Below are 55,047 nucleotides of genomic sequence, written 5' to 3' on the forward strand. Positions count from 1 at the left end.
ACATCGTGTCCCGCTACCACTCGTGGGACTGGCGGGAGGCGACCGGCGAGTTCACCGTCGACGACGGGCGGCTGGAGTGCGCGGCGTTCCCGTTGTCCGGCAAGCGACCCCGCTACGCCGCCGACGCGGCCGACGCGCCGGACTGGGTCGTGGCCTACCGCGTGCGCGACGCCGCGACCGGCGGGACCCTGGTCTACGCGCCGTGCCTGGCCGACTGGCCGCCCGGGTTCGACGAGTTCGTCGACGGCGCCGACCTGCTGCTGGTCGACGGCACGTTCTTCACCTCCGGCGAGATGTCGCGCGCCACCGGGAAGGACGCGGGCCAGGGCCGCATGGGGCACCTGCCGATCACCGAGTCGCTGCACCGGTTGAGCGGCGTGGGGTTCCGCGCTTATACGCACCTCAACAACACCAACCCGGTTGCCGACGCCGCGTCCCCCGAACGCGCCGAGGTGGCCGCCCGGGGCGCGCACATCCTCGACGACGGCGCCCGTTTTGACCTCTGAACGCACCGATCGCCCGATGTCGTGGGCCGTTCGGGGGCGGCAGCCTACGCCATCGCGGTGGTGATTTTCAGAGCCGGACGACGGGTTGTTCACCGGTCGTCACGGCGGCTTCACTTGGCCGGGTCGGGAAGGATTGGCCCGGTGGTCCCCTCGCGGTCGCCCGGCGTCCTGCTGCTCGGTCCTCCCGCGTCGCGTCCCGACGACAGCAGGGGTGACCTGTGCGGATCAGCGTCCTTGGCCCACTCACCGTGGGCTCCGAACTGGGCTCTTCGACACCGAAGGCGGCCAAGCAGAAGCGCGTCCTCGCGCTGCTGGTGGTGCGCGCCAACACGGTCGTGTCGACCGGGCAGCTCATGGAGGAGCTGTGGGGGAGCGAGCCGCCGGACAGCGCGACCGCCACCCTCCAGACGTACGTGGCGAACCTGCGCAAGTTCCTCGCGATGGTGTTGGGGCGGCCGCACTCGGTGCGCGACATCCTGTCGACCAGCCCCGGCGGCTACCAGTTCCGCGCGCAGCCGGGCGAACTGGACGCGGAGGAGTTCACCCTGCGGGCCAACCAGGGCATCCGCGCCCTGGCCGCGGGCCAGGACCAGCACGCGGCCGAGACGCTCCGCGCCGCCCTCGGCCTCTGGCGCGGCCCGGCGCTGGCCGACGTGCCCCCGGGGCGCCTGCTGGAAACCCACGTCAACCGCCTCGAACAGGCCCGCCTGGCGGTGACCGAGCAGCGGGTCGAGGCCGACCTGCGCCTGGGCAGGCACCACGGACTCCTGGGTGAGCTGACGGAACTGACCACAACGCTGCCCCTGAACGAGAACCTGCACGCGAAGTTCATGCTCGCGCTGTACCGCTCGGGCCGCCGGTACGAGGCCCTGTCGGTGTTCCAGCGGTTGCGGGAGACCCTGTCCGACGAACTCGGCCTGGTGCCGACGGCGTCACTGGAACGCCTGCACCGGGCCATCCTCCTGTCGGACCCGGTCCTCGACCTCCCCGCGGACCCCCGCCCCCGCACGGCCCTCGACAACCTCATCGGTTCCCTGTCCCACAACGGCACCACGGACTGAGTCGGCGGAAAACCGCTTCCTGGAACCGAGGACCGGGGTGCGCCGTCAACCACCTGTGACCGACGACGACAGAGGTGGGGCCATGGCCGATGGCGCGCTGACCCAGGCGGACCTGACCGCACAACGGGCAACGGACCGTTTGGAGGTCGGCCAGCGGCTGCTCGCCACGGCCGCGGCGGTCACGCTGGTGCTGGTGACGGTGATCCACTGGTGCCGCACCCCCAACACCTACCGGGTTGCCCGCACCTACGACCTGTGGGAGTTGGCCGAACGGGTCGACGGGTCGGTTTACGTGACCGTGGGCCTGCAACTCGTCTTGGCCCTGGCGACGTTCGTGGTCACGGTCCGCCAGGACGTCGGGTCGGTCGCCGTCAGGGTGGTCCCGATCGTGGCGACCCTGGCGGTGGCGACGGTGTTCTTGCCGCGCCTCACCGTCCCCGACAAGTACGAGCACTGGCAGTGGGGCATGGCGACCTGGGTGGCCGTGGTGGCGGCGATCACCGCGTCGTGGTCGACCCTGCGCAGGCGGGACATCCTGCGCGGCCGGTTCCAGACCGCTTGGTGGTGATGGCCTCGCTCGGGTCGATCCGAGTACTTCACCCCCGACAAGGCAGGCGGTCGTCCGGCACCGCCGCGCACCGGCCCGTGAAAGCCACCTGAACCACCGAGCGCGGTGGTCGGCAGGTCGCCGTAGGCGTCCACAGTGGTCCTGGTCGACGTTGCTGGTGCCCCGGTGTGAACCGTGCCCGTCGCCGCGGCTCGGGTGGTCGCGACCTGAGCGGCGCGTCCTCGTCGAGCCCGCCACCTGCCGAGTCGCTCGGCTCGCACCCTCCGCTCTCGTCGTCACCCGTAGGGGCACAACTGGCGAACGAGCCGCCGTACCGGGTGCTGGCGCTCCCCGATCGGCGCAACGCCGGTCGCGCTGCGTCATCGGCGGACCGAGGCCCGGTCAAGGGGGAGGACACCCACCCGTGTGAGGCCCTGGAACACGGTTGGCGCAATCGTCTGCCCTGCGTGTCCGTCATCCACCGGGCCCGGCAACCACGCAGCGTCCACCTTGTTTAGTCCTCGACCGACTCCCGGTTGGTCCACAGCGGACCTTTCGGCCCACTGACCGCGTGCGGTCGCCGCGCGCTCAGGCGTTCATCCGGCGGACACCTGACCGGCCCCTTGACCGTTCCGCACTCTGGGATCGACAGTTGTCCAATCCGCCCGAGCATCGGCGGAACCCTTCTCCAGCAACGGTTCCGCCTCCTGTCAAGAGTCGGGGCGCTGCTGCGACAGGAACAGGAGGCACGGATGAAGAAGATCAAGGTGCGCAAGGCGGGCTCGGTCCGCCTGACGACCGCCGCGACCCTCTACTCGGGCGGCTGCGGCGGGACCGTCATCCCCTGATCACACCAGGGCGCCCCGGTTCGCCGGGGCGCCCCCCGACCACACCGCTGAGGCGCCCGTGACCGCACCCGCGCTCGACCCCGACCGACCGCTCGCCCTGCACCCGCTGACCTTCCACGCCGACGGCGACGAGGTGACCGTCGGGCGCGCCGACATCGGGCTGTTCGGGGTGTTTCCCCCGGACGGCGCCGAGTTGTTGCGCAAGCTGGCGGAGGGGCTGACGCCCAACGCGGCGGCGGCCTGGTACGCCGACGAGTACGGCGAGACCGTCGACATCGGCGAGTTCCTCGAGATCCTCGTCGAGTTCGAGATGCTCGTCGGCGACGGGGAGGTCGTCGCGGCGGCCGTGCCCGTGCGGTGGCGCGGGTTGGGCAGGGCGCTGTTCTCCCCGGTGGCGCTGGCGGTCTACGCGGTCGTCATCCTCGGCGGTCTCGCGGTGATGATCGCCGTGCCCGGGGCGGCGCCGCACGCGCGGAACATGTTCTTCACCGAGTCGCTCGTGGTGGTGCAGCTCGCGCTGTTCTTCGGGCAGGTGCCGATGCTGCTCGCGCACGAGTCGTTCCACGCGCTCGCCGGGCGCAGGCTCGGCATCAACTCGTCGCTGTCGGTGGGTCGCCGCTTCTACTTCTTGGTCTTCGAGACGAAGATGGACGGACTGGTCGCCGTGCCGCGCAAGCAGCGGTACCTGCCGATCCTCGCGGGCCTGTTGGCCGACGGCGTCGTGCTCGGCCTGTGCGCGCTGCTGGCCGCGGCCGTCGGCGTGGGGCACCCGATCGGCCGGGTCGCGCTGGCCTTCGCGTTCGTCACGCTGCTGAGGGTGGTGTGGCAGTTCTACTTCTTCTTGCGCACCGACCTGTACTACCTGGTCTGCACCGTCCTGGGCTGCAACGACCTGCAGACCGTCGCCGGGCAGCTGCTGCGGCTCAAGGTCGACCGGCTGCTGCGGCGCGCGGGCACCCCGGTCGACGAGTCGTCGTGGCACCCGCGCGACCGCGAGGTGGCGCGCTGGTACGTGTGGCTGCTGGTCGCGGGCTACGCGTTCCTCACGCTCAGCGCGCTGTTCGCCCTCGTGCCCGCCGTCGCCTACGCCGTGGGGATCATCGCGGGCAGGCTCGGCGGCGACGCGACCGTCCTCGGCGTGCTCGACGCCGTGGTGTTCCTCGTCCTGACGATCGGCCCGGTCATCGCCGCCGCGGTGCTGGCCCGCCGGTCGCGCCGCGCCTGACCCCTGGAGGCACCGATGCCCGCTCCCGGCCACCACTGGGTCCGGCTCACCCGCCGGGTCGAGCCCGCCGACCTGCCCGCCCTGCTCGCCGAGCACCTGCCGGCGTTGGCGCCCGCGCTGACCGCGCCCGTGGACGCGCACCGCCGCCTGCGCGGCCCCTACACGGCGACGGGGACCCTGCTGCGGACCGTCGTCCCCGACGCCGCCCCGGACCTGGTGCGCAGGCACGAGATCGAGCTGTTCTCGGCCGCGCCCGAGCTGCGCGAAACCGTCGCCGACGCCCGCGAGACGTTGACCTCGCTCGCGGTTCCCAAGGAGCGCACCAGGTTCTACTCGCGGGTCCGCACGCAGCGGATGGCGCACGGGATCGTCGAGTTCCTGCACGCGCACCTGGCGGGCACCGGGCCCCGGTCGTTGGTCGTGCTCGCCGCGGCGGCCGACCGGACGGACCTGGAGTTCCTGTCCGCGTTGGTGCGCCGCACGGACCCCGCGGTGCTGACCGTGGTCGTGTGCGACACGGGGGAGACCCCTGGCGAGCCGCTGGCCGCGGATCTGGCCGAGTACGCCACGTTCCACGAGGTGACCGCGCGGCCCGTGGAGTCCACTGTGGACGCTCGGCTGTTCGTCGCGGCCGACTGCGTCTCCGACGACCCCGGGGTATTGGCCGCCTACGAGCGGCTCTCACCCGCCGAACGAGCCGACCTGCACGACCGGCGCGCGGAGGAGCTGGAGGCGCGCGGGGAGTTCTCGCTGACCCTCGGTGCGATCGCGTACCACCGCGAGCACGGGTCGGACCCGTCCGAGACGGGGGCGGACGCGCTCGCGCACGCGTTGAACCGCTGCCTGGACATGGGCTACTACCACGCGACCATCGAGTTCGGACGGCGTGGCCGCGCGGTCGTCGACATCTCCGACATGGCTCGTTGGTGGGTCTTCACCACCAAGATGACCACGTCCTTCGCCGCGCTCGGCCGCCCGCGCGAGGCGGAGGCGCTCTACGCCGAGGTCCTCGCCGCTTCCCAGGACCCGGGCGTGCACCTGCAGGCCTGCTACGCGCTCGGCATGCTCTACACGCGCCACCACGAGGAAGCGGACCGCGACCACCTGCGCGCCAAGGGGTTGATGAACCAGGCCGTCGCCCTGGCCCGCCTCTGCTACAAAGGCGCCGACCGCGTGTTCCACACCGTCTTCCAGCGCAACGGCCTCGCCTTGGTCGAGGCGCACCTGGGCAACCCGCAGGAGGCGCTGAAGCTGGTGAGCGAGGGCATCGAGGAGATGGACGCGGAACTCGGCGCCGACGAGCACGCCCTGCACCGCTCGGTGCTGGTCCACAACCGCGCGCAGGTGCTCACCGGACTCGGACGCCTGGACGAGGCCTTGGCGTGCTACGACGAGGTCATCTCCCGCGACCCCAACTACCCCGACTACCACTTCGACCGCGGCAACCTCAACCAGCGCCTGGGACGCGAGGCCGAGGCGTTGGCCGACTACGAGACCGCGATCCGCCTCGGGCCGCCGTTCCCCGAGGCCCAGTACAACCGCGCCGAACTGCTGTTGCGCCGGGGTGACGACGAGGCGGCCCTGGCGGGTCTCACCTACACGCTCACCCTCGAACCCGACCTGGTCGACGCCTTGGTCAACCGCGCTGGTCTGTACCTCGACCTCGACGACCTCGACGCCGCCCGCGCGGACGCCGAGCAGGGGCTGCGCCACGACCCGGACAACGCGCACCTGCACGCCGTACTCGGCCAGGTCCACAGCGCCCTCGACGAGCACGCCGAGGCCAGAGCCGCCTTCGACCGCGCGCTGGCCACCGACCCCACCCTCGTGACGGCGCTGGCGGGCCGCGCCACCGCCGCCCACGCGTTGGGCGACCCGGACCAGGCCCTGTCCGACCTCGACACCGCCGTGGCCCTCACCCCCGACGACCCGGCGCTGCGCTTCAACCGAGCGTTCCTCCACGAGTCCGCCAACCGCCCCGCCCTGGCGGTCGCCGACCTCCTCGCGGCCCAGGAAGCCGACCCCGACGACGAGGACATCGCCGAAGCCCTGACCCGCTGCCAGGCGCTCGTCCCGGCGTAGCCGCCCGGTGTCGGGTCAGATGCCGCCGCCGCACCCACCGCACCCACCGCCGCAGGCGCCGCCCAACCCCGGGGGATCCGACCGGGAACGCGCCGCGGCGGCGCGCTCTCGTTCGCGTTCGCGCCTGCGCTCTCGCTCGCGCTTTCGTTCGCGCTCAAGTGCGCGAGCGCGCTTGAGCTGACGTTCACGCGCGCGCTGCTGGGCCGCCTGCGCCTCCTTCACCCGGACGACGGCGGCCCAGATCTCCGCGGCCTCGGTCCGCCGCCTCTTGTCGGTCCACGCCTCCAGGCCGTAAACGGCCACGGACAACAGGTCGTTGTGGCGGAGCGGATAGCCTTTCGTCCTCATCGGGGTGAAATGCCGAATCCGGTCCATGACGTACTCGGGTATGCGAGTCCTGGTCGCGGGCAGGTCCCGGTACCACAGCCACACGGCCCCCCAACTCACCGAACCGACGCCGAGCAGCCAGTAGGCGCCGAGGTGGTGCGTGCCGGTGACGAACGTGTCGACGATGGCGACCAGTGCGGCCAAGATGGCCACCGGGATGGGCCAGTGCGCTCTGCCCGCACGGGCGAGCTGCTCCTCGGTGCGCCAGATCCCCCTACGCACCAGGGACTCCTCGACCGCGCGCGTGGTTTTCGGCGAGACCGAGTAGTCACCGTCCGGTTTGTCGCCGAGGACGACGCCCGGCACGGTGCCCCCAAGCGGGTTCGGGCGGTCTGAAGTGGTCTGGGTGGCCTTGCCGCGCTTGGAGACCTTGTTGTCGACCTGCCAGACGACGTTCATCAACTCCATCCGGTCGCGACCCCCGACGAGCCGGGCCACCTCGTAGCCGCTGAGGTCGTCGAGGTCCACCTTGCCGCGCCCCACCGCTCGGGGCCACCACCAGCGGAGCAGGGCCGCGGACCCCGCGGTGACGAGCAACCAGCCCCACGCGACGCCGAGGTACCACCCGCTCGGCACACCCACGATCGTCCCCACCGACACCCCCTCGTGGCACGGCCGCGATCGCGGCCGTGCGGGAAGTGTCCGTCCAGCCCGGTCCGCCCGGGGCCGATCCACGCGGGTTCACCTGGTTGGCCCGCACGCGAACGGATCCGACGACTCAGTCGGTGATGTCGAGGAGTTCGGCCACGTCGTCGTCGGCCCGTCGCCGATGTCGAGGTGGGACACCCTGGCTGAAGGTCAGCACGTGCAGCGCGAGGTCGTCGGCGTCGGGTTGCCCGAGCGCCTCGAACTGGTGGCGCAGCCAGTCCCGGAAGACGCCGAACACGGCGACGGCCTACACCGGGCGAGTTCCCGAGACCGAGACGAGCGGGTGGGACCAAGCGGTGAACTCGGGGTTGTCGAGCAGGGCGTAGAAGTCGGTCAGTTGCCGGGTCGATACGCCGTCGGCCAGCAGGTGTTCGGCCGCCTGCTCGACGTTCACGCGGTAGAGCCGGATCTCGTCCGCACCACCGCGCCACAGGACGGTGCGGGTGCGGACGTCCACATCGCGCAGGCCACGGTCGACGAACTCCTCCGCCAGCGACCGGGCCCAGTCGAGACCGACTCCCCGGGCGCGCAGGAAGCGAAGAAACGGCAGGTGCACGGCATCGAACGCCGCCCGATGGGTCGTCGAGCGCGTCGTCAGGGGGTGCTCGAGGTCGAACTCCTCCAGGACGAGCTTGCCGCCCGGTCTGAGGCTGGAGACCAACCGGTCGACGACGGCGTGCCGTTGGGGCAGGTGGATCAGCACCAGGCGGGCGTGGATGAGATCGAAGTCCGTCGCGGGTGGCTCGTCGCGCACCACGTCGTGCTCGCGCACGGTGAGGACGGGGCCGTCGCCGCTCAGCCACCGGGTGTCGATGTCGGTGGCCAACACGGACCCGCCAGGACCGACCCGGTCGGCCAACCAGCGCCCGATACCCCCGTCGCCGCACCCGATCTCCCAACACTTCCACCCCGGCCCCACACCGGCCGCCGCGAGCGCGGCGTGGCTGTCCGGGTCGAACACCGCCAGCGAGTCGAACCGGGTCCGGTTGCGGGGATCGGCGTTGTCGAACACGTACTGGTTCACCTGGTCTCCGATCGGTCTGGTCGGTGGTCGAACCCCACTACCAGGATCTCGGGCGGCGCAAGCGGGTCCGCCGCTCGACCTGCCGGAGTACGCCGGACCTGGTAGGAAGCTGAGAAATCCGGCGTTCGGACACTTTTCGGGCCGCCGACACGTTGACCAGGCACAACGACCGCGGGAGGAGCGGGCATGGGACTCATCGGCACACTGGTCGGCTATGCGCTCACGGCGTTCATCCTGCTGCTCGTGGCCAGGATGATCCTGGACTGGGCGGCGCTGGCGGGCCGGGGACCGGCCTGGGTCGGCCGGGCCCGGGCGTTCACCCGCGCGACGACGGAACCGGCCATCGCGCCGGTGCGGCGGGTGGTGCCGCCGGTGCGGGCCGGGGGGATCGGCTTCGACCTGGCCTTCACGATCGTCTTCTTCGTCGCGCTGGTCCTGCGGTCGATCGCCTTCGCGCTCTGACGGCCGGTCAGGCGCGCGGGGCGGGCGCCCACGAAGTGCTGAAGGCGGCCCACAGGACAGGGGAGTGGACCGGGTCGCCGGTGGCCTCCCAGCGCGTGGCCTGGTCGCGTTGCCACGCGTTCAGGGCGGTGACGGGATCGGGGGTGGCGGTGGCGGCGTCCACCGCGACGACGACGTCCGGCAGCGCGGGCGTCCCCGGGTGACCGGGGACCAGGTGGGCCATGCCCGAGTCGGTGGGGAGCGTCCACCGGGTCGAGACGACGTACTCGGCGCCGCCGCGGACCAGCGCGGCGACGAGGCCCGCGGGTTCGGCGAAGCGGGTGTCGCCGCCGCTCTCGCAGGCGATGAGAGCGACCCGGTTGGGGAAGCGCCAAGGGGCCAGGGCCAGGTCGGCGGCCGTAAGCGGGCGGTGGGCGCCGATGGGGCGGGCTTGGCCGGGCGTGTCCGCGGTGCAGCACAGGTGCAGGCGGGCGTCGAGGGCGTGGTCGCCGGTGGTGACGTGGCCGACGTAGAGGAAGCGGGCGGCGTCGACCAGGGCGGATTGGAGGGTGGCGCGGTCGAGGTCGTCGCGGCGCAGGCCGTGGGCGGCGGCGAGGGCGTCGAGCGGAGAACCGGGAGCGACGGGGCCGAGGACCGAGCCGAGCGCGGAGGCGTCGGCGAAGCCGGGGACCCGCGGGTCGAGGACGCCCACGACCGTCCCCTGCGGATCGAAGGCGGACACCAGGCGCCCGGGTGCGTTGCGGACGGTCGCCGGGGGCAGCACCGAGACGTCCGCGCAGTGCACGGTTCGCTGGCCGACGTCGACGCGCAGCGCCTCCCAGGGGACGCGCGCGGTCGACGGGGAGGGCCGGATCCGCAGGTGCGGGCGGGCGCCTTGGGTGATCACCGCGTTGAGTTCGGTCGCCAGCCCGTGCGGCAGCAGGGTCCGGGACAGCAGTTCCGCCAAGGCGATCTCACGGTCCCGGTCGACCAGCGGACCCTGGGTGAGCGCCCGCGTCAACGCCTGCTCGGCGGTCTCGCCCGGGAGCGGCGACGGGGTGGCGGCGGCCAACTCCGCCAGCGCGCCCTGGATCAGCTCACGCGGCAGCACGAGCGCCCGGGGCTCGTCGAGCGCGTGCTCCCAACGCCACGAGAGGTACAGGTCGCCCGCGTCGACCATGGTCAACTGCACGGTCGGCGCCGTCACCACGACGCCACCACGGCGGTCGAGCGCACCGGGAACCCGTAGCGGCGTTCCGCCTCATCGATCCAAGCGTCCAACGGAGACGGCGTCGCCGGGTCGATCCGCACCCGGGGCGGAAGAGTGAAAGCCGTCGTCGTCTCGGGGACGGGAAGGGTGAGCAGCTCGTCGCGGGGCAGATCGGCGTGCGCGGGCTCCAGCGAGACCGTCGCGGCGAGGTGGTCGATGTAGGCCGCGACCAACACGACGTCACCGAGGCCGCGCAGCGCGGTGAACGCCGCGCGGGTGGCGGGCTCGGACGCGAGCGCGACCCAACGCTCCCGCAGCGGACCGTGCGGGAACCGGCCGCGCGCCGCCTCCGCCGCCAGCGCCGCGGGCAAGGCCAGGTCCAAGGCGCGCAGGCACAGCTCGCGCCGCCGCGCGCCCTCGACGGTCGACGCCCACCGCACCAGGCCGTCGGCCCGCCACCACGCCACGCCCAGCGCGACGTGCCACAGCCCGGCTCGGGTCGCGACCTCGGTGGCGGCGGCGTAGCGCTCGTCGGCGCGGTCGAACACGCCCAGGGCCGCCCAGGCCCCGCCCTGCACCTGGTAGGTCGCCACGAGGTCCACGGGTCCCGCGTCGGCGCCGAGCGCGGCGAGCACCCGGTCCAGCGCCTCGAGGGCGTCGTGCGGGCGGCCCCGGCTGATCGCGACGGCCGCCCGGCCGTGCAGGCTCACGGAGAGGCCGCGCGTGTCACCGGTGACCAGGAGCAGGCGTTCGGCCTCCTCGTAGCGCGCCTCCGCGAGGTCGTTGTCGGCGGCGAGGTACGCGAGGCGGGCCTGGCTGAGCAGCGCGGTGATCTCGGACTCCCGGTCGCCGGTGGCGGCCGCGAGGTCACGGGCGAGGTCCAGGTGCGCCGCGCTGCCCGCCGGGTCGCCGGTCGTGCCCGCGATCTCGGCGAGGACCAGGTGGACGGACGCGGCCAGCTCGGGCGCGGTGGCGTAGGCCGCTTCGAGCGCGGTCTCCGCCGCTGCCGCCGCCTCGGCGAACTGCCCGGTCGACGTCAGGAACGCCGCCCGGATGGCGTGCGCGGCGGCGATGTCCTCCGGATTTTCGGGGATCACCGTGATCTCGGTGTCGGCCGCCCACCGGGGCGGCGTCGGTTGGATCACCGTCGACCCGCGCGGCGTTCGGTGATGGTCGCGGTCGGCGTGTCGACCCTCGACCGGGCGTAGGCGATGATCGCGGCCCGGCGCTCGCTCGCGTCGGGATCGGGCTGGGTTTCCGCGAAACCCGCCGCGTAGACGGTGAGTACGCGTCGCGCGGGAGGGGTGAGCAGCACGGTCGGCGGGACGGCCACTCGTCCGGTGATCCGACCGAGGTCGTCCACGCCGTCCAGGGGTAGTTCGACGTCGCCGAAGCGGGCCGACAACCGGGGGCGAGGCGCCAGGCCCGGCGCGGGAAGCACGGTGACCTCCAAGACCGTGCCACCCGGCTCCCGTACGACCGCCCATTCGGCTCCCGCCGCCGCGTCGACCACGCCCGCGGGCACCGCCGCCCAGTCGACCGGCGACACTCCACTAAGGACGGAAATGGTGCCCGTCCGGTCGGAACCGCCCGCCGCCAAGGCGAACTCGGACCGACTCGGCGCGGCCACGGGTTCCGGCAAGGCGACGCCGTGGTCGTCGGCCAGCTCGGCGAGACGAGCGGCGAGCGCGGCGACCTCCGGGTCCACGGCGATGTCCGGCAGGGTGGCGACCGCGAGGGCACGCGCGGTGGCGTCCTCGTCGTCGAGCAGGTGCTCCACGGCGGCGGTCGCGACCGCGAGTTCCGCGTTGAGCAGGACCGGGTCGACCGCAGGCACGCCCGCGACCGATGACGCGGGCCACCACGCCTCGACCCACCCCAGGTGCGCGAGCAGGGCGCAGGCGTCGCGAACCGGCGACTCGTCTTCCCGCGCCGTCACGGATTCCGCGCCGCCCAACAGTTCCGCCGCGACCTCGGGTCCGTAGACCTCCCACAGCCAGTCGGCCGCGCGCACCGGGTCGTACACCCGAGCCGCCGGGAACACAGCGCCGGAAAGGACGTCCCAGGCGAGCAACGCGCCCCGGCCCTCCACCAGCGCCGTCCGCTCGGGGTGCGGCCACTCGCCGACGTCCACACCGGACTCGACTCGACGCGCGCGCAGTGTCTCAGCCATGTCCGTCCCGCTCGTCGAGCCGCTCCAGGGCGGTGCGCAGCCGGTCGCGCTGGTCGAGGATCACCGACCGCAGGACCCCGTCGAGCAGGTCCCACACCTCGGTCGCCACGACCGTGCTGTCGACCAGTTCCCGGCCGTGCAACCGGACCCACAGCCGCCGCAGGTACGCCTCCCGCACACCGTGCACGTCCGCGTGCACACCGTCACCGGGCATCCGGCGCGCCCGGTGGACGTACGCCTCCCGCTCCCAGCGCGTCCGCAGCTGCGCCGCGGCCCCGGCGGCGGGTGGCCCGACGAGCCCGGCCGCCGCCGCGCGACCCAGCAGCATGGCGACCCGGCCCGGCTCGGCGCCGAGCTGCCACGGCGCGGCCGAGCGGGCGATCTCGCGGCGCACCAGGTCGGGCACGTCGGCCAGCGCGTCGCGGCGGGCGGCGTCGGTGAGCGGGGCGAACAGCCGCTGCACGATGGACCGGTCGAACGGCTTGGGCAGCGCGTTCTTCGACGCCGCCGCGCCCAGCTCCGGCCGGGTCGGCAGCTCCCGGTCGGTCAGCCCGTCGGCGGCGGCCACCCCCGGCCGGTGCAGGTCGGCGGCGCCCCGCGACCCCGCGAGGTCGGTGACCAGCTCGGCGAAGACCGCGGCGTCCGGCCTGGTCACGCAGGTGGCGAGGAACCGGTCGGGCAGCACGGAGCCGCCGTCGGGCCCGGCGGCGGGCAGCGCGGCCCACGCCGCGTCGAGCATGCGCAGCAGCGCACCGACGTTGACCGGGTCCGTCACGTAGTCGCGCAGGCCCGCCACCGTCGGCCCGGCCCGGTCGTGCACGTCGGCGAGCAGCTCGTCCGCCTCGGCCACGGCCCCCGCGCCCGGGTCGCCGAGCGTGGTCGCCAGCTCGAAGCAGCGCTGGAAGTAGAGGTCCTGCGGGTTGCCCTCGGTGATGCCCGCCTTGCGCCGCCGCTTCTTGACCAGCAGGAACCACGCCGCCGTCGCGGCGAGCACCGGACCGGCCGCGGCGATCCGGTCGCGCAGCTCCTCGGCGTGCGCGACGTCCACGGCACCGGCCGCGAACCGCGGGTTGAGCACCGGGCGCAGCACCAGCGGGTCCAGGATCAGCTTCACCGTCCTGGCCAGCGGTCGCCCGGACGCGTTGCCCAGCGGCGCCACCGCCGGACCCAGCCGCGACCACGCCTCCGCGATCAGCAGCCCCCGCGGCAGGGTGACCCCGGCCTGCTCGGGGGCGACGCTCGCGCGCGGGCTGCTCACCCGCCCGAGCCTAGTCGGTCGCAACCTCTGAGCTGCCCGGACGCCCTTTTCTGTGATCGGTAGGGACGGGCGTCGCGACAGTCTTGTGCCACACCGACAACGGACCGCCACAGGGAGCACCCGATGTACCACACACCGCAGCCGTCGACCTTCGCGAGGGCGCGCCGCCGACTGCGGCTGCCCCTGGTGCTCGGGACGCCGATCGTCGCGTTCGGCGCCCTGTTCTTCGGGGTCTCCTACGCGGCCAGCCCCGAACCCGACGTCGACATCGAGCCGGGCATCGCCCTGGCCACGGTGGACGGTCGCGAGGTCGTGCTGGTGCCCTACGGCCGCCACGGCGCCCGGGGCATGTTCCAGCTGATGACCAAGGACATGTTCCAGGCCCGGGTCGCCGCCACCGACGCCGCGACCGGCGAGGTGCTGTGGGACAAGCAGGTGTCCGACGCGCTGATCTGGGACGCGACCGTGCTGGCCACCGGCGACAAGTACGCCTACCTGACCACCGACACCGGCCTGCTGGTCTTCGACGTCCACACCGGCGACATCGTGGCCAAGGGCGACGGCGTCGAGGGCCTCGGGTCGGCGTTCATCGCCGCGCCGTCGGCCTACGGCTACGACGCCGAGAACCGCAGGGTGATGGCGATGACCGCGGCGGGCGCGGTGGTCGCGATCCCGCTCGACAACCCGGTCGCCGCCCCGGTCGACCCCGCCACCGCCGACGCCTGGACGACCCGCCTCGCGGCGAACGGCCGCGGCCGGTCGACGCCGCGGATCAGCGCGTCCGAGGCCGCGCTCGGCGGGGGAGTGACGGTCGAGGCGCGCGAGCGGCCCAACGGCGCACCGGGCAAGGTCCTCGTCCGGGTCGGCGAGGACGGCACCGAGACGCCGGTCGGCAACACGGTGTTCTTCGACGGCTCGCTGGTGGTCGGCCCCGCGCCGTCCGACGGGACCGCGCCCGCGGTGGGGGCGGGCTCCGGGTACGTGCTCGTCCGCCACGACCGCTCGGTCAACGACGGCGGCACCGCGCTCAGCGCCGTCTCGCTCGACAGCGGCGCGGTCACGAGCACCCTCCCGCTCGGCTCGAACCCGACGGCGGTCGACACCGGCGCCGACGGCACGGTCGTGGTGTCCACCGGCGACTCCCTCGCCGTGCTCACCACCGGCGGCAAGCTCACCGAGCTCACCGTCGGCGCCACCGACTTCTTCGGCTCCCCTTCCTAGTCCCCCGATCCCTTTCCGCACCAAGGAGTTCACCATGAAGACCATCGCCTGGATCGTGCTGCTCATCGGCGCCGCCTGCACCGCCATGTACGTCGCCACCGGACTCGGGGGCGGCCCGGTCGCCTGGGCCAACGGCTGGCTCGCGGGCCCGATCCTGCTGGTGTTCGTCGCCCCCACGCTGTTCTCGCTGGCGGGCAAGCTCGGCGGCGGGTTCGCGGCCCTGCGCGGCGGGGTGCCCAAGCAGTTCCGCGGCGCGCCGATCGGCATGGGCACCGTGATCTCGGTGGGGCGCACCGGTCTGAGCGTCAACGACCAGCCGCAGCTCGCCATCCAGCTGCGGGTCGACGCCGCGGACGGCCGGTCCTTCGTGGGCACCGCGCGGCAGATCGTCGACCTGACCGAGCTGGGCGCGGTCCAGCCCGGCGCGGTGCTGCCCGTGCGGTACCTGCCGGACGGCAGCGTCGCCCTGGCCACCGACGCCTCCCAGCCCGAGCTGCAGGCCGCGCTCAACCGCGTCCAGCTCGCCAAGGGCCACATCACCCCGCAGCAGCTGCGCATCGCCGAGCACGGCATCGACGCCTCGGCCGTGGTCCTCGCGATGGCCCCCACCGGCGAGATCCGCGACGGCCGGACCGTGGCCAAGGTGACCTTGCGGATCACCCGGCCGGACCACACCATGTTCGACCTGACCCAGGAGAAGGCGCTGCCGCAGAGCGCGATCCCCCGCGTGCAGCCCGGCTCGGCCGTGCAGGTCAAGTACCTGCCCCACGACGAGAGCGAGGTCGCCATCGTCACCTCGCTGGCCTGATTCCCCACTCCTGATCCCACTGCGCGACCGCGGACGTTCGCGGTCGCGCAGCGGCGTCGCAGTGGCGTCGCGGTGGAACGGGTAGTGTTCCCGGGCCGGATCAAGCCGCACCGCAGGGGGCTTCGGGAATGGTGGACGCGCCGGGCTCGCACAACGAGATCAGTGGCGGGCACTTCACCGGGCCGGTCGTGCAGGCCGCTCGGATCGACCAGGTGGTGTTCGGCTCCGCTGAAGCCGCCGAGCACCCGCCACTGACCGAGTGGGCGGCGCTGCCCCGGGTCACGCCGGGGTTGGTGGACCTCTTGGAGGCCCAACGCGAGGCCGTGGACACGTTGCCCTACCGGCTGCTGGGCGTGCGGCGACCCGAGTTGGCCAAGGTGTACGTGCAGCAACGCATCCGCGCGCGTGAGGACCGGACGCCGGAGTCGGGCGAGCCCCGGCGGCCGAGCAGCCCGTTCAACGACGGAGGGGATCGGCCGCTGTCGGCCGGTGAAGCCCTCGACCGCGGTGGGCACATGGTCATCACGGGTGAGCCTGGAGCGGGCAAGTCCACCCTCGGCCACATGTACGTGCAGCAGATCTGCGATTGCTGGCTCGGTGTCGAGGGCGCGCAACCGCCGCTGCGGGAACCGGTGCTGCCGCTGCGGGTACCTGCCCGGGCCCTGGCCGACGACCGGGCGTGGAGCGAGTTGCTGGCGGCTGGCACGCGGGACGCCGTCGGACCGCTGCTGACCAGCGCCCCGGAACCCGCGCTGTTCGCCAAGCGCGCGTTCGGGGCCCGGTGGCTGGTGTTCATCGACGGCCTGGACGAGATCGCCGACCGGAGCACGCGGGAGCGGGTCATCCGCGCGATCACCGCCCGCATGCGCCGCTCCGAGCTCTACCGGATCGTCGTCACCACCCGCCCGCTGCCGACCGCGGAGATGAAGCCGTTCGAGGAGGTCGGGGCCGACACCTTCGTCATCCAGCCGTTCGGGCCGATGGAACTGGAGGAGTTCGCGACCGCCTGGTTCCGCGCGCAGAACGCCCTGACCGGCCGGACGCGGGCCGCCGAGTTCGTGCGGCAGGTCAGCGACGGCAAACTGCGCGAACTGGTGCGCAACCCCCTGCTGGCCACGATCGCCGCCATCGCGCACACCCTCGAACCCGACCGGGATCTGCCGCGCAGCACGGCGAGTCTCTACCAGCGCTTCATGGACTACCTGCTCACCGACGAGACCAGCGGCCGCCGCACCCGCGACGAGCTGCGCCGCGCGCTCAGCCACCTCCCCGCCCGGCTGGAGCTGGCCACCTGGATCGACGACCACCGCGTCGACCTCATCGAGGCACTGGCCGTGGTCCGCCTCGACACCGACAAGCCGCTGTTCGACGCCGCGCGGGACTGGGTGCTCGCCAAGACGTCGATCACCGAACCGCCGCCGGGGTGGGAGGAGGACATGCGCGCGCTGCTCACCAGCAGCGGCGTCTTCACCCGCACCGAGGACGCGCTGCGCTTCTCCCACCAGTCGTTCGCCGAGTTCCTCGCCGCCCGCAGCCACGCCAGGGACATCGACCCCGACTTCACCGCCGTGGACGACTGGATCGAGCGCGGCGTCCTGCCTGCCACGCAGGACTACGCGCTGTTCACCTTTGTGCTGTGGGGCAGTCAGGGCAATGACATCACCGCCGTCTTGCGCAAGTTGCTGGGCATGGACACCGACCACGTCCTGCTGGCGGGACGACTGCTGACCGGTGACTTGCCCGTCGGGCGCGCGTTGACCACCGAGATCATCGGCCGACTCATCGATCTGCTGTTGCTCGCCGGACTCTTCCCGGAACCCTTCGGGCCCGCTCGAGAAGTCCGTGCGGTGCTCACATCCATTGGTGTGCACCAAGACGTCGTGCTCGACCGCCTGCGCCGCACGCGGGACAACACCGACCTCCCGTTGCACGTCCGCGTCGAGGCGGCCATCGGTGTCGGGTTGATCGATGATCGGGCCGACGCGCTTGCCTGGCTCGGCAGGCAGGCATCGGTGAGCGACCCGGATGTGTTGCAGCACATCACCTCCGGCTTCGCCGACCTCGAAGCCGACAGCGGGACCCGCGTCGAGCGGCTGCTGACCGGGCTGGCCCGCGGCGCCGGGGCGAACTACGTGCTGTCCCTGGCCTATGTCTCCGGTCTGCTGGATTCGCACCGGACGGCCGCGGCGGCCGAACTCGCCCAGGACACCATCGCGGCGATGCGCGCTGATCCCCAGACCACGGCGGACCCCCTCGTCCCACCGGCCCACGGCAACCGGTCGCCCCAACGACTCCGGGACTCCTGGGTGATCGGGATCATCTCGGATGGACGGTACAACTGGGCGGGTATCGCGGAACTCCTCGGCCGCGCCGGTCTGCGCGGCGACGCGGCCTGGGCGGCTCGACTGGCACTGGCCACCGACTGCGACATCACCGCGTTCACCGAGGCGGTGACGGCGTTGCTGTCGGCCGAAGGTGCCTCAGCGGTGGCCGAGGTCGTGGCAGCCGCGTCCACGAAGTCGGTCGCGTACCTGCTCGGTTGCGCGGAGGCGGTCCAGGAGTTCGACCGCCACACCGCGGGCGAGCTGGCCCGCTCCTGCCTCACAATGCACGGTCTTCGACTCGACGGTGTGCGAAGGGCCGTGCAGTTGGCATTGGAGGCCAAGCACTCGCCCGACGACTTGGTCGCCGAAGTAGCGAACGCACCCCATCCCGCCATGGGACACCGAACCTACTTCGCCGCCACTTTGGCGATTCTCGACCACCAGTCGCAGGCCTGCTCCTACGCGCGTAGCCTGCTCGCGACCTCTGTGCTGCTGCCGAGCAACTACTGGAGCGTCATACGCACCTTGCTGGTTCACAGCGATGAACCGGAGCTGGCGCTGGTGCTGGCCGACGCCGCCGCGCGTCCTGTGGCCTACATCGCCCAACTGGCGCCGGTCTTGTCCGAGGCGGGGCGGGAGTCCGAGGCGGCGGCGCTCCTGCGCCAAGTGGTCGACACCGCACCGCCCGCCGAAGTGCTGCTGGAGATCCACGACGACCTCGACGAGGACGGGCCACGCGAGCTGCGGGCGCTGCTCCTCGACACCGTGCTCGGCCAGGTCGGTTGTTGCTCGTGCGCGGACCTGCGGAGGCTGGCCGAGGCACTGCACCGCGACGGTCGCCGCGCCGAGGCTCACGACATCCTCCGTCGAGCCGTGGTCCTCGCCATGAACACCGAGGACGACGAACTCGCCACCATCGCGGGGACATGGCTGGACCAGCGGGGTATCCACGAATCCACCGAGCTCGTCCAGGCCGTTCTCGACCGAGACCTCCCGGCGCGGCTCCGCCTGCGGGTCGCCACCCGCCTGAGCACCTTCGGCGCGCTTTCCCAGGCCGTGTGCGTGTGGACTGATGTCGTGGTGCACCACGGAGGTGAGGTGGCTCTTGGCATCCTTGCCGCAGACCGGATGATCCAAACAGGACACCGCGCCGGGGTGGACGCCGCGCTCGCTCAAGCGCTCGGCCGGGACGACCTGCCGCACTCCACCCGGGCGCGGCTGACCGCGTTGCGCGCGTGGGTCGACAGCTCCGCGCCCAGCAGTGACAGGTAGGCCGACGCCAGTTCCGGGCCGGGGTCGAGGCCCAAGTCGTCGGCGAGCGCGCGGCTGATGGTGGCGTGCACGTCGAACGCGGCTGCCCGCTGTCCGGCCGCGCGCATCGCGTTGATCAGGGTGGCGTGGACGCGTTCGTCCAGGGGGTGTTGGGCGGCGGCTTCGCTCAGCGGTGCGACCACCTCGGCGGCCGCGCCACGGGCGATCATCCCCTCGCCGTAGCGGATCAGGGCCAGGCGGTGCTCGATGGTGAGCGCGATGACCTTGGGGTGGGCGGCCAGGGCGGGCAAGTCGGCGAGCGGGCGTCCGTGCCAGCACCGCAGCGCGGCCGCTAAGGCCGGGACGGTCTGCTCGCCGTCGGCTTGCCGGAGGTGTCGTCGGAAGGTGTCTACATCGGACTCTGCCGCCCTTAGCACGTAGCCGCCGTTGGTATGGCGCAGGATCTCGCTGCGCGCCCGTGCCAGGCGGCCGGGCTCCACCAGGCGCCGGAGGTGTTTGACGTGGGTTTGCAGCACGTTCGCGGCTGTGGCCGGTGGATCGTCGCCCCACAGCGCGTCGACCAGTTCCGACCGCGAGACGTACGCCCCACCCGCCAGCACGAGCAGGCCGAGGACGGCGCGTCGCGAAGGTGGACCCAGGTCCAGTTCTTCGTCGTCCCGCCACGCCCGCAACGGGCCCAGCACCGAGAACCGCAGCATCAGACCTCCCCATGTCCCTCTGGCCACACACTCCCACCGCGCGCCGCCGGTTCGCCGTGTCCGGCGGACGATTCGTGACAATGAGCAAACGGGAGTCCCCGCCACGGCAAAGTGTCCGGGCCGCCCACGGTGTGGACGGCCCGGACCCGGGGGAGTGGCGGTTGGCTCCTACCTGACGTTGATCCCGTAGACGTAGCCGTCGGGGTCGAAGGCGTTCGAGTCGAAGGCGAACGGGCTGAACCCGCCGCCCTGGCTCAACCACGGCGTGACCTGGGTGGGACCGGACAGGCCGTTGTCGACGGCCCGGATGGACAACCTCAGGTCGTTGAGCTGCGTACCCGCGGGCAGCTGCCGCACCTGGAGGCCGACCAGGAAACCGTCCGGGTCGAACTGGTTGTCATCGGTGACGAACGGGGTCTCCCCGCCGCCCTGGCTGGCCCACGGCGAGCACACGAAGGCGCCGAACGTGGGCCTGCGCCGGGGGTTGTCGACGGCCTGGCCGCAGATGCGCACGTCCAGGTTGGTGGGGATGCCGGTGCTGCTGAGCAGGAGCTGGGCCCCGTCCGGGTCGAACTGGTTGGTGTCGAACGCGAAGGGCGACGCGCCGCCCCCGTCGACGGCGAACGGGGTGACCTGCAGCGGCCCGAGCTGCGAGCGACCGCCGTCGTCGACCACCCGGATGCCGAACCGCACGTTGGCCAGGTCCGCGCTGGCGGGCGCGGCCGTGGCCACGGCGGGTGCGATCGCTCCCGCCAGCGCCAGGACCAGCCCGACTACCCTTCGTCCTTTACCTTTGAACACTGTGGTGCTCCTCCTCGGTAGGTGGTGCGGAGGACGCTAGGGACGGCGACTGGACACCCAAGGGACGCCGACTGGACGGTGGTGGTGGGCACACCGGCTTGGTCGGGTGCGCGGCCCTCGTCTACGATTCGCGGTGTAAGCGAAGGGGAGTAGCCCCCAACATCCCGGTCGACACACTGACCCGCTCGCGGGTCCGGTCGGATGGCCTCGTTTCGACGGGGCGGGCGAGACCTTCGATCCAGGCACAGCACAGTGCCGGATCGAGGTCGCCCGCAGACGCGCCCACGGTCCGGCGCGCGAGGTAAGGACCGGAATCCGAGATGGACGCAGTGCTCGTCGGCACGCTGGTGTCGTTCTGGGTGATCTTCGTGGCGGAGCTGGGCGACAAGTCGCAGCTCATGGCCCTGACGTTCGCCACCCGCTTCAAGGTGTGGCCGGTGTTGGCAGGCATCACGCTGGCCACGGCGGTCGTGCACCTGGCCTCGGTGGCCATCGGCCACGGCCTCGGCGCGGCCCTGCCCACCGGGTGGATCAACCTGGCCGCCGCCGTCGCCTTCCTCGGCTTCGGCTTCTGGACCCTGCGCGGCGACACCCTCACCGACGACGAGAAGGCCAAGGCCCAGCGCGCGACCCGGTCGGTGGTGATCGCGGTGGGCACCGCGTTCTTCCTGGCCGAACTGGGCGACAAGACCATGCTGGCCACCATCACCCTGGCCACGGACCACGGGTGGCTCGGGGTGTGGATCGGCTCCACCGTCGGCATGGTCGCCGCGGACGCCTTGGCGATCGTGATCGGCCGGGCCCTCGGCCGCAACCTGCCCGAGAAGACCATCCGCTACGGCGCCTCGGCCCTGTTCTTCCTGTTCGGCGCGTGGTTGGCGGTCGACGCCGTCCGGCTGCTCGGCTGACCCGGCCCCATGGGTTCCTTCAGGGAACTTAGCCTGCTACGGTAGGCGAGTCTTCTGAAGGAACCCACGAAGGGATCGAGCGCATGAGCAAGGTCATCGCCGCGCACGCGGTGTCGGTGGACGGCTACATCACCGGCCGCGAACCCGGCCCCGGCCGCGGCCTCGGCGACGGGTCCACCCTGTTCGACTGGTACTTCGGCGGCGACACCCCGAGCCGGGTCTTCGACGGCTTCCGGCTCAGCGAACCCAGCACGCGCGTCTTCGACGCCCTGGCCGCCCGGGTGGGCGCCGTCGTGGCGGGCCGCAACACCTACGAGGACTCCGACCGCTTCGGCGGCGGCAGCCCGCACCCGGCGGCCCGGCTGGTCCTGCTCACCCACCGACCCGCGCCGGAGATCACCGAGCGGCAGACGCTGGTCACCACCGGCATCGAGGACGCGCTCGCCGCCGCCCATGGGGTTGCCGACGGCAAGGACGTCGGCCTCATGGGCGGCGGTGTCGTCACCGCGGCACTCAAGGCGGGACTCGTGGACGAGCTGGTCCTGCACCAGGTGCCGGTGCTGCTCGGCGCGGGCAGGCCGTTCTTCCAGGCACTCCCCGAGCACGTCCACCTCGACCTCGTCGAGGCGGTCCCCGCCCCCGGCGTCACCCACCTGCACTACCGCGTCAACCGCTGACCCGCCCGGAAGGAACCCCCGTGCTCAACCCCGACATCCGCCGCGTCCTCGACGGCACCCCGATCGCCCACCTGGCCACCCTGCTGCCCGACGGCGCCCCGCACGCCGTCCCCGTCTGGATCGGCGCCCACGGCGACCACATCGCGATCCTCACCGGCCCGGACAGCCGCAAGGCCCGCAACCTCCGCCGCGACCCCCGCGTGGCGATCTCCCTGACCCCGCCGGACAACCCGTTCCAACCGGTCATGATCCGCGGCCGCGCCGTCGAGTGGCTCGACGGGGACCGGTCCTGGGAGGTCGTCGACAGCATCGCGCTCAAGTACATCGGCCGCCCCTACGACCGCGCCGAGCCCCGGGTCGCCATCCTGATCGAGCCCGACCGGCAGACCATCGCCTGACCCCAGGTGCCCGCGGTGTGCTACCCGGCTGCGCCGACCGAGTGGTCGCCGCCGGCGTTCCGGTAACGCGCGGAAGATTACCGGTGGCGAAATCCCGCCGGTTCTGGCCTGCTGGGTGGCGGATCGGGAGGCGTCGTTGGACGGGGGGTCACGCTTGTGGTCGTGGCGAGCGTCCAGCCGAGCCGGGTGCACCTCTGTCGCGTCATCCAGTCGGACTCAGCCAAGGCCCGTCCTCCGGGCGGCAAGACCTTTCGGTCGTCGTGTGGAGGCGTCTCGGCGCGCGGAGCGGCGGACGCGGTGGACCAGAAGGGCGCCGAACAGCACGGACAGCAGGCCGAGTCCGGTCTGCCATGCCATGTCCGCACCGGTGTGTGCCAGACCGTTGGCCCGTGCGGTCGGGTTGGACGGAGCCGGGTGTGTGCGGTGTGCTCGCTGGGGCGTGGTTGGCGGTGCGGAGGGTGTGGAGTCCGGGTCGGGTTGATCAGGACCTGGTACGACCCAGATCCGGATGCGCGTAGTTCCCACGGAGATGTTGTAGGGGCTGAAGACGTCAGGTTGTGTCATCCGCCATGGGCCCACCACCTTGATGCTGTACGGGCCTGGCATCACCGGGGGGAAGGCGAAGTCTCCCAGCCGGTCGGTCACCGCGCGCGCCGAGACCTTCCCGGCGGAGTCGGAGAGGTAGATCTTGATGTCGGGAACTCCTGGACCCGTGGGATAGCCGCAGCGCGCGGTCACGGAGCCGGGCGGCCAGCAGCGGAGCGAGACCCCGGAATCGGCCCGCATCACGCTGCCGGTCAGTGTCCCGAAACCGGGCAGGACGCGGGTCGTCGCGGAGGACCTGACGAAGTCGGACGAGGTGTAGCGGACGAAGAAGTCGCAGGTGACCGAGGCTTCGCTGCCTGGTGGGGCCCAAGCGAGGATCATCGTCCGCGCTCGCAGGGTTCTCGTCGTGCTCGGCGGGATCGTCACGCCCTCGTAGGAGTTGAGGTCGCCCCAATCGGAGCCGTCGTTGCTCGAGCTGTCGCACTTGGCGTTGACACCGCGGACAGGCACCGACCCGCGGTTGGTGAGCTTCACCGTCAGCGGAGCGAGCTCGGCCGCGCGGTTCGCCTCCTCGTCAAAGCGCATCGACACGGTCAGGACGTCTGCCAGCGGGCGGAGTCCATCGATTTCCGCGGCCGGATCCTTGCCCTTGTCCACCAATGCGTGGTGGACACCGAATCTCCATCCGCTCGCCTCGACCCTGGTGGCGTACTCGCCCGCGGGGATGTCGGAGAACGCGAACCGCCCATCGGCTCCAGTGCTCGTGCTGTACGTGCCTTCGGGGCGTCCACCGGTCGTGGTCACGAGCGCGCCGGCGATCTCTTCACCCGGTTGCCGGATCCCGTCCCGGTTGGCGTCGCCGTAGATGACGCCGGTGAAGTCGGCGCGCACCTGCGTGACGATCGTGGTGAGGTTCACCGTGTTGTCCGACGGATTGGCGTCAGGTTCGTCCGACCGCAGGGTGATGGACACCGCGAGGGGCCCCGGGCCGGGGAGGACGAACAGGGCGACATCCCCCTTGACCTCCACGGTCGCGCCGGGCTCGATCCGCCACAGCGGGGGAAAGGACGGCCGGGACTGCCCGGTGCTCTCGATGGTGACAGCCGTGGCCGTCGCGGTGCCGACGTTGGTCACCGACAACCGGATGTAGGCGTAGTCCCGGATGTCGTAGGAGGGTTGGGTGAACTCGGCGGTGACGCGGAGATCGGGCGACTCCGCCGCCGGTGTAGTGGACGAGACGGTAGTAGTGGTCTCCGGGGCCGTAGGCGTCGCCGAGGTCGTCGTCGCGGACGTCGCGTTCGTGGTCGACCCGGTCGGTGTCGTTGTGCTGGGGATCGTACTGGCGCGGGGGGTGGTGGTAGTCGTTGTTGTAGGGACTCCAGTCGCCGACGAGCGCACCGTTGTGGTTGCGGCGGCGGTCTGTTCGCTCGAGGTCCGCTCGGTGGACCCCAGGGGGTCCACGCGCTGCTCGGCGACCGGGCGCGGAGCAGGCACTGCTTGTGCTGTCGCCGTCGACGCGAACAGCGAAGCTGCCGCCAGGGGGAGACAGGCGGCGACGAGCACGGATAGTCGTCTGTGCATTCTCGATGCCTCGCTTCGGTCGCCTGGGGAATCGGTACATTGCGCGCCCCAGGCTCCTCGGGGATTCTCTACGTAGGCAGGGCCGTCACGCCTGCGGATGGAATGCCCTAAGACTCCGGTGATCGACTACCTTCGCCGCCATGTGGTCTGTGCCATCCGAGCGGGCCGGTCGTCGCGACCACACGCGGACAACCGCATTCCGCTTGCATCGGCGCGCGTGCTGACGCCACGCGCCGTTTCGAACCGGCGACGGAAAAGGTGGCAATGATGAGGTAGCGGGATCCATGTCGAGTTCAGGCATACCGCGGAATTCATCGAGGGGAAGATGAACTCCGCCATGGAACGAATCCCGTCCAGTCAGGTCGCTGGTTCGGCAGGCGTCGAGCGCGTCCGCACCCGGTGCCACGGGAGTGGTGTTGAGGTCGAACGCACCGGCTCGCTGCTCCTGTGCGGCACCCGGGTGATGCTCGGTATGGCGGCGCCGCCCGACATCGCGGGTGGTTCCCAACGTCGTGCCGGCGCGTGGCTGTCCGGCACCGGCGAGATCCGGACACGGTGATGTGGACCGGTCTGTCATCCGTGGTGGCCCTGTTGTCCGGCGGCGGACCGGGCCGGTGGCGGCGCGGCGCCATCTGATCCCGGGGCTCGCGCACGGCAGGCAGTCTCGGGGCGGAGCCTTGTGGGCAACTTCTCTATCTATATAGACTTTTGCCATGGTTCGTGAGCGCAAGCTGTCGCCGCAAACGATCGCGGTGCTGGACGCGTTGGCCGCACAGCCGGATTCCTGGCGGTACGGCTACGAGTTGTGCGGCCAGGTGGGGCTCAAGGCGGGATCGATGTACCCGATCCTGGTGCGGTTGGCCGAGCGCGGCCTGCTGGAGACCAGGTGGGAGACCGAGCAGCCCGCCGGTAGGCCGCCACGCCACCTCTACCGCTTGTCCGGGCAGGGCCATGAACTCGCCCGTTCGATCACACCCACCCGGGCCCGGCGGGCTCGGTCGCCGCGCCCACGTCTGGAAGGTGCCTGATGCTTCTCCTCATGGTGTTCGTGACCCTTCTGGTCGCCTGTCTCGCGGTTGTCGTCGCCGGCTGGGTCGCCCGCGTGCGGCACGAGATCCGACGACGTGAACTCGACCTGCCCGCCTACCTCCTCGACGTCGCCACCCGCCTGTTGCCCGCCGAGCGGCGGGAATGGGGGGCGGCGATGCGGGCCGAGCTCGCGCACATCGACCACGGGCCCGCTCGCTGGTCGTTCACCGCGGGGGCGACGTGGGCGGCGGCTCTGCCATCGCCGCGGAGACCTGCGGTGTTCGTGGTGGCGGGCCTCGGGACGCTCGTCAGCGGTGCCGCCGCTGTGGCCGCGTACCGCTTCGTTCCGGAAGCGTTGCTGTTCGTGGTCACCACCGGCGTGGTGCTCACCGGCTACCTCACCGTTCGGGTCGCGTGGCCGGTTTCGACACCCGTTGTCCGCTCCGGTCGGTTGTTCGGTGTCGTCATGCTGCTCGGTACCGCCGGATGCGTTGCGGCGGTCTGCTACGCCGTGCGCACCCACCCGGCCGCGGGTAGGGATCCGGCTCGGCTGTTCAACATGGTCTTGGCTGTCGTCGTCATCGGTTACGTCGTCTTGGCCGCACGTGCTCGTCGGGCGGATTTCCGCGTTCTGGGCTGGGCGGCCGTGGCCGCCACCGGATGCGCTGCGGTGTGGGCGGTTCCGGCCCTGTCCAGGCCCCTCGGCGTGGACGGGCTGCCGGAATCCACCTTTCTCGCAGCGGGAGCGGTCATCCTCCTCGCCGCGGTCCCGGCCGCCGCGGTGACCGGTACGTGGCGCGCGGGTGGCAGGGTGGGTCTGTGGTCCGGCCTGCTCGCCGCGTTGGCGGTATTCCTCCTCGGAATGCTCAACACCCTCGCGGACCAGGCATACGTCCTCGACAACCCCGATGACGTCATCGCCTTCGACCGCAGCGGCACCGCGGACCTGGCGGGTTTCGTGATCGGTGACAACCTCGGTGGCCTCGTGCTCGCCCTCGTTTGGATCCCGGTCGTCGCGACGTCCCTGGGGCTGCTGGGCGGCGCGCTCGGAGCCGGACTGCACCCCCGGTACCGCCGAACCCGAGACCTGGCGGCCGAACTCATGCGCGGGTGAGTCCGGCCGGGCAGAAGGTCACCACACGGCACGACCGGAAGGCTCTGCCGCCCCTGCGCCGCGAGCGGCGATGATCGTCGCCAGTGGACGGATCCGGCGCATGCCCGACTCCGGTGCCACCGATGTACGCGGCTCCGGAAGCCGCCCGTGCGAGGAGGAACCGCCGTGAACGCACCAATGCCCACCCGGTCACCTGTTGTGGTCGCCGTCGACGGGTCGCCGTCGTCCGCGGACGCCGTGGCTTGGGCCGCCGCGGAAGCGGGCAGGCACGGTCTCCCGCTGCGCCTGGTCCACGTGTGCGTGCCGCCCGCGGTCACGGACCCGGTGGGCCGCGACATCTGGTTGGACCCGTTGTCCTCGCAGGGTGGGCACCTGCTCGCCGAGGCCGACGACCTCGCCCAGCGCGTCCACCCCGGACTCCGGACCTGTTCCGAGCTGCGCCACGGCTTCGCCGCCGCGCAGCTGCTCGACGCCGCCGCCGACGCGGCGGTGCTGGTGACCGGGCACCGCGGCCTCGGCGGGTTCGAGGGACTGCTGCTGGGTTCGGTGTCCGGTGCCGTCGCCGCGCACGCGCGCTGCCCGGTTGTCGTCGTGCGCGGCGAGGCGGTGACCGGGGGACCCGTGGTGGTCGGTGTCGACGGCTCACCGGCGGGGGACGCCGCGATCGAGTTCGCCTTCGAGCAGGCATCCACCCGTGGTACCGGGCTGCTGGCCGTGCACGCCTGGAGCGACGTCGCCTACGCGGGCGCGTGGATCCCGGTGCCCTTCGTGGCGGACTGGGACGCGCTGGCGCGGGACGAGGAGCGGCTCCTCGCCGAACGGCTGGCGGGCATGGGGGAGAAGTACCCGGAGGTCGTCGTCGAGCGCGCCGTGGTCCGCGACCGCGCGGCCCGGGTGCTCGGCAGCCGCAGCGCGGGTGCCCAACTGGTCGTGCTGGGCGCGCACGGCAGGCACCTGCTCACCGGTCTGGGCATGGGCTCGACCACCCGCGCGCTGCTGCACCACAGCCGGTGCCCGGTCGCCGTCGTGCGTACCTGACCAGGCTTCTCCAGCCGATCGGCGACTCGCGCGATCGTCGCGAAATCCCCGAGCGGGTCGGGGGAACGCTCCTCGTCGGCATCGTCGGCGGCAAGGATCCGGCGCGGTGGAACCGCTCCCGCGCCGGATTCCTCGCCGAACGGCGGACGACGTCGCCTGCCGGCAGCGGGAATACCGCGCCGGCGGACACCGGTCGTGGCACCTCGACCCGTCCGCCACCGCGGTCATGCGGTCGACCTCGGTGAACAAGGCAGCCGAATGTCCTCAGTGGATATCCGGTTGTCGGGAGTACTCCGGTGGCCCTGACGCGCGAACGGGGTGAACTCCTGGTTCGGGTCTTCCCGTGCGAGTGCTGGACGTGAAAGCCTGCTCCCGCGAAACTTGAGCGCGGGAGCCGTCATGGAGCGCACTGCCAGGGCAACGGACCACCTCTCCGGCCTCCGGCTGGACGAACTGCTGCGGGAGTTGCACGAGCGCCTGGGGGACTTGCTGCGCACCCGCGACAGCCTGCAGGGGTTGTTGGACGCGGTGATGGCCGTCGGCGCGGGTCTGGAACTGGACTCGACGCTGCGGCGGATCGTGCGGGCGGCCCTTGGGCTGGTGGACGCCCGCTACGGTGCGTTGGGCGTGCTCGGTGACGGGGACCTGGTGCGGTTCATCAACGAGGGCATCGATCCCGAGACCCGCGCGGACATGGGTCACCTGCCCGAAGGGCGCGGGCTGCTCGGGCTGCTCATCGAGCACCCCGAGCCGATCCGGTTGACCGATCTCACCCAGCACCCCGCGTCGGTCGGTTTTCCGCGCAACCACCCGCCGATGGGCAGCTTCCTCGGTGTTCCGGTCCACGTGCGCGGTGAGGTGTTCGGCAACCTCTACCTGACCGAGAAGCGCGGGGGACCCTTCACCGCCGACGACGAGGCCGTGGTGCAGGCGCTGGCCGCCGCGGCGGGGGTGGCGATCGAGAACGCGCGGCTGTTCGAGCGTTCCCGGGATCGTGAACGCTGGTTGACCGCGGCGGGTGAGGTCAACACCCAACTGCTCGCGGGGGCGTCGCAGGACGAGACGCTCGGTGTCATCGTGCGGCGCGTGCGGGAGTTGACCTCCGCCGACTGCGCGTTGATCCTGCTCGTCGGTGGCGACGCGAAGGACCTGCTGTCGGTCGGCGCCGCCGATGGACCCACGAGCGAGCTCCTGCCCGTGGACATCGCCGCGTTCGGTCCGCTGGTGGAGTCCGTGCTGGCGGCCGAGGAACCTCGGCAGGTCCCGGACATGGCCGCGGAGCTGGGGTGCGGGTCGCTCGGCCCCGCCGTGGTCGTGCCGCTGCGCGCCGCCGGTGGCGTGCTGCTCGCGGCGAGGGAGAAAGGGGGTCGGTCGTTCCCGGCGGACACCACGCCGATGCTGGCCTCCTTCGCCGGTCAGGCCGCGGTGGCCCTGGAACTGGCGGAGAAGCAGCGCGCGCAGCGGCTGCTGGACGTGCTCGCCGACCGCGACCGCATCGCGCAGGACCTGCACGACCACGTCATCCAGCGCCTGTACGCGACGGGCATGGACCTGCAGGGCACGCTGCGGCGCGTCGACGACGGTCACGTCCGCGGCCGCGTGCACCGAGCCGTGGAGCAACTGGACCAGACCGTCCGGGAGATCCGGACCTCGATCTTCGACCTGCACGCGGTCGAGCACACCTCGAGCCTGCGTCGCCGGGTGCTCGACGCGGTCGCCGAGATCGGCGCCGGTGGTTCGACGACCCCGTCGGTGGCCATGTCCGGCGCCATCGATACGCGGGTCCCGGACCACGTCGGCGAACACGCGCTGGCCGTGCTGGGCGAGGCGTTGAGCAACGCCGTGCGGCACGCGCGGGCAACCGAGATCACCGTGACCGTGGACGCGGGCGACGACCTCGTGGTGCAGGTGCGGGACAACGGCGTCGGCGTCGGGGAGCCGAATCGACGCAGTGGTCTGGACAATATGATCCGCCGGGCCGAGCAGTGCCACGGCAGCTGTGAGGTGGACACCCGCGGTGCGGGCACGACTGTGTGGTGGCGGGTCCCGTTGGGGTGACGGTGGTGGGCGGCCGAGCGGGTCGGGAGGCGTCCACCACCGTTGAGCCACCCGCTGGCCGCCCTCGCCTCACCGGCCGGTGATGTCGGTCTGGGCCCGCAGCACGCGCTCGGTCGTCTCGGCGTCGCGGCTGTCCAGCTCGGTCGGGGTCAGCACCCGGGCACGCGGGCCGGGGAAGACCAGGGTGCGGTGGTCGTCCTCGGTCCACCGCACCAGGTAGGGCGGGCCACCGTCGCGGCCGTGGACCTCCTCGACGAGGCCCTGTCTGGTGTGGCCCGCCCGGTCGGTGTCCAGCAACCAGTCACCGGGTTGTGCGCGCACGGTGGCCCCCGTTCATCGACGTGGTTCGCGGGTGATGTCCACGACCATGGCTTCGGGGATGGTCACCCCGGTGTCGTCCCAGGCGTAGGTGAGCGTCGAGCGGACGTCGACGACGCCGTCCACCCGTCGGGTCAACGCCGTGATGACGTCCACCCAGCTGCGGCGCTCGACTTGGCCGCCGATCTCGACCACGCCGCCCGCGACCCGGATCGCCACCGTGTCCGCGCCGATGCCGAGGGCGTCGTGGAAGACGTCGTGGGCGATCTCCTCAGCGATGTCGTCGTCCGCGCGGGTGAAGATCGACAGCAGGTCCGACCGGCTGACCACCCCGACGAGGGCGCCGTCCGCGTCGACCACGGGGAGGCGTTTGACGCGGTGGTCGGCCATCAGGCGGGCGGCGTGCGGGACGTCCGCGCCCGACGCCACCGTCACGGCGGGCGCGGTCATCAGCTCGCCCGCGGTGGTACCCCGGGACCGCACCCGTTCGGCGTGCCTGCGCAGCAGCGCCGGGACGGCGTGCGGTCGTTCCCGCACGCTCTCCTTGGCGAGCAGATCGGCCTCGGACACGACGCCGAGCACACGACCGTCCGCGTCCACCACCGGCAACCCGCTCACCCGCCGGTCCGCCATGATCCGCACCAGGTCGGTGAAGCCGGTGCCCGCGGTGGCGGTGGCGGGATCCCGGGTCATCACGTTCTCGACCGTCCTGTGCCGCATCGTGCCCTCCTTGTCCGTTTGACCTGACGCTAGGGCGGTGGCGCCGTCACCGCTGCCGCTGGACAGCCCGGGCCCGCGCGCGAAAGTCCCGGTGACGGCGGGACTTCCGGCGGCGGCGGTGGTGGTGACGGGGCACCTAGCGTCGAGGTGGGACACGTCGGGAGGAGGCGGAACGCGATGCGAGCCAGGGAGATCATGTCCAGTCCGGTGCTGACGGTGCGGCCGGACACACCGGTCAAACGGGCGGCGGAGCTGCTGGCCAACCACGGCTACACGGCGCTGCCGGTGGTCGATGACGAAGGTGACCTGGTCGGGATGGTGACCGAGGCGGACGTGGTGCGCGACCGCTTCCCGGCCGACGCGCGGCGGCCCGACCCGGGCGACGGTTCCGGCGACGGGGCGGGGGCCGTGATGCCCGCCGCGACCGTCGACCAGATCATGACCAGCCCCGCGGTCGCCATGAGCGCGGGCACCGATGTGGCGGTCTTGGCCAGGGTGTTCACCGACGACCGCCGCCGCTGCATGCCCATTGTGGACGGTGCGCGGCTGGTCGGTGTGGTGACCCGCCGCGACCTGGTGCGCGTGCTGGCCCGCGCCGACGGCGAGATCGCCGCCGACGTCCGCCACCGGCTCGCCGTGTTCGGCGGCCGGGACCGCTGGACCGTGCGGGTGGCCGGGGGTACCGCGTACATCGCCGACCAGTACGACGACGCGGGCGACCGCCACGTCGCCAAGGTGCTCGCCGAGGCGGTCCCGGGGGTGGTGCGCGCCGAGGTCCGCTCGGTGGGCGCGGATGGCGGGTTCCCGGAGTTCACCGATGAGCCCGGCACGCGGGTGGGCGGGGCGTGAGCGCGCCCGACCCGCGCCCGGTGCTCGTCGCCGTCGACGGCTCCGCCGCCGCCGACCAGGCGCTGGCCTGGGCCGCCGCCGAGGCGCACCGCGGGCGCCGACCGCTGGTGATCATGACCGTCTACCCGTGGCCGGTCACCGGTTCTCCCGACACGGTGGAGGTGGGCGCGCGGTTGCGGATGGCGTTGCGCGTGCGCGCCGAGGAGGTGGCCGAACGCGCGCGGCGCGCGGTGGCGCTGCCCGGCCTCTCGGTGCGCGTCGAGGTCCTGGAAGGCGACGTCGTCGGGCTCCTGCGGGAGGCCAGTGGCGCCGCCGAGCTGCTGGTGCTGGGGTCGCGTGGGCTCGGCGGCTTCACGGGGATGCTGCTGGGTTCCACCACCGTCGCGTTGGCCGCGCACGGCCGCTGCCCGGTCGTGGTGGTGCGCCACGCCGCGGACCGCGGCGGGCTCGGCCCCGTGGTGGTCGGGGTCGAGTGCGGCGGCTCCGACGAGCGGGCGCTGACCTACGCGTTCGACCACGCCGCCGCGACCGGCGCCGCGGTCGTCGCGGCGCACGCGTGGAGCGACACCGCCATCGAGGCCGCGGTCGCGGACGGGCACGTCGCGGTGGACTGGGCGCTGTGGTCGCGGGAGGCGGAGCGGGAACTGGCCACCCGGTTGGCGCCGTGGCGGGCCGAGTTCCCGGATGTCGAGGTGCGGCCGGTCGTCGCTCGGACGCGCCCGGTCGACCTGCTGCTGGACCAGGCGGCGGGTGCCGCGTTGCTGGTCGTCGGCTCGCGCGGTCGCGGCGGCTTCGCGGGCCTGCTGCTGGGGTCCACCAGCCAGGCCGTGATCCGCCACGCCCCGTGCCCGGTCGTGGTGGTGCGCCCCGATGAGCGCTGAACCCGGGCGCGCACCGCACACCGACCACTGGGCGCTGGACCGCGCGGGCGGGACCGTCCGGATCCGCGAACTCGTCCCGGCCGACCAGCCCGCCCTGACCGCGCTGCTGGACGGACTCCCCCCGCGCGACCGCTACCTGAGGTTCTTCACCCTCTCCAGCACGTCAGCGCGTCGCTACACCGACAGCCTCCTCGGCGCGGGCGCGCGCGGACGCCCCGCGCTCGGGGCCTTCCGCGGCGACCAACTCCTCGGTGTGGCGAGCTACGCCCGCAGCGGTGGCCCCGCTACCGCGGAGTTCGCCCTGGTCGTCGACCACCGCGACCAAGCGCACGGCATGGGCACGCTGTTGATGGAGGCACTGGTCTCCCGGGCGGGTGCGGAGGGGGTCGACACCCTCACCGCGGATGTGCTCGCCGAGAACACGCGGATGACGCGGCTGCTGACCGACCTCGGACTGCCGATGCGCTGCGAGCGGGACGGTTCCGTCTTGGGCGTCACCATCACCCTGGCGGCGGGGGAGCGCTACCGGGGCGCGGTCGACGCCCGGGAACGGACCGCCGACCTGGCCGGTCTCGAGCCCGTGCTGCGCCCCCGCTCGGTGGCGGTGATCGGGGCGGGCCGCGCTGCGGGTTCGGTCGGCCGCGCCGTGCTCGCCAACATCCTGCGCGGTGGCTTCACCGGTGCTCTCACCGCGGTGAACCCGAACGCCACCTCCCTGCTGGGTGTGTCGTGCGTGCCGTCGGTGGGAGACCTCGCCGACGCACCGGACCTCGTGGTGCTGTGCGTGCCCGCCCCGGTCGTGCCGACGGTGCTGACCGAGTGCGCCGCGGCGGGCGCGAAAGCCGCCCTGGTGATCACCTCCGGGATCACCGGCCCCCTCGCCCGGCAGGTCAGGGCCATCGTGCGCGCGCACGGCATGCGCATGGTCGGCCCCAACTGCCTCGGCCTGGTGAACACCCATCCCGACGTCCGCTTGGACGCGACCTTCGCCGCCCACCCGACCGCGGCGGGTGAGGTCGGAGTGCTCACCCAGTCTGGCGGCGTCGCCATCGTGCTGGCCGAGGCACTGACCCGCATCGGTGCCGGGGTTTCGACGCTGGTGTCCACGGGCGACAAGCTCGACGTCTCCGGCAACGACTTGCTGCACTGGTGGACGGCGGATCCCGGGACCACCGCGGTGGCGGTCTACCTGGAGTCCTTCGGCAACCCGCGCCGGTTCGCCCGGCTGGCGCGCGGTCTGAGCGCGGTGAAGCCGGTCGTCGTGGTGCGAGCCGGGGTGTCCGACGCCGGACGGCGCGCCGCCGGGTCGCACACCGCCGCGCTGGCTTCCCCCACGGCAACCCTGGACGCGCTCTACCACCAGGCCGGGCTGACGCCGGTCGACAGCCTCGCCGAACTCGTCGACGCGCTGGCGCTGTTCACCAGCGTGCCGCTGCCCGCCGGGCCCCGCACCGCGGTCGTGACCAACGCGGGGGGCGCGGGCGTGCTCGCCGCCGACGCCTGCGCCCGGCACGGGCTGGTCGTGCCCGAGTTCGGGGCGGACACCCTGGCCGCTCTCCGGGCCGTGCTGCCGCCCGGGGCCGCCGCGGCCGACCCGGTCGACACCACCGCCGCGGTCGGACCCGAGGTCATGACCGCGGCGGTCGCCGCGGTACTGGGCGACGACAGCGTCGACGCGGTAGTCGCGCTGTGCGTGCCCACCGCACTCGGCGACCCGACGCCCGGAGTGCTCGCCGCGGTGAGCGCCGACTCGGCCAAACCGGTGCTGCTGGTGCGACTCGGCCAAGCGAGCGGGGTGGCTCGCGAGCCCGTCCCGGGCGGTGGTTTCGTGCCCGGCTACGCCGATCCGGACCGCGCCGTGCGCGCGCTCGCCCACGCGGTCCACCGACGCCGGTGGCTGGACCGACCGCGAACACCCGCCGCCCGGCCGGGCGGAGTGGACCGCGGCGCGATCGAACGGCTGGTGGCCGCACACCCCGACGGTGGGTGGCTCGATCCAGCCGAGAGCTTGGCGTTGCTGGCCGCCGCGGGCGTCCCGGTCCAGCCGGGCCGCGTGGTCGCGGTCGAGCACGCGGCGGAGGCCGCCGCGGCGGAACTGGTCGCGCGCGGCAGACCGCTGGCGCTCAAGGCCGTCACCGACGGCGTCCTGCACAAGGCCAAGGCAGGTGGTCTCGCGCTCGGGCTGTGCGACCACCATGACATCTCGGCCGCCGTGACCGTCCTCCGCGAGAACTTCGGAGACCGGCTGCGCGGCGTCTTCGTGCAGGCCATGGCGGAACCGGGCACCGAACTGCTGGTGGGTGTGCGCGGCGACCCCCGGTTCGGCCCGCTGGTGGTCTTCGGGGCGGGTGGTACGGATGCCGAGGCGGGCACGCACACCGCGCGGCTGTGCCCGCTCGCCGAAGCCGACCTGACCGACCTCGCCCACGAGGACACGGCCGTCGCCGACGTGCTGCGCCGGGTCGGCCACCTGGCCGACACCACGCCCGAGATCGCCGAGTTGGACGTCAACCCGGTGATCCGCACCCCGGCGGGCGTCATCGCCGTGGACGCGCGGGTGCGGCTCGTCCCGGCCTCGCACGCCGATCCCCTTGCCCGCGTGCTGCGCGGGGAACCCTGATTTCCGCTGTTCCCCCGGAACGGGTGAGGCCCGCCGGTCGGGTCCACGAAACGATCTGCCCCGGACAAGTCGCACGGGGTGGACGTGACCACCGCGGGCTTGTACCCGTCCACAGACTTCCCGAGATGTGGAGGAATCCGTGCGGATGGATGACACGCGCACCACGCCGCCCACCCGATGGCTGGTTCACCGCACACTGTTCGGACCCCCGCGCGACACAGAGCCCGAGGACCTGTACTGCGTGGTCGACCGCGGTGTCGCGGTCGTCGACCGTGACCGGGCGCTCGTGCGACCGCACGCGCGACTGTCCACGAACACGTACTTCGGCAGGTTCCCCGCGGCCTACTGGCAGCGGTGGACCACGGCCCGGACCGTCTCGGTGGAGATCACCGCGGCAGGCGAGCGCGGGGGAGGAGGCAGCGTAGCGCTCCTCGCGTCGGACAGCGCGGGGGAGCGCCGCGTCGTGGCGAGCGCGCGGATCGATGCGGGAGGACCACACCTGGTCGCCTTCAAGGCCGACCTCGACCGGTTCGCCGACGGGGGCGCGCTGTGGGTCGAGGCGAACGCGGGCGCCGCGGAGCTGACCGTCGACCACATCCGCTGGTATGTCGCCAGCCCCACCCGGGGACACGGTGCCGCGGTGGTGATCTGCACGTACAACCGGCCGGACGAGTGCCTGGCGACGCTGCGCGCGCTGGCCACCGACACCGAGTGCGCGGACCTGTTGGACGAGGTGTTGGTCATCGACCAGGGCTCCGAAGCCGTGTGCGAGCACAGCGCTTTCGCCGACGCGGAACGCGCGCTCCAGGGCAAACTGCGCTACCTGCGCCAGGCGAACCTCGGTGGTGCGGGTGGTTTCACCAGGGGACTGGTGGAAGCGGGTCGGGACCGCCCGGTGCACGTGCTGCTCATGGACGACGACATCGTGCTGGAACCGGACACGGTCCGGCGCCTGGTGGCCTTCGCCGAGCACGCCGCGAGCCCGGTGCTCGTGGGTGGGCAGATGCTCCAGTCACTGCACCCCCGGCACCTGCACGTCGGCGCCGAGCAGACCCGGCTGCCGCGGCTGGGTGCGGGCCACCCGGTGCCGGACGCGTTGCGGCACACCGATATGACCCGCCAACACCAGGAATTGCGTGTCGACGCGGAGTACAACGCCTGGTGGGCCTGCCTGATACCGCCGGAGGTGGTCGCCGACGTCGGTCTCCCGCTGCCGGTCTTCTTCCAGTGGGACGACATCGAGTACGGGCTGCGGGCCAAGCGGCGCGGGTACCCGACGGTGACGCTGCCGGGGGCGGGTGTGTGGCACTCGGACTTCTCCTGGCGCGACTGGGACGACTGGCCGCGCTACTTCAGCCTCCGCAACGCCCTCATCGTGCACGCCCTGCACGGCGACCGGGACCTGCGCCGCACCGCGGTGTGGCTGGCGGGCGAGTTGGCCCGGTACCTGGTGTCGATGCGCTACGGGCTGGCGGAGACCCTGGTGATCGCGGTAGAGGACTTCCTGGCAGGGCCCGAAGTCCTGCTCGACGGTGGTGCCGCCGCGGCGGACCGGATCCGCAAGGCGCGGGCCGAGTACGCGGAGACCGCGGTGCACCCGTCGTGCGGTGCCTTCGGCCACCCCGTGGTCAAACCGGACCCCGAACCGTCCATGCCGAGATTGGTTCTGGTGAAGCGGGTCGTGTGGCACGTGCTCGGGATTTCCCGTGGTGCCGCGTCGATCCGGGCCGCGGACGCGCGGTGGTGGCACGTGTCCCTGTTCCGCACGGCCGTCGTCACCGACCCCACCCAGTCCGGGGTCCGGGTGCGGCAGCGCGACCTGAGGAAGGCGTCGCGCTTGGTCGCGCGAGGCGTCCGCGTGCTCGGCCGTCTGGTCGCGGAAGGACCAAGGGTGCGTCGGCGGTACCTGGCGGCGCTGCCCGAGTTGAGCGGTGAGGCGAATTGGCTGCGGTTGTTCAACGGCACAGACGAGGCAAGGGGAGAGTGATGGGAGACGACATCCGAGGCCACGCGAGGTCCGCGGTGGGGCGCTGGGTGGACGACGCGGCGTCCTGGGTGGTCCGCCGCGCCGACCGGTCCGAGCGCGGGCTCGAGGACCGGATCCGCGCGGCGGTCCGGGCCGAGTGCGAGCAGCTCGTCCGGGCCGTGCACGACGTGGAGTTCCGCGCGCGGCGGGACATCCACGCGGCGGGGGAGCGCCGGGCGGTGCGCGACACCGAGAAGTTCGTCCGCGCGCACCTGCCCACCACACCCACGTTCCCCCACCCCGACCAGACCTTGGCCCACGCGCTGGCGCACAGCCCCGAGGACGGTATGGCGCTGGAGTTCGGGGTGTTCAGCGGACAGTCCCTCAAGGCCATCGCCGCGGACCGGGCAGGCCGGGACGTGTTCGGCTTCGACTCCTTCCAGGGCCTGCCGGAGGACTGGCGGACCAACATCCCGGCGGGCGCGTTCGCCGTCGACGCCCAGCCGGTGGTGGACGGCGCCGAACTCGTGGTCGGCTGGTTCGCCGACACGCTCCCGGACTTCCTCGCCGACCACCCCGGTGACGTCGCCTTCCTCCACTTGGACGCGGACCTGTACTCGTCCACCAAGACCGTGCTCGACCACGTCGGCCCCCGGCTGCGGGACGGCTCGGTGATCCTGTTCGACGAGTACTTCAACTACCCCGGCTGGGAGGAGCACGAGCACCGCGCCTGGCGGGAGTTCGTGACGCGCACCGGGATCCGGTTCGACTACCTCTGCTACACCTCGAACGACGAGCAGCTCGCCGTCCGGCTCCGGGCCGCGTAGCGCGCCGCCGGTCGATCGGGGCCGAGGTGCCCCGTCGGTCGAGGTCCGTCGGCCGGTTCGGCGGGGGCGGCGGGACCGAGAGCATCGCAGGCGAGATCCGGGCGATGTGGAGGGTTGATGGTGATGGGCACAAGACGCGGTGTGTGGGTGGCGGTCGTCGGTGCGGTCGCGTTGGTGGGTTTCGGCGCGCCCCCGGCCGAGGCGGGCGGTCCCCGGATCATCGACCTGGGGTTCCTGCCCGACGGGAAGCACAGCCACGTGCGCGATCTCAACGAGCGCGGTGAGGTGGTCGGCGCGTCGACCTCCGGTGGGCGGTTGCACGCGGTGCGGTGGGACCGGTCGGGGCGGATCACCGACATGGGCACGGTCGGCTCCGACAGCACGGAAGCGACACTGATCAACGACAGCGGCGCTGTCGCGGGCTTCTACCGCTGCGGCGGCTCGCGCACCTGCGGTGTGCGCTGGTCGGCCTCCGGCGAACCGATTCCGCTGCCGCCGCTGGGCGAGGGCGGTGACAGCGAACCCACGGCGATCAACGAGGCGGGCCTGCTGGCGGGCTACGCCGACGTGGCGTACGACGACCCCCGCCCGGTCCGCTGGGACTGCGCGGGACAGGTGACGCGACTCCCCCTGCTGCCCGGCGACACGCGGGGCTGGGCGGGCGGCATCGACCGCGAGGGCAACGTCGTCGGGATATCGGCCACGGCCGACCGCGTGGACCACCCGGTGCGGTGGGACGCCGCGGGGCGGGTCTCGGTGCTGCCGCTGCCCGAGGGGCGCACCAGCGGCTGGGCGTCGAAGACCACCGCGGACGGCACGATCCTCGGCGCTGCCGTCGGCCCCGACGGCGTCCACCCGGTCCGCTGGGACCGCCGGGGCCGGGTCACGGAGCTGTCCGGCGACGTCTCGCTCTCCCCGGTGTGGATCAGTCCCCGTGGTCGGGTGGTGGCGTCCGGGTCCGCGGAAGGCGCCGGGTGGGCGAAGCGTTGGGACCCCTCGGGCCGCGTCACCGACCTGCCGCCGCTGGCCGGTGACACCTACCCGCAGCCCTTCTCGGTGAACGACTCGGGTGTGGCCGTCGGCCGGTCGGGCAGCGGGGTAAGCGCCCCGCACCCCGTGCGCTGGTCGGAATCCGGTGCCGTGCGCAGGCTGCCCGAACTGCCCGGTGCCTTCGGCGGTTGGGCGGGCGAGATCAACGGCCGCGGCGTGATCATCGGTGTCATGCACTACAACGACGCCAGCTCGCACGCGGTCGTCTGGCGCTGAGCGGGCAAGCCGGAGAGGGCGAGCGAGGTCCGTGATGGAGTCTGGCCACCGGGTGACCGCCCGCCCACCCGGCACCATCTCGTGCGCACCGCCGTTGCGGGCCCACTGCCCGCGGGTCGCGTTCGAGTCTGCCCACCGTCCCGTCGAGCGGTCGGCGGCACGAACCGATCCCCGCCGGCCGCGGGGGACGCACCGCGGTGCTTGAAGTCGCGGAGTCCCCCCGTCCCGATGTCCCACAGCGCGGGTCGCGGTGCACCGCGACCCGCGCCGCGGGACATCAGCGCCACAGCGCGGCGTGCTGCCCGCCGGGGAACCGGGCTTGGCCGACCATGGCCCCCGCCTCGTTGACCGCGCGCACGAAGACCGCCGGGGATCGCGTGTGATCCGGCAGTTCGTGCGGGGTGCCCTCCCGATCCCACCACACCGGGGTCGCGGTCCCGTCCGCTGGGCCCGACACCCCGACGACGATCCCGGCGTCGTTGACCGCGGCGGGCAAAGCGCTCCCGATGTCGTGCAGCCGGTCCAACTCGGTGACGCGGCCGGAGCGGTCCCACCGCAGGCCCGGCGCGACGGCGATGCCGGATCGGCTCATGCCGTAGAGGTAGCTGTCGGCATCGAGGACGACCGGGTGGCGGACGCCGTGGTCTCGGTACTGCCAGCGAGCAGCGTGGTAGCCGGCGCGGTTGACCATACCGACGACGAGTCCGTCCTCGGTCACCCCGAGCGCGGCGCTGAGCGACTGATCCGGTGCCAGGGGCAGTTCGATCACGTTGCCGTCCCGGTCCCACAGGAGCGCGCGCACGCCCACACCGGGGAACTCCGCCCAGCCGACCACCAAGCCCTGGTTGCTGATCCCCGTGGCCACGCCGTTGACGGCACCTGGTGGCTCCGGGAGTCGCACGACCTGTCCGCTCGCGGTCCAGCGCACCGGGTGGCGGCGGCCGTCCGGTGCGCCACCCGCGTAGCCGACGACCACGTCGGAGTCGTTCATCGCCTCGGGGTAGCTCTCGGCACCCGGGGACAACGCGGGCAGCCTGCTCAGCACCCCGTCCGGGGACCACCGCAGGCTGCAGTAGTCGATCGGGGGGTCCGAGCAGTGCTCGGCGACGCCGAACGCGGTGCCCCGCCGGTTGACGCCCAGCGCGTACGTGTCCAGCCCGTCGACCTGGCCCAGGTCGGTGATCCGCGCCGAGCGGCTCCACCGGACCGCGTGCACACCCGTCGACCCGGCCGTGGTGGACCTGCCCACGACGACGCCGTTGTCGTTGAGGTCGGCGGCCGAGCTCTGCCCGCCGGGCAGGGCACCCAGGTCGATCGCCGTGCGCGGCCCGGCCGCCCGTTCGGCGATCGCCGGTGGCGCGAATCCCCAGGCCATCAAGAGGAGTACCGCCGCGGTCGCGCCATGCCTTGACCGAGGGCGGGTGGATCGGGACATGTGCGCTCTCCTTCGCTGCTATGTCGGGTGTTTTTGTCAGAAGTGACGCGGAAGAACGCGTGTGGGTGAAGAGTCGCGAGCTGTGGCCACCCACAACGGGATGACAGCCGCGGCGGCCGCCCCGTTGTGGGTGGACCGGTGTTGCCGCGTCAACGCGTTGACCGTCGACCGCGACGGACCAGGAGGGCGCCGAACAGCACGGCCACCAGGCCGATGGCGGTCGACCACGCCGCGTCCACCCCGGTCCGCGCGAGGTCGCCCGCGCCATCCGATGGCGGCGCCGGGGTCGGATGCGCGACGTGCACCTGCCGCGGCGGCACTACGGTCGGTTTGGCGGGTAGGGGCGGCGGACTGGGCTCCCGCTGCTCGGGTCCGGGTTCGATCCACAACCTGAGGTTGTTGGGTCCCACCACCAGTGTGTCCAGGTCGTGCGGTTGTCGGCGGGCTATCTTCCAGGGTCCGACGATTCCGTAGGTGTACTTGCCCGGCACCACGGGCGGGAACTCGAAGCGTCCGAGGTCGTCGCTGACCGCGCGGGCGGCCACTTTCCCCGACGGGTCGGCGAGGTACAGCCTGATACCGGGTTTCGGGTGGAAGGACGGGTAGCCGCAACCCGCGATGGTGATGCCAAGGGGCCAGCAGCTGATGGAGAACCCCTCGTTCTCGTACACGTCTCCCGACAGGGTGGCGAGCCCGGGCGTCACGCGTGTCACCGCGCTCGCTTCGATCGAGGCGGGACCGGGGCCGACGGTGTCGAACCGGCACACGAGCCGGTACTCGGTTCCCGGTCGCGCGGTCAGCGGGATCGTCATGCGCGCGTGCACCACCGCTGTGGCGGCCGGAGCCAGGGTCAAGCCCTCGCCGTACATGTGGAGCGGGCCCCAGTCGGAGTCCCAATCCGAGCCTACGCACCACGCCCGCAGACGGGTGAGGGGCAGGGGTCCGCGGTTGGTCAGGCTGATGGTCAGTGGGGCTCTCTCCGCCACGCGGTTGGTCTCGTGGTCGAATCCCATGGTCACGGCCAAGACCTCCGACAGGTGACGCGTTCCCCGCAGGTCGGCCACGAGCCCCTGTCCCGCATCGATGTCGACGGACCTCGGTTCGAACAGCCATCCGCCTGCCGCCTCGGCGGTGACGGTGTAGTTGCCCGCCGGGATGTCGTCGAACGCGTACCGGCCATCGGGACCGGTGCGCGCCCGGTAGGTGCCCGCGGGCCTGCCGCCGGTCGCGGTCACCTGGGCGCCGGCGATCCCCTCGGTCGGTTGCCGGACGCCGTCCCGGTTGAGGTCGCCGAAGGCGGTGCCGCTGAATCCCGCGCGCCGATAGGTGATCATCGTGGTGGCGCCTGCGGTGTTGTCGACCGGTTCGGCGTCGGGCGCGCCCGGGTGTGCCGTGACCGTCATGGTGAGAGGTCCCGCGTCCTGGACGGTGTCCAGCGGCACCGACGCGCCGATCTCCGTCGATGCGCCGGGCTCGAGTACCCAGGGGTTGGGGGTGTACTCCCATCCCGCGGTGGCCGGGCCGGTGGTGGTCAACGTGATGTAGGGGGCGGGACCAGCGCCGACGTTCGTCACCACGAGCCGCAGGTAGGCGTATTCGCGGATGTCGTAGTTCGGCTGGGTGAACCGGAGGCTCACCCGCAGGTCCGGTGATTCAACCGGGGTTTCGCCGGTCGGGGTGATCGTGGTGGTTTCCGCGGCGGAGGGGGGTGCCGTCGAGCCGGCCCCCGCAGTATTGCTTGTGGGCGCGGGTGTTCCGCTCGGTGTCGACGGCGTGAGCTGCGGTGTTGTGGTCGTGTGTTGCGTTGTCGTGCGCGGCGGTGGCGTGGTGCGGTTCGGGTGGGTCGTTGTTGTTGTCGTGGTTGTGGTTGTGGTTCGCGTCGTCGGGGTCTGTCCGGGCGGTCTTGACGTGGCGGCCGTCGATGACGTGGTGTTCCCGAGGCCCGGAGCGGGACCCGGCGTCGTGGTCTCCGCGGCGTTCGCGGTCGTCGTCACCGCGAACAGCAGTGCCGCCACCAAAGGCGCGCACGCGGCGGCGACCGATCGGGGTTGTCGTCCGGTCATCTTCCATCCCCTCGCATCCGTGATCGGGGTTCGCTCATCGCACCGGGAGCTGCTGCGCACAACGTTGCTCAGGGGTGTTCTCGCCAGGCAGTGCCGTCCCTCCCGAGGGTGGACGGCCCTAAGGCCCTGATGATCGATCCGCGGTACGGGAGACCTCCCCGGTCTCCGGGCCCACGCCGAACCGCACAGGGCTGGACGCCTCGGAACGGCTCAACGCGGTCGGGGACGCGGCGCTGCCTGCCGCGGGATCGTCAGCCCTCCACGCGCCTGCGGCGGGCACGCCAGAGTTCGTCGGCGCCCCACACCAGGACGGGGAACAGCGGCAGCAGGGCAATCTGCCACAGCGGGGGCAACGCCATGCCGAAGACCCGGGCCAGCGGCGGGATGGCGAGTACGGCGGCGGTGAAGGCCAGTTCGAACGCTATGCCCCACAACAGCAACCGGTTGGACAGCGCGCCGATGGCGCGTAGCGGTGCGTGGTTGGTGCGGGCGGCGAACGCGGTGCCGATCTGGCAGGCGACGATGCCCAGGAAGCTCATGGTGGTCGCCTGCTGCCAGGTGTGGTGCAGCGCGGTGCCGGGGCCGGTGGGCGCGCCCGGCGTCCAGCCGCCCGCGAGGAGGGTCAGCAGGTAGCCGCCGAGGACCAAGAGCGCGGAGATGCCGCCGAGCAGGGCCCAGGCGCGGGTGAGCATGGGGCGGTCGATGACGTTGTCGCCGCGGTGGCGGGGCGGGCGGTCCATGAGGCCGGGTTCGGCGGGCTCGCGGCCCAGGGCCAGCGCGGGCAGGGTCTCGGTGCCGAGGTCGACGGCCAGGATCTGCGGCACGGTCAGCGGTAGGGGGATCGCGCCGCCGGAGAGGGCGAAGACCAGGAACGGCAGGACTTCCGGGGTGGCGTGGGCGAAGATGTAGACGATGAACTTGCGGACGTTGTCGAAGACGCGGCGGCCCGCTTCGACGGCGGTGACGATGGTGGCGAAGTTGTCGTCGGTGAGCACCATCGTGGCGGCTTCTCGGGCCACGTCGGTCCCGGAGCGGCCCATGGCCACGCCGATGTCGGCGCGGCGCAGGGCGGGCGCGTCGTTGACGCCGTCGCCGGTCATGGCGACCACGTGTCCTTGGGCGCGCAGCGCGTCGGCGACGCGCAGCTTCACCTCGGGAGAGCTGCGGGCGAAGACCAGTTCACCGCCGTCGCGCAGCAGTGCGTCGAGGTCGGCTTCCGGCATGGTCTCCAGTTCGGCGCCGGTGACCACGGTGATGCCGGAGCTCCCGATGCCGACCTGGCGGGCGATCTCGGCGGCGGTGAGGCCGTTGTCGCCGGTGACCACGATCAGCCGGATACCCGCGCGGTGGCAACGGTCCACGGCGTCGGCCACCTCAGGACGCGGCGGGTCGACCATGGCGACCAGACCCAGCAGCACCAGGTCCCGTTCGGCTTCGGTCCGCTCGGTGGGGGCAGGCGTTCCGGGCGGGACCTCCCGGTACGCGAGCGCCAGCACGCGCAGCCCGCGCGCGGCGAACCGGGCCGCGGCGGCTTCGACGGCGGCGCGGTCCTCGGCCGACATCGGTCGCGGACCACCGGGTACCTGGAGGTGGGTGGTGCGGCGCAGCACTTCCTCGGGCGCGCCCTTGGTGTTGACCACCACGCCACCCAGGTCATCCACAGTGGACATGAGGCGCAGGGTCGGGTCGAAGTGGAACTGCCGGACGCGGGCCGCCTGGCGCGGTTCGACCGAGATGTCGGCGCCCAGGTCGGCAGCGGCCAGCAGCAGCGCGATCTCGGTGGGGTCGCCGGTCGCGTCGTCCGGCGCGGCGGGATCGACCTCGGCGTTCGCGCACGCGGCCGCCGTCCGGGCGAGCAGGGCGGTGGCGGCCGCCGGGGTGCCCGCGTGGAGCGCGCCGTCCGAGGTCCAGATCTCGGTCACCCGCATGCGGTTGCGCGTCAGGGTGCCGGTCTTGTCCGTGCAGATGACCGTGGTGGACCCGAGGGTCTCCACGGCGGAGAGCCGTTTCACGACCGCGCCGCCGCGGGCCAGCACCCGCACCCCGACCGCGAGCGCCAGGGTGATCGTGGGCAGCAGGCCCTCGGGGACGTTGGCCACCAGCAACCCGATGGCGAACTGGAACGAGTCCGACAGCGGCAGGCCCGCCACCAGCACCCCCAGCGGCAGGAACGCCAACCCGACGCCCACCGCCACCGCGGCGATCAGCCACGCCACCCGCTTGACCTGCCGCTCCAGCGGGCTCTCGTCGTGGCCCACGCGCTGGGTGAGCGCCGCGATGCGGCCCAGTTCGGTTGCCATGCCCGTGGCGAACACCACCGCGCGCGCCGCGCCGCCGGTGCAGTTCGTGCCGCTGAACACCAGGTCCTTGGCGTCGAGCACGGTGCCGCCGAGGTCGGTCGCGTCGGCGGAGCGGAAGGCGGGCAGGGACTCACCGGTCAAAGTGGACATGTCGACCTCGACCGCACCGGCCAGCAGCCGCGCGTCGGCGGAAACCCGGTCGCCCTCCTCGACCAGCAGGATGTCTCCCGGCACCAGGTCGGCTGCCTCGATCGAGGCGCCCACCCCGTCGCGGATGACGCGGGCGCGCACCGGCAGGTAGGCCGCGAGCGCGGACACCGCCCGCTCGGCTTGGCGTTCCTGGGCGAACGCGAGCGCCGCGTTGACCAGGATGACGGCCACGATCGCCACCGCCAAGGCCGTGGTCCCGGAGACCCAGGCCAGGACAGCGGCCAGCCACAGCAGCAGGGCCAGCGGGTGGGTGAACTGGCCGAGCAGCCGCCGCGCCCACCCGTGTCCCGATCTCGACGTCAGCACGTTGGGCCCGTGCGCCTGGAGCCTGCGCGCCGCCTCACGCGCGGTGAGCCCCTCCGGGCGGGTGCGCAGGTCCCGCATGAGCCGTTCCACCGGCCCGCGCGGATCCGGCGGCGCGGTGTCCTCGAGGTGCGTGGTCACCACACCATCGTCGGTCGGCGCGCTGCCCGTCCCCAGGGACCAAGGGACCGGTTCCGCACCGACCTGGGGCTCGATCCGGCGCGTACTGGGCGCGCCGCCCGCCCGGATGGCCGCGGTCGTCCCATCCGGGCGGGGCGCCCGAGCGCGGCGCGGTGGACATCGCCCCGCGCTCGGGAGCGGGTCCGACTCAGCGTGCCGGACGGCGACCCCGGCGGACGAGGAACACGCCGAGCAGCACCGTCAACAACCCGGCGACGGACGACCACACCACGTCCACTCCGGTCCGCGCTAGGTCACCCGGCCCACCACGGCGGGTGTCGGGGAGCGGGTGGGCGACGTGCGTGGACCGCGGCGGCACCACTGGTGGTGTGGCGGGTGCGGGTGCCTGGTCCGGATCAGGCTGAACCGGACCTGGCTCGACCCAGACCGCGGTGGTCTGGTCACCGACGGAGAGCTCCAGCGGGGAACCGCTCGCGGTGCGCACGATCCGCCAAGGGCCCACCACGCCGATGGTGTAGGTGCCCGGATCAACCGGGTCGAAGTAGAACCCGCCGTACGGATTCGATGGTGCCGCGCGAGCGACGACCCGGCCCGCGGTGTCGACGAGGTACAGCGTCACGCCCGGCACGCGGGTGCCGGAGGGCTGCGGTTCGCACAGCGCGGAGTTCGCCAGGCAGAGGCTGGAGGACTCCTCGTCGGCCCTCAACACCCAACCGGATAGGTTCGCCTTCCCCGACAGCGTGCGCGTCGCCGCCGATGCCCGGACGATCTGGGCTTCGCCGCGCCCGATGGAGAACTCGCAGTCGACCACGAAATCGCTGCCCACGGGAGCGCTCCACGGGATCACCACCAGCGCGGGGAAGTCCCGGGTGGAGTTGGCCGGGAGGTAAGCGCCCGGTGTGTTGGGGTTGAGCGCACCCCACTCGGAGCCCCAGCCACTGGCCAGGCCGCACCACGCGCGGACCAGCAGATCCGCGTTCGCGCGGTTGGTCAGCCGGACCGTCAGGGGAACCCGGGTCGCCGCGTGGTTGTCCGCGTGGTCGAATCTCATGGACGCGAACAGGACTTCCGAGGCCGGGCGGTATCCCCGCAGCTCCGTCGGGATCTCGCCGCCGCGCCCGAGCATTCCCGAGTACCGGTCGAACCGCCACGTGCCTTGGCTGACCTCGATCGTGTAATCCCCCGCCGGGATATCGCGGAACACGAACCGCCCGTCCGCGCCGGTGCGCGCGTTGTAGGTGCCGCGAGGTACGCCACCGGTCACCGTCACCGACGCGCCCGCGAGTTCCTCTCCCGGGTCCCGGTACTCGCTCGCGTTGCGATCGCCGAACACGTAGCCCTGGTAGTACAGGAGTTCCTGGGTGACGGTTGTCGTGGCGCCCGCCGCGTTGTCGGAGGGGGTGGCGTCGGGTGTGCTCGCTCGCACGGTGACTTCGACGGTGAGCGGTCCGGGGCTGGGGAGCGCCCAAAGCGGGATCTCGCCGACACGTTCGGCCGTCGCCCCGGGACCGATGGTCCACGGGGTGGGGGCGGACTCCCAGGTGGGCGCGACCGGGCCGGACGTGGTGATCGTGATGTCGCGGGCGACCGCGGTGCCGACGTTGACGACGGAGAGCCGCAGGTAGGCGACATCACGGATGTCGTAGGAGGGCTGACCGAATTCGGTGCTGACGCGGAGATCCGGCAAGTCCTCCGCCGGTGCGCCGCTCGTGGTGGGCGGCACGCTGGTCGTCGGGGGAGCGGTGGTGGGTGGAGGGGGAGTCGAAGTGGGCGCGGTCGTTGTGGCGGTGGGTTCGGTTGTCGTGATCGGTGGCGCGGTTGTCGTTGTGTGTTGTGTGGTGGTGCTTGACGGTGTTGAAGTCGGGCTGTGGGAGGTGGTCGCGGTGGTGGTCGTCGTGCTGGGTCTGGCGGTTGTGGTTTGCTTGCTCGAGCTCGGTGTGGTGACCGCCGTCCCGGTCTCCGGGACAGCCGCGGTCGTCTCCGTGGCGCGGGCGTTCGGGGCCGCCGCCAACACCACGGCCGCCACCAGTGGCAGGCAGGCGATCGTGACGAGTCGGGGTCGTCGTCCGGGCATCATCATCCCCTCATCTCGGGTTCTGGCTCGCGCGCGAGACTGGAACCGTTCGCGCGCACCAGGTTCCCCGCGGTGACGAGCCGGGCGAAGAGCCCTCCCTCCCGCGGGCGCGCGGACCAAAGACCTCCGTGGTCGCTCACCGGGCGCGCTCGGCCCGCCTGCGCGCCAAATGAGTCCATAATGGACAATGAGGTGGTGGCGCCCGTCGGGTCGGCGGGCTTACCGGTGCCCGATCCCGGTGCCGATGACCTTCGACTCTGGCCGCCCATCCGACCCGCGCCAGAGGCTGTCGGTGATCGGAGACTGCGGCCGCCTGGCCTGATCTCACTCGACCTGGAACGGGGTAGGGCAGTGAAACGCGAACAGTACGCACGCGCCGCTCTCGGCTTCGGCGTGGCCATGGCCCTGCTCGCCGGTACGGCGCACACCGCCGCGGCGGCGCGTGGCTGCCGCACGTGGTCCGTGGCGGATCTGGGGACGTTGCCGGGCGGTACCTTCAGCTGGGCCAACGGGATCGATGCCGCGGGCCGTGCCTTCGGCAGCGCACAGGACGCCGAGGGGCGGCGTGCGGTGCGCTGGGACCTGGACAACCGCGTCACCCGCCTCCAGGCCCCGGGGACGGTGGAAAGCGGGGTCAACTCGGTGAGCGCGAACGGAACGGCCGCCGGTTGGCTGTTGGAAGGGCGTGTCCACCGCGCCGCCCGGTGGGGAGTTCGCGGGCAGCTGACCGAGTTGCCGCCGCCGCCCGGCGACACCTACGGCTACGCGGCCGGGGTCAACAACTCCGGCGCCGTGGCCGGGGTCACCGGTACCACCGACACGAGCCGGGCTGTGCGCTGGGACGAGCGAGGGCGCCCAACGGTCCTCGACACTCCACCTGACAGCCTGGCGAGCTGGGCCCATGACCTCAACGACGACGGTGTCGTTGTCGGTGAGATCGCCATGGCGGACGGCTCGGCGCGGGGCGTGCGCTGGGACAGTGCGGGTCGTATGACGGCGTTGTAAACCCCACCGGGTGCGCGAAGCGCCCAACCGTCCGACATCGCCGATGACGGCACCATCGTCGGCACTGCCCTGATCGGGTACAACGACTCTCTCCCGCTCCGGTGGGATCGTGCGGGACGGGTGAGCACCCTCCGCGTTCCCGCGGGGTCCACGCAGGCGGGCGCGCACGGCGCGAACGAGCGTGGTGTCGCCGTCGGTGGGGACGAACACCACGCCCTGCTGTGGAACCTCGGCGGGGGACCGGTCGAACTCCCCAACGCACCCGGTGGGTCGCTCGCGTCCGCGTCCGCCGTCAACAACCCGGGCGCGGTCGTCGGCGCGGTGGTTCTCCCGGACCACACCACCCACGCCGCGAGATGGTGGTGCGAGCGCCCCCAAGGGGCCTGAAGGCGCTCTCCGCCGCGGACGGGAGCCTTGGTCAGTTCCCGGTCTTCGGCTCCGCCCAGTCCCGGACCAACTCGTCGGCGATGCCGTCGGCCCACACCCGGATCTCGCTCCAGTCGCGGGCGTCGCCCGCCATCCGCTTCGCCACCGCGCGGTCGAGGAAGCCGGTGGCCCGGTCCGGGTCGAGCTTGCCGCCGAACACCATCGGGGCGTCCGCGCCGATGCGGGTCGCTCGTCTGCGTCCACCGGCGGTGGGGTTCACCCGGCTCGGGCGAGGTCCCAGCCACCCGCTCTCGAACAGCCACACCCGGCGGTCGGCCAGTTCGCGGTGGAACCGGCGGAAGAACCGGCGCGCGGTGGGGCGCCAGCGGCCCGCGTAGATCGCGGTGCCGAGTACGACGGCGTCGTAGCCGTCCAGGGCTCGGGGTTCCAGGACGTCGTGCACCGTGACGTGCAGGCCGCGCCCCACCAGTTCCGCGCCGATCGCCTCGGCGATCTCCTTGGTGGCGCCCATCTTGCTCGCGTGCAGCACCAATACCCGTTTCATGGGAACGATCCTCCGCACGTTGGAGACGACCCGGCAGTGTCGTCGGACCCGGCGTGCCGTGGACCTAGGGCACTGCTCCGAACGGGTGGCCCGGGCGAAGGCTGGGGCACGGCCCGTTCCACAGGGAGGAAAGACGATGTCCAGGTTCGAAGGCAAGACCGCGCTGGTGACCGGTGGCGCGCGCGGGATCGGGGCCGCGGTGGCGCGGCGGCTGGTCGCGGAAGGCGCCCGGGTCGTGATCGGGGACGTGCTCGCGCAAGCCGAGTGGGAGGTCGGTCTGCCCGAGGCGCGGGTGCGCCGCGCACACCTCGACGTGACGAGCGAAGCCGACTGGTTCGCCGCCGTCACCGAGGCCGAGCGCGTGTTCGGCCACCTCGACGTGGTGGTCAACAACGCCGGGATCGTCGAGTTCGGACCGATCACCGAACAGAGCCCGGAGTCCTTCCGGCGGGTGCTGGAGGTGAACCTGGTCGGCCCCTGGCTGGGCATGCGCGCGGTGGCGCCGTCGCTGCGCGCCGCCGGGGGCGGGTCGATCGTCAACATCTCCTCGACGGCGGGCCTGATCGGGTACGCCGACCTCGGCGCGTACGTGGCGAGCAAGTGGGCGTTGCGCGGTCTGACCAAGACCGCGGCGATGGAGTTCGCCCGCGACGGTATCCGCGTCTGCTCGGTGCACCCGGGCCCGATCCGCACGCCGATGACCGCGGGCTTCGACGACTCGATGACCGCCGAGCAGCCCATCGCCCGGTTCGGCGACCCCGAGGAAGTCGCGGCGATGGTCGCGTTCGTGGCCGCCGAGGCCACCTACTCCACCGGCAGCGAGTTCGTCGTCGACGGTGGCGCGGTGGTCGCGGGCGCCGGTGTGCGGCCGGACCGGGCCGAGGTGGGTGCGGGTGACCGGGGTTGAGGGTCCCGGGTGCGGGGAGGCCAAGGGCCCTGTGCGGACGGGCCCAGGGCCGGTGCCCGCCCCGGCGCGCCGGCGACAGGATCGGTGGTAGGCGGAACAGCCGCGTACCGAGCGCCCGCCGGGCGGTCAGGAGGAGGTCGTGATGGGCGAGCACATCACCGTCGGCGTCGACGGCTCCGCGGCGGGCACGGCCGCGTTGGAGTGGGCCTTGGACGAGGGCATCCGCAGCGGCTACCGAGTGCACGTGGTGACCGTGTGCCACCCGGGTGAGCCCGAGGACCCGGAACTGGCGAGGGCGGTCGAGACCGAGATCTTCGCGCGTCCGGAGGCGTCGGTGTGGCGTCGGCTGCTCGTCGGCTCGCCCGGTCCCGAGTTGGTGCGGGTCGCGTCGGACTCGGTGCTGCTGGTGGTCGGGTCCTGCGGGACCGGCGGCCTGCTCGCGACGCTGCTGGGTTCGGTGAGCGCGCACTGCGTGCGCCACGCCCGGTGCCCGGTCGTGGTGGTGCCCGCGGGCGAGTCGGCCGTGCCCTCCTTGGCGTCCTCCGCGCAGGGGGCGGTTCGATGAGCGCCGACGAGCGCGGACGGGCGGTGCGGCTCCTCGCCTCCGTCGCCCACGACGCCGACGACCTGCGGCTGCTGCTCGACCTGCTGGGACTGGACGCGGCGGAGGGCCTGCCCGACGCGCTCCGGAGGACTCCACCGGACGCGCGGCCGGTGCCGCTGCCCGCGCCCCGCCCGCCTGGCGGTCGGGCCTTGGCGGGCAGGCTCCTGGCCGACGTGTCCGCCGCGGTGAGGGCGCGGTGACCGGCTCGGGGCGGGTGTGCGAGGTGATGACCGGCCAGGTCGTCGGCATCACCCCGGACGCCCCCGTGAACGTGGCGCTGCGGCTGATGGCCCGCTCGGCGGTGCGGCACCTGCCGGTCATCACCGGTGAGCGCTGCGTGGGCGTGCTGCACGAGTCCGACCTGCTCTGGCACGTCTGGGCGAGCGGCAACGACACCACCCCGGTCACCCAGCTGATGCGTCCGGCCACACCCGTGGTGGGCCCGCCGACCGACGTGCGCGCCGCCGCGGCGACGATGGCCGCGGCCGTGACCGACGTCCTCCTGGTCGTCGACGAGGGCAGGCTGGAGGGCATCCTCACCGCCACGGACCTGGTCCGGGCGCTGGCGGGCTGAGCCGCTTCCCACGACGCACGCGTTGGCCCGGACCCACCGTGGTCCGGGCCAACGCGTGCGTCGTGGTCAGCCGGTGGCGGCGGCCAGCAGCAGCCGCCGTTCGGCGGCGCCGATGGCGGCGCGGGCGGCGGGCACCGCGCTCGGGTCGACCGAGATCGAGGTGATGCCCAGGCGCACCAGGTGTTCGGTGTAGTCGGGTCGTTCCGTGGGGGCCTGCCCGCACAGCGACGAGGTGATCCCGGCGGCGCGGCAGGCGCCGACGATCCGGGCGATCACGTCCAGCACGGCCGGGTCGGCCTCGTCGAAGACCTCGGCGCACACCGTGGAGTCGCGGTCGACGCCCAGCACCAGTTGGGTGAGGTCGTTGCTGCCGATCGAGACCCCGTCCACGCCGAGACCGGCGTACTCGCCGATCCAGTACGCCGAGGACGGCACCTCCGCCATGACCCAGCGCAGCAGGCCCCGCTGGGTGCCCAGCGGACTGGCGTCGACCAGGTGCAGGCACGCCTCCAGCTCCCACTTGGTGCGCACGAACGGCAGCATCAGGTGCAGGTTCGGGTGGCGATCCCGCACCCGTGCCAGCGCCCGCAGCTCCAGCGCGAACAGCTCCGGGTCGCGGACGTAGCGGTGGCAGCCGCGGAAGCCGATCATGGGGTTGCGCTCTTCCGGCTCGAACTCGGCCCCGCCCGTCAGCCCCCGGAACTCGTTGGTGCGGAAGTCGGTGGCCCGGTAGACCACCGGCCGGGTGCCGAACGCGGCGGTGACGCGGGTCAGCGGCTCGGCCATGGCGTCGACGAACGCGTCCGGGCCGTGGTCGGCGAGGAACCGCCGGGGGTGGGTGGCGCGCAGCGCGGAGGTGAGCATCAGTTCCGCGCGCAGCAGCCCGACGCCGTCGACCGGCAGCGCCGCGGCGGCGGTCGCGCTCTCGGGCATGGCGAGGTTGACGTAGACGCGGGTGCCCAGCGACTCGACCGGTCCGGCCGCCGCGGTCACCTGCTCGACCGCGGTGACCGGAGCCCGCCGGGTTCGGCCGGGCGTCACCACACCCGCGGTGCCGTCCACGGTGACGGGTTCGCCGTCGCGCAGCCGGGTGGTCGCCTCCCGGGTGCCCACCACGCACGGCACGCCCAGTTCCCGCGCCACGATCGCGGCGTGGCAGGTCAGACCGCCCTCGTCGGTGACCACCGCGGCGGCACGGCGGATCACCGGCACCCAGTCGGGGTCGGTCATCCGGGCGACGAGCACGTCCCCGTCGGCGAAGTCACCGTGCTCGGCCGGGTCGCGCAGGATCCGCGCGGTCCCGCTCGCCACGCCCGGCGCGGCGGCCAGACCGGTCAGCTCGGTCGGCGCGGCAGCCTGCCGCCGCTCGGTGCCGAGCGTGGTGATCGGGCGCGCCTGCACGAGCCAGGTGCGGCCGTTCGCGATGGCCCACTCGATGTCCTGCTCGGTGCCGTAGTGCTCGCGCACCCGGCAGCCCAACCGGGCGAGTTCGACCGCCTCGCCCGCGGTGAGCACCTGCCTGTCGCCCTGCGCGGGGGTGAGCGGCACGTGGGTGTCGCCGCCCGCGGCGCCGCGCTCGACCTTCTCCCGCTGGTGCCCCACGCGGGTGCTCAGCAGCCGGGGGCCGTCCTTGGCCAGCACGTAGGTGTCCGGTTCGACGGTCCCGCCGACGACGACCTCGCCGAGGCCGAGGGCGGCCTCGATCACCACCTTGTCCGTGGCACCGGTCACCGGGTCGGCGGTGAACATCACCCCGGACCGCTCCGAGGGCACCATCCGCTGCACCACCACGGCGATGGCGGGCTCTCCGGGCACACCGCGCTCGGCCCGGTACGCCAGCGACCGGGCACCGAACAGCGACGCCCAGCACGACGTCACCGCGTCGAGCAGGCCCTGTTCCCCTTCGACGTCGGTGTAGGTCTCGTTCATGCCCGCGAACGAGGCGCCCGCGGTGTCCTCCGAGGTGGCCGACGACCGCACCGCGACCGCGGTACCCGGACCGAGCGCGCGGTAGGCCGCGGTCACCTCGGTGGCGACCTCCGGTGTGATGCCCGCCTTGCGCACCAGCTCGCGCAGCCGCTCGGCGTCGTCTCCGGCGCACCCGGCGCGCAGGTCGTCGCGAACCCCGGCCGCGTCCATCGAACGCAGGTACGCCGCGGCGGTCACCACGAACCCACCGGGCACCGAGAAGCCCGCCGAGATCAGCTCACCGAGGTTGGCGCCCTTGCCCCCGGCGGTCTCCACGTCCGTCGCCCGCACCGAGGCCAGGTCGACGACCAACTGCTCTGCCATGTCTCTCCTCCGGACTTCAGGGTCGCGTGCGGGGTGGGGGTGTCAGCGCAGCCAGGGGTTGCGCCGCACCGGGGTGAGGTCGGCCCACCACCTGCCCAGGCCCCAGCGGTCGCCCGCGGCCACCACGGCCAGCACGATGAGCACGGCCGCCTCGACGACGTGGTAGTCGATCAGCGGGTTGGTCGAGTGGGTCGGCGCCCCCGAGTCGGTGAAGCGCGCGAGGGGCCACTCCGCGATCCACATCAGACCCAGCACGACCGTGCCGCTGACCGCGGCCACCCGCAGGCCGATGCCCAGCAGCAGGGCCAGCCCGATGCCCAGCAAGCCCACCATGAACAGCCAGTCCGCGAACGCGTTGCCCGCCCACGAGCGCATCGTGTCGGCGAACGGGCCGTGGTCGAGTCCACTGAGGAACCCGCGGGTGGGCGACCCGCCGTCGATCCAGCCCTTGCCCGAGGGGGTGGCGTAGCCGAGGCCGAAGGTCTTGTCCACGAAGGCCCACAGGAAGATCCCGGCCATCAGCAGCCGGGTGACGGCGAGCACCCGGGTTCCCCGGTGCGGCGGGTGGGCTTCGTGGACCGGTTCGGAGGTCGGGGCGGGGGAATCGGGGCGGGCGTGGGATCGGGTGGTCATGGTGTCCTCCTCGGTGGGATTCGGTGTCCGGTCGTCCCCCAGTCTCGAAGCGGTCCGGCAGGGGTGTCCGGTGCCCAAGGTCCTGTCTCACCGGTGTCCCGTGACCCGCGGCGGTCAAAGTCCGTTGTGGACGGTGTTGGCCGCGCTCACCGCTGTTGCGGTGCCATGCCGGGGAGGTAGGCGAACACGTCCGAGAGTGGTCTGCGCGGGGTGGGTGGCAGTGGGTGGGCCGAGGTCGGGGCGTA

49 protein-coding genes (1 of these 49 running past the window's edge) are annotated in these 55,047 nt (G+C 72.7%); 30 read left to right on the forward strand and 19 right to left on the reverse strand.

Annotated elements, in window-relative coordinates; genetic code table 11:
* From pqqB to CLV40_RS17290, 5 genes are all read left to right on the forward strand, one after another.
* Window positions 1–506 carry the 3' portion of a pyrroloquinoline quinone biosynthesis protein PqqB gene (pqqB, locus tag CLV40_RS17270; RefSeq protein ID WP_104479948.1) on the forward strand. The gene continues 376 nt to the left of window position 1, outside the view, so the window shows 506 of its 882 coding nt (coding positions 377–882); its start codon lies off the left edge, out of view; the stop codon is at window positions 504–506.
* Between the two features lie 218 nt (window positions 507–724).
* Window positions 725–1,567, forward strand: a complete 843-nt coding sequence (locus tag CLV40_RS17275; RefSeq protein ID WP_104479949.1) for an AfsR/SARP family transcriptional regulator — start codon at window positions 725–727, stop codon at window positions 1,565–1,567.
* Between the two features lie 82 nt (window positions 1,568–1,649).
* Window positions 1,650–2,135, forward strand: a complete 486-nt coding sequence (locus CLV40_RS17280; RefSeq protein WP_146108077.1) for a hypothetical protein — start codon at window positions 1,650–1,652, stop codon at window positions 2,133–2,135.
* An 885-nt stretch (window positions 2,136–3,020) separates the two neighbouring features.
* Window positions 3,021–4,187, forward strand: coding sequence for a hypothetical protein (locus CLV40_RS17285; RefSeq protein ID WP_104479951.1), 1,167 nt, complete (start codon window positions 3,021–3,023; stop codon window positions 4,185–4,187).
* Window positions 4,188–4,202: 15 nt separating this feature from the next.
* On the forward strand, window positions 4,203–6,269 hold the full coding sequence (locus CLV40_RS17290; RefSeq protein WP_104479952.1) for a tetratricopeptide repeat protein: 2,067 nt from the start codon (window positions 4,203–4,205) through the stop codon (window positions 6,267–6,269).
* A 15-nt stretch (window positions 6,270–6,284) separates the two neighbouring features.
* On the opposite strand, the gene CLV40_RS17295 is transcribed toward CLV40_RS17290, so the two are convergent.
* The 3 genes from CLV40_RS17295 to CLV40_RS17305 all read right to left on the reverse strand — a co-directional run bounded on the left by CLV40_RS17295 (window position 6,285) and on the right by CLV40_RS17305 (window position 8,328).
* A complete protein-coding gene (locus CLV40_RS17295) occupies window positions 6,285–7,250 on the reverse strand; it encodes a DUF2207 domain-containing protein (RefSeq protein WP_146108078.1) in 966 nt (321 codons plus the stop codon).
* A 124-nt stretch (window positions 7,251–7,374) separates the two neighbouring features.
* A complete protein-coding gene (locus CLV40_RS38945; RefSeq protein WP_219824010.1) occupies window positions 7,375–7,542 on the reverse strand; it encodes a hypothetical protein in 168 nt (55 codons plus the stop codon).
* 9 nt (window positions 7,543–7,551) lie between these two features.
* On the reverse strand, window positions 7,552–8,328 hold the full coding sequence (locus CLV40_RS17305) for a class I SAM-dependent methyltransferase (RefSeq protein ID WP_104479954.1): 777 nt from the start codon (window positions 8,326–8,328) through the stop codon (window positions 7,552–7,554).
* Window positions 8,329–8,514: 186 nt separating this feature from the next.
* Between CLV40_RS17305 and CLV40_RS17310 the strand changes: the two genes are divergently transcribed.
* A complete protein-coding gene (locus CLV40_RS17310) occupies window positions 8,515–8,790 on the forward strand; it encodes a YggT family protein (protein ID WP_104479955.1) in 276 nt (91 codons plus the stop codon).
* Window positions 8,791–8,797: 7 nt separating this feature from the next.
* On the opposite strand, the gene CLV40_RS17315 is transcribed toward CLV40_RS17310, so the two are convergent.
* The 4 genes from CLV40_RS17315 to CLV40_RS17330 are packed head-to-tail and all read right to left on the reverse strand — an operon-like array spanning window position 8,798 to window position 13,410.
* On the reverse strand, window positions 8,798–9,976 hold the full coding sequence (locus tag CLV40_RS17315) for a CHAT domain-containing protein (RefSeq protein ID WP_219824011.1): 1,179 nt from the start codon (window positions 9,974–9,976) through the stop codon (window positions 8,798–8,800).
* A complete protein-coding gene (locus CLV40_RS17320) occupies window positions 9,973–11,124 on the reverse strand; it encodes a tetratricopeptide repeat protein (protein ID WP_104479956.1) in 1,152 nt (383 codons plus the stop codon). Before CLV40_RS17320 ends, CLV40_RS17315 begins: the two co-directional genes overlap by 4 nt.
* Entirely contained in the window at window positions 11,121–12,152 is a 1,032-nt protein-coding gene (locus CLV40_RS17325; RefSeq protein WP_146108079.1) for a hypothetical protein, read from the reverse strand. The genes CLV40_RS17320 and CLV40_RS17325 overlap by 4 nt, the downstream gene beginning before the upstream one ends.
* Window positions 12,145–13,410, reverse strand: a complete 1,266-nt coding sequence (locus tag CLV40_RS17330) for a hypothetical protein (protein WP_104479958.1) — start codon at window positions 13,408–13,410, stop codon at window positions 12,145–12,147. Before CLV40_RS17330 ends, CLV40_RS17325 begins: the two co-directional genes overlap by 8 nt.
* Window positions 13,411–13,533: 123 nt before the next feature.
* On the opposite strand from CLV40_RS17330, the gene CLV40_RS38080 reads away from it, so the two are divergent.
* The 3 genes from CLV40_RS38080 (at window position 13,534) to CLV40_RS17345 (ending at window position 19,035) form a co-directional block, all read left to right on the forward strand.
* Window positions 13,534–14,631: a PA2928 family protein gene (locus CLV40_RS38080; protein WP_181043563.1), complete on the forward strand. Its 1,098-nt coding sequence runs from the start codon at window positions 13,534–13,536 to the stop codon at window positions 14,629–14,631.
* Window positions 14,632–14,665: 34 nt separating this feature from the next.
* The gene (locus CLV40_RS17340) at window positions 14,666–15,439 is read left to right on the forward strand and encodes a hypothetical protein (RefSeq protein WP_104479959.1); all 774 of its coding nucleotides are present in this window, start codon (window positions 14,666–14,668) and stop codon (window positions 15,437–15,439) included.
* Between the two features lie 128 nt (window positions 15,440–15,567).
* Window positions 15,568–19,035 (forward strand): NACHT domain-containing protein, encoded by a 3,468-nt coding sequence (locus CLV40_RS17345; protein ID WP_104479960.1) that lies wholly within the window; start codon window positions 15,568–15,570, stop codon window positions 19,033–19,035.
* Here the strand turns inward: CLV40_RS17345 and CLV40_RS17350 are convergent.
* Together CLV40_RS17350 and CLV40_RS17355 are read right to left on the reverse strand one after the other, a co-directional pair.
* Window positions 18,936–19,733, reverse strand: a complete 798-nt coding sequence (locus CLV40_RS17350; RefSeq protein ID WP_104479961.1) for an AfsR/SARP family transcriptional regulator — start codon at window positions 19,731–19,733, stop codon at window positions 18,936–18,938. The two genes, CLV40_RS17345 and CLV40_RS17350, sit on opposite strands and share 100 nt — an antisense overlap.
* A gap of 168 nt (window positions 19,734–19,901) precedes the next feature.
* Window positions 19,902–20,534 carry a hypothetical protein gene (locus tag CLV40_RS17355; RefSeq protein ID WP_104479962.1) on the reverse strand — a complete coding sequence of 211 codons (633 nt, stop codon included), beginning with the start codon at window positions 20,532–20,534 and terminating at the stop codon, window positions 19,902–19,904.
* A 320-nt stretch (window positions 20,535–20,854) separates the two neighbouring features.
* Between CLV40_RS17355 and CLV40_RS17360 the strand changes: the two genes are divergently transcribed.
* From CLV40_RS17360 to CLV40_RS17370, 3 genes are all read left to right on the forward strand, one after another.
* Window positions 20,855–21,442, forward strand: a complete 588-nt coding sequence (locus CLV40_RS17360) for a TMEM165/GDT1 family protein (RefSeq protein WP_104479963.1) — start codon at window positions 20,855–20,857, stop codon at window positions 21,440–21,442.
* A gap of 83 nt (window positions 21,443–21,525) precedes the next feature.
* Window positions 21,526–22,119: a dihydrofolate reductase family protein gene (locus CLV40_RS17365; protein ID WP_104479964.1), complete on the forward strand. Its 594-nt coding sequence runs from the start codon at window positions 21,526–21,528 to the stop codon at window positions 22,117–22,119.
* Window positions 22,120–22,139: 20 nt separating this feature from the next.
* Window positions 22,140–22,517, forward strand: a complete 378-nt coding sequence (locus CLV40_RS17370) for a PPOX class F420-dependent oxidoreductase (protein ID WP_104479965.1) — start codon at window positions 22,140–22,142, stop codon at window positions 22,515–22,517.
* Between the two features lie 216 nt (window positions 22,518–22,733).
* On the opposite strand, the gene CLV40_RS17375 is transcribed toward CLV40_RS17370, so the two are convergent.
* Window positions 22,734–24,557, reverse strand: coding sequence for a carboxypeptidase-like regulatory domain-containing protein (locus tag CLV40_RS17375; RefSeq protein ID WP_146108080.1), 1,824 nt, complete (start codon window positions 24,555–24,557; stop codon window positions 22,734–22,736).
* 800 nt (window positions 24,558–25,357) lie between these two features.
* On the opposite strand from CLV40_RS17375, the gene CLV40_RS17385 reads away from it, so the two are divergent.
* The 4 genes from CLV40_RS17385 (at window position 25,358) to CLV40_RS17400 (ending at window position 29,883) form a co-directional block, all read left to right on the forward strand.
* On the forward strand, window positions 25,358–25,672 hold the full coding sequence (locus tag CLV40_RS17385; RefSeq protein ID WP_104479968.1) for a PadR family transcriptional regulator: 315 nt from the start codon (window positions 25,358–25,360) through the stop codon (window positions 25,670–25,672).
* Complete coding sequence (locus CLV40_RS17390) at window positions 25,672–26,787, forward strand: hypothetical protein (RefSeq protein WP_104479969.1); 1,116 nt, start codon at window positions 25,672–25,674, stop codon at window positions 26,785–26,787. The genes CLV40_RS17385 and CLV40_RS17390 overlap by 1 nt, the downstream gene beginning before the upstream one ends.
* Window positions 26,788–26,952: 165 nt before the next feature.
* The gene (locus CLV40_RS17395; RefSeq protein ID WP_245931343.1) at window positions 26,953–27,825 is read left to right on the forward strand and encodes a universal stress protein; all 873 of its coding nucleotides are present in this window, start codon (window positions 26,953–26,955) and stop codon (window positions 27,823–27,825) included.
* 399 nt (window positions 27,826–28,224) lie between these two features.
* The gene (locus CLV40_RS17400) at window positions 28,225–29,883 is read left to right on the forward strand and encodes a sensor histidine kinase (RefSeq protein WP_104479971.1); all 1,659 of its coding nucleotides are present in this window, start codon (window positions 28,225–28,227) and stop codon (window positions 29,881–29,883) included.
* 69 nt (window positions 29,884–29,952) lie between these two features.
* On the opposite strand, the gene CLV40_RS17405 is transcribed toward CLV40_RS17400, so the two are convergent.
* The gene (locus CLV40_RS17405) at window positions 29,953–30,204 is read right to left on the reverse strand and encodes a DUF1918 domain-containing protein (protein ID WP_104479972.1); all 252 of its coding nucleotides are present in this window, start codon (window positions 30,202–30,204) and stop codon (window positions 29,953–29,955) included.
* Between the two features lie 12 nt (window positions 30,205–30,216).
* A complete protein-coding gene (locus tag CLV40_RS17410; RefSeq protein WP_104479973.1) occupies window positions 30,217–30,921 on the reverse strand; it encodes a CBS domain-containing protein in 705 nt (234 codons plus the stop codon).
* 177 nt (window positions 30,922–31,098) lie between these two features.
* Between CLV40_RS17410 and CLV40_RS17415 the strand changes: the two genes are divergently transcribed.
* The 6 genes from CLV40_RS17415 (at window position 31,099) to CLV40_RS17440 (ending at window position 39,330) form a co-directional block, all read left to right on the forward strand.
* A complete protein-coding gene (locus tag CLV40_RS17415) occupies window positions 31,099–31,770 on the forward strand; it encodes a CBS domain-containing protein (protein ID WP_104479974.1) in 672 nt (223 codons plus the stop codon).
* Window positions 31,767–32,651, forward strand: coding sequence for a universal stress protein (locus tag CLV40_RS17420; protein ID WP_245931344.1), 885 nt, complete (start codon window positions 31,767–31,769; stop codon window positions 32,649–32,651). Before CLV40_RS17415 ends, CLV40_RS17420 begins: the two co-directional genes overlap by 4 nt.
* The gene (locus CLV40_RS17425; protein WP_104479975.1) at window positions 32,641–35,271 is read left to right on the forward strand and encodes a bifunctional acetate--CoA ligase family protein/GNAT family N-acetyltransferase; all 2,631 of its coding nucleotides are present in this window, start codon (window positions 32,641–32,643) and stop codon (window positions 35,269–35,271) included. Before CLV40_RS17420 ends, CLV40_RS17425 begins: the two co-directional genes overlap by 11 nt.
* Before the next feature lie 145 nt (window positions 35,272–35,416).
* The gene (locus CLV40_RS17430) at window positions 35,417–37,258 is read left to right on the forward strand and encodes a glycosyltransferase (protein WP_104479976.1); all 1,842 of its coding nucleotides are present in this window, start codon (window positions 35,417–35,419) and stop codon (window positions 37,256–37,258) included.
* Entirely contained in the window at window positions 37,258–38,064 is an 807-nt protein-coding gene (locus tag CLV40_RS17435; protein ID WP_104479977.1) for a class I SAM-dependent methyltransferase, read from the forward strand. Before CLV40_RS17430 ends, CLV40_RS17435 begins: the two co-directional genes overlap by 1 nt.
* 123 nt (window positions 38,065–38,187) lie before the next feature.
* Entirely contained in the window at window positions 38,188–39,330 is a 1,143-nt protein-coding gene (locus tag CLV40_RS17440) for a hypothetical protein (protein ID WP_146108081.1), read from the forward strand.
* Window positions 39,331–39,607: 277 nt separating this feature from the next.
* On the opposite strand, the gene CLV40_RS17445 is transcribed toward CLV40_RS17440, so the two are convergent.
* Together CLV40_RS17445 and CLV40_RS17450 are read right to left on the reverse strand one after the other, a co-directional pair.
* Window positions 39,608–40,705: a hypothetical protein gene (locus CLV40_RS17445; protein WP_104479979.1), complete on the reverse strand. Its 1,098-nt coding sequence runs from the start codon at window positions 40,703–40,705 to the stop codon at window positions 39,608–39,610.
* 209 nt (window positions 40,706–40,914) lie between these two features.
* The gene (locus CLV40_RS17450) at window positions 40,915–42,402 is read right to left on the reverse strand and encodes a carboxypeptidase-like regulatory domain-containing protein (RefSeq protein WP_104479980.1); all 1,488 of its coding nucleotides are present in this window, start codon (window positions 42,400–42,402) and stop codon (window positions 40,915–40,917) included.
* A 40-nt stretch (window positions 42,403–42,442) separates the two neighbouring features.
* Between CLV40_RS17450 and CLV40_RS37280 the strand changes: the two genes are divergently transcribed.
* Complete coding sequence (locus CLV40_RS37280) at window positions 42,443–42,958, forward strand: hypothetical protein (RefSeq protein WP_146108083.1); 516 nt, start codon at window positions 42,443–42,445, stop codon at window positions 42,956–42,958.
* Window positions 42,959–43,079: 121 nt separating this feature from the next.
* On the opposite strand, the gene CLV40_RS17460 is transcribed toward CLV40_RS37280, so the two are convergent.
* Both CLV40_RS17460 and CLV40_RS17465 read right to left on the reverse strand, forming a co-directional pair.
* The gene (locus CLV40_RS17460) at window positions 43,080–45,782 is read right to left on the reverse strand and encodes a cation-translocating P-type ATPase (protein ID WP_281261667.1); all 2,703 of its coding nucleotides are present in this window, start codon (window positions 45,780–45,782) and stop codon (window positions 43,080–43,082) included.
* Window positions 45,783–45,969: 187 nt separating this feature from the next.
* On the reverse strand, window positions 45,970–47,469 hold the full coding sequence (locus CLV40_RS17465) for a carboxypeptidase-like regulatory domain-containing protein (RefSeq protein ID WP_181043564.1): 1,500 nt from the start codon (window positions 47,467–47,469) through the stop codon (window positions 45,970–45,972).
* 79 nt (window positions 47,470–47,548) lie between these two features.
* Here CLV40_RS17465 and CLV40_RS38085 point away from each other — a divergent pair, with 79 nt between their 5' ends.
* The 3 genes from CLV40_RS38085 (at window position 47,549) to CLV40_RS17475 (ending at window position 49,248) form a co-directional block, all read left to right on the forward strand.
* A complete protein-coding gene (locus tag CLV40_RS38085) occupies window positions 47,549–47,932 on the forward strand; it encodes a hypothetical protein (protein ID WP_181043565.1) in 384 nt (127 codons plus the stop codon).
* Window positions 47,933–48,207: 275 nt separating this feature from the next.
* Window positions 48,208–48,861: a hypothetical protein gene (locus CLV40_RS17470; RefSeq protein ID WP_104479983.1), complete on the forward strand. Its 654-nt coding sequence runs from the start codon at window positions 48,208–48,210 to the stop codon at window positions 48,859–48,861.
* A 120-nt stretch (window positions 48,862–48,981) separates the two neighbouring features.
* The gene (locus CLV40_RS17475; protein WP_104479984.1) at window positions 48,982–49,248 is read left to right on the forward strand and encodes a hypothetical protein; all 267 of its coding nucleotides are present in this window, start codon (window positions 48,982–48,984) and stop codon (window positions 49,246–49,248) included.
* A gap of 31 nt (window positions 49,249–49,279) precedes the next feature.
* Here the strand turns inward: CLV40_RS17475 and CLV40_RS17480 are convergent, their stop codons facing one another.
* Window positions 49,280–49,792, reverse strand: coding sequence for a flavodoxin domain-containing protein (locus CLV40_RS17480; RefSeq protein WP_104479985.1), 513 nt, complete (start codon window positions 49,790–49,792; stop codon window positions 49,280–49,282).
* Between the two features lie 136 nt (window positions 49,793–49,928).
* On the opposite strand from CLV40_RS17480, the gene CLV40_RS17485 reads away from it, so the two are divergent.
* From CLV40_RS17485 to CLV40_RS17500, 4 genes are all read left to right on the forward strand, one after another.
* Window positions 49,929–50,699: an SDR family NAD(P)-dependent oxidoreductase gene (locus CLV40_RS17485; RefSeq protein WP_104479986.1), complete on the forward strand. Its 771-nt coding sequence runs from the start codon at window positions 49,929–49,931 to the stop codon at window positions 50,697–50,699.
* Window positions 50,700–50,841: 142 nt separating this feature from the next.
* Entirely contained in the window at window positions 50,842–51,264 is a 423-nt protein-coding gene (locus CLV40_RS17490) for a universal stress protein (protein WP_104479987.1), read from the forward strand.
* A complete protein-coding gene (locus tag CLV40_RS17495; RefSeq protein ID WP_181043566.1) occupies window positions 51,261–51,503 on the forward strand; it encodes a hypothetical protein in 243 nt (80 codons plus the stop codon). Before CLV40_RS17490 ends, CLV40_RS17495 begins: the two co-directional genes overlap by 4 nt.
* Window positions 51,500–51,877, forward strand: a complete 378-nt coding sequence (locus CLV40_RS17500) for a CBS domain-containing protein (protein WP_104479989.1) — start codon at window positions 51,500–51,502, stop codon at window positions 51,875–51,877. The genes CLV40_RS17495 and CLV40_RS17500 overlap by 4 nt, the downstream gene beginning before the upstream one ends.
* A gap of 66 nt (window positions 51,878–51,943) precedes the next feature.
* Here CLV40_RS17500 and ppsA read toward each other — a convergent pair whose 3' ends face one another.
* Both ppsA and CLV40_RS17510 read right to left on the reverse strand, forming a co-directional pair.
* Window positions 51,944–54,169, reverse strand: a complete 2,226-nt coding sequence (gene ppsA / locus CLV40_RS17505; protein WP_104479990.1) for a phosphoenolpyruvate synthase — start codon at window positions 54,167–54,169, stop codon at window positions 51,944–51,946.
* A 42-nt stretch (window positions 54,170–54,211) separates the two neighbouring features.
* Window positions 54,212–54,802 (reverse strand): hypothetical protein, encoded by a 591-nt coding sequence (locus CLV40_RS17510; protein WP_245931345.1) that lies wholly within the window; start codon window positions 54,800–54,802, stop codon window positions 54,212–54,214.
* Window positions 54,803–55,047: the final 245 nt, after the last annotated feature.

Source organism: Actinokineospora auranticolor (assembly GCF_002934265.1).
In the GTDB taxonomy this organism is placed as follows: Bacteria; Actinomycetota; Actinomycetes; order Mycobacteriales; family Pseudonocardiaceae; genus Actinokineospora; species Actinokineospora auranticolor.

Excerpts from the sequence above, each read along its gene's own strand:
- CLV40_RS17280 (WP_146108077.1), top strand. The coding sequence starts at position 1,650 with ATGGCCGATGGCGCGCTGACCCAGGCGGACCTGACCGCACAACGGGCA.
- CLV40_RS17290 (WP_104479952.1), top strand. The coding sequence starts at position 4,203 with ATGCCCGCTCCCGGCCACCACTGGGTCCGGCTCACCCGCCGGGTCGAG.
- CLV40_RS17310 (WP_104479955.1), top strand. The coding sequence starts at position 8,515 with ATGGGACTCATCGGCACACTGGTCGGCTATGCGCTCACGGCGTTCATC.
- CLV40_RS17325 (WP_146108079.1), bottom strand. The coding sequence starts at position 12,152 with ATGGCTGAGACACTGCGCGCGCGTCGAGTCGAGTCCGGTGTGGACGTC.
- CLV40_RS38080 (WP_181043563.1), top strand. The coding sequence starts at position 13,534 with ATGTACCACACACCGCAGCCGTCGACCTTCGCGAGGGCGCGCCGCCGA.
- CLV40_RS17340 (WP_104479959.1), top strand. The coding sequence starts at position 14,666 with ATGAAGACCATCGCCTGGATCGTGCTGCTCATCGGCGCCGCCTGCACC.
- CLV40_RS17345 (WP_104479960.1), top strand. The coding sequence starts at position 15,568 with ATGGTGGACGCGCCGGGCTCGCACAACGAGATCAGTGGCGGGCACTTC.
- CLV40_RS17350 (WP_104479961.1), bottom strand. The coding sequence starts at position 19,733 with ATGCTGCGGTTCTCGGTGCTGGGCCCGTTGCGGGCGTGGCGGGACGAC.
- CLV40_RS17360 (WP_104479963.1), top strand. The coding sequence starts at position 20,855 with ATGGACGCAGTGCTCGTCGGCACGCTGGTGTCGTTCTGGGTGATCTTC.
- CLV40_RS17365 (WP_104479964.1), top strand. The coding sequence starts at position 21,526 with ATGAGCAAGGTCATCGCCGCGCACGCGGTGTCGGTGGACGGCTACATC.
- CLV40_RS17385 (WP_104479968.1), top strand. The coding sequence starts at position 25,358 with ATGGTTCGTGAGCGCAAGCTGTCGCCGCAAACGATCGCGGTGCTGGAC.
- CLV40_RS17390 (WP_104479969.1), top strand. The coding sequence starts at position 25,672 with ATGCTTCTCCTCATGGTGTTCGTGACCCTTCTGGTCGCCTGTCTCGCG.
- CLV40_RS17400 (WP_104479971.1), top strand. The coding sequence starts at position 28,225 with ATGGAGCGCACTGCCAGGGCAACGGACCACCTCTCCGGCCTCCGGCTG.
- CLV40_RS17410 (WP_104479973.1), bottom strand. The coding sequence starts at position 30,921 with ATGCGGCACAGGACGGTCGAGAACGTGATGACCCGGGATCCCGCCACC.
- CLV40_RS17415 (WP_104479974.1), top strand. The coding sequence starts at position 31,099 with ATGCGAGCCAGGGAGATCATGTCCAGTCCGGTGCTGACGGTGCGGCCG.
- CLV40_RS17425 (WP_104479975.1), top strand. The coding sequence starts at position 32,641 with ATGAGCGCTGAACCCGGGCGCGCACCGCACACCGACCACTGGGCGCTG.
- CLV40_RS17430 (WP_104479976.1), top strand. The coding sequence starts at position 35,417 with ATGGATGACACGCGCACCACGCCGCCCACCCGATGGCTGGTTCACCGC.
- CLV40_RS17435 (WP_104479977.1), top strand. The coding sequence starts at position 37,258 with ATGGGAGACGACATCCGAGGCCACGCGAGGTCCGCGGTGGGGCGCTGG.
- CLV40_RS17440 (WP_146108081.1), top strand. The coding sequence starts at position 38,188 with ATGGGCACAAGACGCGGTGTGTGGGTGGCGGTCGTCGGTGCGGTCGCG.
- CLV40_RS17445 (WP_104479979.1), bottom strand. The coding sequence starts at position 40,705 with ATGGCCTGGGGATTCGCGCCACCGGCGATCGCCGAACGGGCGGCCGGG.
- CLV40_RS17480 (WP_104479985.1), bottom strand. The coding sequence starts at position 49,792 with ATGAAACGGGTATTGGTGCTGCACGCGAGCAAGATGGGCGCCACCAAG.
- CLV40_RS17485 (WP_104479986.1), top strand. The coding sequence starts at position 49,929 with ATGTCCAGGTTCGAAGGCAAGACCGCGCTGGTGACCGGTGGCGCGCGC.
- CLV40_RS17490 (WP_104479987.1), top strand. The coding sequence starts at position 50,842 with ATGGGCGAGCACATCACCGTCGGCGTCGACGGCTCCGCGGCGGGCACG.
- CLV40_RS17495 (WP_181043566.1), top strand. The coding sequence starts at position 51,261 with ATGAGCGCCGACGAGCGCGGACGGGCGGTGCGGCTCCTCGCCTCCGTC.
- ppsA (WP_104479990.1), bottom strand. The coding sequence starts at position 54,169 with ATGGCAGAGCAGTTGGTCGTCGACCTGGCCTCGGTGCGGGCGACGGAC.
- CLV40_RS17510 (WP_245931345.1), bottom strand. The coding sequence starts at position 54,802 with ATGACCACCCGATCCCACGCCCGCCCCGATTCCCCCGCCCCGACCTCC.